Below are 57,671 nucleotides of genomic sequence, written 5' to 3'. Positions count from 1 at the left end.
ATCATCTTCGCCGCGTCCAAGGCCACCCCGGAACTGCTGGCCTTCACCATCCGGCACAGCAGCGGCGTGGTCTGCGTGCCGATGCGCGGCGAGGACCTCGACAGGCTCGGCCTGCCGCTGATGGTGTACGACAACAAGGAGCGCCTGCGCACCGCGTACACGATCAGCGTGGACGCCAGGGACGGGGTGAGCACCGGCATCTCCGCCGCCGACAGGGCCCGCACGATCCGTACCCTGGCCGACTCGGCGACCGAGCCGTCCGAGCTGGTACGGCCGGGGCACGTCTTCCCGCTCCGCTACCGGGAGGGCGGCGTGCTGACCCGGCGCGGACACACCGAGGCGTCCGTGGACCTGGCCAGGCTCGCCGGGCTGAGCGAGGCGGGCGTGCTCGCCGAGGTCGTCAACGACGACGGCACCATGATGCGGCTGCCGGAGCTGCGCGACTTCTGCGACGAGCACGACCTGGCGCTCGTCTCGATCGAGCAGCTGGTGGAGTTCAGGCGCCGGACCGAGCGGATGGTGACCAGGGTCGCCGAGACGCGGCTGCCGAACAGGTACGGCGAGTGGCGGGCCTACGGCTTCGCGAGCTCGCTGGACGGCGGCGAGCACCTGGCCCTGGTCCTCGGCGACATCGAGGACGGCGAGAACGTCATGGTCCGGGCGCACTCCGAGTGCCTGACCGGCGACGTGCTCGGGTCGCTGCGGTGCGACTGCGGGGTGCAGCTCGACCACGCCATGTCGCGGATCGCCGCCGAGGGGCGGGGTGTGGTCGTCTACCTGCGCGGGCACGAGGGACGCGGGATCGGGTTGCTGGCCAAGCTCAGGGCGTACAGCCTCCAGGACGGCGGCAGCGACACCGTCGACGCCAACCTGGAGCTCGGGCTGCCGGTGGACGCCCGGGAGTTCTCCAACGCCGGGCAGATCCTCGCCGACCTGGGCGTGAAGTCGGTCCGGCTGCTGACCAACAACCCGGCCAAGCTGCGCGGCATGGACGGTTACGGCATCAAGGTGCTCGGCCGCGAGCCCATGCCGGTGGCGATGAACCCGTACAACGAGAAATACCTGTCGGCCAAGCGCGACCGCCTCGGCCACGAGATCCCCAGGGAAGAAGAAGCATGAGCGAACGATCAGGCCAGGCGGAGCGGAGCGGGTACGAGGTGATCGCGTGAGCGGGGACGGGCGGCCGGTGGCCGGGGCCGTCGAGGCCGAGGGGCTGACCGTCGGCGTCGTCGCCGCCCGCTGGCACGAGAAGATCACCGATCAGCTCGTGGCGCGGGCCGAGCAGGCGGGCAGGGACAGCGGCGCGGCGGTGACCGTGGTGCGGGTGGCCGGATCGCTGGAGATCCCGGTCGTGGCGCAGGTCCTGGCCAGGAAGTACGACGCGGTCGTCGCCCTCGGGGTCGTGATCCGCGGCGAGACCCCCCACTTCGACTACGTGTGCGACTCCGTCACCTCGGGCCTGACCCGGGTCTCCCTCGACGAGGAGGTCCCGGTCGGCAACGGCGTGCTGACCTGCGAGTCCCTCGACCAGGCCCTCGACAGGTCGGGGCTGCCGGGCAGCCACGAGGACAAGGGCTACGAGGCCACCGTCGCCGCCCTGGGGACGGCGCTGCTGCTGCGGGAGCTCCGCGCCTAGCGCCGCCGCCGTACGGGCCCGCCCCGCCGTGCCGTGTGATCGGCCCGGCGGGGCCGTGCGGTAGGTTTCCCTCGGCGCCGTGACCAGCGGTCGCAGCCGTTCCGACCGGTGGTCTTCCAAAGGATCGTGATCTGAGAGTGAGCCCGGAGAGCGTCTCCCCGCCCCCGCTGCCCGTCGTGTGGCGGCCCAGGAAGGGCCGGATCGCGGCATACGGCTTCGCGGGCCTGATCATGCTCGGCGCGGTGCTGATGGCGGCCTTCCTGTCCGAGCCGTTCACCCTGGCCGACAGGCTCGCGATGGTCGGGCTGGGCGGGGTGGTCGCCTGGGTCCTGCACCTGCTGGGACGGGTCCGGGTGGAGGCCGACGAGGAGGGGGTCACCGTCGTCAACCCGCTGCGGGTGCATCGCTACGAGTGGCCCGAGGTGCTCGGGGTATCCCTGGTCGACCACGAGCCCTGGGCGAAGATCGACTTCGCCGACGGGGCCACGGTCGGCGCGATGGGCCTGCAGGGGTCGGAGAAGGAGCGTACGGTCCGTCAGGTCCGCGAGCTCGCCGCCCTCATCAGGGAGCGCGGCGAGGCGTCGGAGACCCGCTGAGCCGTCGTACGGGGGCTCAGGGTCCTTGTGGCCTGCCGGGCCTGCCGGGCCGAGCCCTCTCGGGAGTCCCGGCGCCGGCGGGCTTGGCGATGCGCGCGAGCGCGACCTCCTGGCGGGGACGCGGGGATGCGTGGATGCGTCCGGGTCGTGGGAAAAGCGGGCACGCCGAGATTCTGCGAATCGCCGAAACCCATGAAAGTTACACGGTCATTCGCCGGGAGTATCGCTTCGAGCTGCACGAAATGCCGTGCTCAATGGCGGCGGCTGTCTTTTTCCGGCCTGAGGGTTCCAAGATGCGAAGCCCACGTAGTACAGGCCGAGAGGACTCCACGTGAACACGTCAGGCCGGATTCGGCTGTCGGCGGCGGCGCTGGCCGCAGCCTTGGCCGCGGCATCGATCACCGCGGTCGTCACCACAGGAACCGCCAACGCCCTTGTCCGACCGGCGCTCGGCCAGAACATCAAGGTCAACCAGGTCGCCTACGCGCCCGGCGCGGCCAAGCAGGCGACCGTGATCAGCAACTCTGGATCGCCGCTGGCCTGGAGCCTGCTGGACGGTTCCGACCAGGTGGTGGCCGGCGGCACCACGACCGTCTTCGGCGCCGACTCCCCCTCCGGCGACTCCGTCCACAAAATCGACTTCTCGTCCTACACCGGGACCGGCACCAACTACGTGCTCACCGTGAACAACGAGTCCAGCCACCCCTTCGACATCGGCACCGCGGCCTGGAAGAAGCTGCCCTACGACGCGCTGGCGTTCTTCTACCACCAGCGCAGCGGCATCGCGATCACCTCCCAGTACGCCGGCGGCAACCAGTACGCCCGCGCCGCCGGCCACCTGAACGTCTCTCCCAACCAGGGTGACAACAACGTGCCGTGCCGCAGCGACTGCGGCTACCGGCTGGACGTGCGCGGCGGCTGGTACGACGCAGGCGACCACGGCAAGTACGTGATCAACGGCGGCATGTCCGCCTGGCAGCTGGTCAACACCTACGAGCGGGCCAGGAACGTCCCCGGCGCCGACACCGGAGCCTTCGCCGACGGCACCATGTCCATCCCCGAGCGCGGCAACGGCGTGCCCGACATCCTGGACGAGGCCCGCTGGGAGATCGACTTCCTGCTGAAGATGCAGGTCCCCGACGGCCGCCCGCTGGCCGGCATGGCCCACCACAAGATCCACGACGCCAACTGGACCGGGCTGCCGCTGCTGCCCGCCCAGGACCCCGAGGCCCGGGTGCTGTCGGCGCCCAGCACCGCCGCCACCCTGAACCTGGCCGCCGCGGCCGCCCAGTGCGCCCGGGTGTGGGCGTCCATCGACTCCGCGTTCTCCGCCCGCTGCCTGACCGCGGCGGAGAAGGCCTACACCGCGGCCAAGGCCAATCCCTCGCGGTTCGCCCCGGCCTCCGACGGCACCGGCGGCGGCTCCTATGCCGACGGCAAGGTGACCGACGAGTTCTACTGGGCCGCCGCCGAGCTGTACGCCACTACCGGCAAGCAGGCCTACCGCACCGACCTGACCTCCTCCTCGCTGTACTACGGGCGCAGTTTCACGAACGAGGGCGCCCTGTGGGCGGAGGTCGGCAGCCTGGGCGACATCACCCTGGCGCTGGTGCCCAACGGCCTGACCTCCTCCATCGGCCAGCAGCTGCGGGCCTCCTTCGTCTCGGCCGCCGACGGCCTGCTGAACGTGATGCGCGGCCAGGGCTACCCGGTGCCCTTCCAGCCGCCCGGCGGCGGCTACATCTGGGGATCCAACAACCTGATCCTCAACAACGCCGTCGTGCTGGCCCTGGCCCACGACTTCTCCGGCGCCGAGCGGTTCCGCACCGGGGTGTTCGAGACGATGGCGTACCAGCTCGGCCGCAACCCGATGGGCTACTCCTACGTCACCGGCTACGGCGACAAGCCCTCCCGTAACGTCCACCACCGGTTCTGGGCCAACCAGATCAACTCCGCCCTGCCCATCGCGCCGCCCGGCGCCCTGGCCGGCGGCCCCAACAGCGGCCTGGAGGACCCGGTCGCCCAGCAGCGCCTCAGCGGCTGCCGGCCGCAGAAGTGCTACCTGGACGACATCGACGCCTGGTCGGTGAACGAGGTCGCCATCAACTGGAACGCGGTCCTGGCCTGGGTCGGCGCCTGGACGGCCGAAAAGGCCGGCACCGGCGACCCGACCCCCACCCCGACCCCCACCCCGACCCCCACCCCGACTCCCACGCCGACCCCGACGCCCACGCCCACCCCGACCCCGACGCCTACTCCGGGCGGAAAGGCCTGCGCCGCGACCTACACCGTCACCAACCAGTGGCACGACGGCTTCGGAGCCAGCGTCGAGGTGAAGAACACCGGCACCACCGCGCTCACCGGCTGGACCGTCGCGTGGACCTTCCCCAGCGGCCAGACCATCACCCAGCTGTGGAGCGGCTCGCACACCGTGAGCGGCTCGGCCGTCACCGTGGCCAACCTGTCCTGGAACGGCGCGCTGTCTTCGGGCGGCACCACCTCCTTCGGCTTCAACGGCGCCTGGTCCGGGGCCAACACCGCCCCCGCCGGGGTGACCTGCACCGCCCGGTAGGCGGCGCGGCGGGAACCCGCCGGTGCGTGACGGAGCCGAGTTCCGGTCCGCACCGGCGCGTTCCCCACCCTGTGATGCCGTCCTGGGCTCCGATGCCCGGGCCGGTGCCGCCGGCGAACGCCCTCCCTGAGGCGTCGTCCCCCGCCAGGACGACCGGGACCCGGCGACGCAGGTGACGTCCACGACGCCACGGCATCCAGCTCCAGGCCAGAGCCATGTCCGGCCCGATTGTCCGCGAATGCCACGGCACCCCTGCGAGGGCTCGGGGGCCCGCGCTCAGGTCTCCTCGGCGAACCGCTCCGCCTTGTCGGTCTCGCCCGCCACGAGCAGGGTGTCGCCGCCGTGGATCACCGTGTCGGAGGTGGCGTACGTGAATCTGCCGCCGGGTTTCTTGATCCCGACCACGGTGACCCCGTACTCGCTGCGGATGCCCAGGCTGCCCAGGCTCTTGCCGTCCGCCCACCGGGGCGCCATGGTCTTGATCAAGGCGTAGTCCTCGTCGACCTCCACGTAGTCGAGCATCCGCCCGGTGACGAGGTGCGCGACCCGCTCGCCCATGTCGTGCTCGGGCTGCACCACGTGGTGCGCGCCGACCCGCTGCAGGATCCGGCTGTGCTGCAGGCTGATCGACTTGGCCCAGATGTCGGCCACCTCCAGGTCGGCCAGGATCGAGGTGGTCAGGATGCTCGCCTCGATGTCGGTGCCGATGCCGACGACGGCCCGGCCGAACTCCCCGATGCCCAGCTGGTCGAGCGCGTCGGGATCGGTGGAGTCGGCGCACACCACGTGGGTGAGCCGCCCGGAGAAGTGCTGCACGTTCTTGGGGTCGCTGTCGACGCCGAGCACCTCGACGTCGCGGCCCGCCAGCTCCACCGCCAGCGCGCCGCCGAACCGGCCGAGACCGATCACCACGACCGCGTCGCCGCGGTTCCTCTTGTCAACCAACGAGGGGACGCTCCTCCGGATATCGGAACCGACGGGTTTGGACGTGCAGCGCCAGCGCGGCGCCCAGGGTCACCGGCCCGAGCCGCCCGACGAACATCAGGAGGGTCAGGATCAGGTGTCCCGCGGTGCCGACGTCGGCGGTGATCCCGGTCGACAGCCCGACCGTGCCGAAGGCCGAAATCACCTCGAACAGTACGCGGTCCAGCTTGAACGGGGTCACCGTCATCATCGCGAACGTGCCCACGGCGACCGACGCCACACTCAGCAGGGCGATCGTCAGCGCCTGCCGCTGCAGCTGCTCGGGAATGCGGCGGCGGCTCGCCGAGACGTCGGGCTCGCCGCGCAGCTCGGCCAGGATCACGAACCCGAGGAGCGCGAACGTCGTCACCTTGATGCCGCCCCCGGTGCTCGCGCTGCCCGCTCCGATGAACATCAGCACGTCGCTGATCAGCCAGGAGTTCTCGCTCATCTGGGAGGTGTCCACGGAGTTCAGGCCGCCGCTCCGGGTCATCGCGCTGTGGAAGAACCCGGCCATGATCCGCAGGCCGGGGGACAGGGCGCCCATCGTGCCGGGGTTGTTCCACTCGGTGGTGGTGATGGCCACCGCCCCGCCGAACAGCAGGACGGCGGTCATCCCCAGCGTGATCTTGGCATGCAGCGTCCAGCGGGACGGGCGGCGCCAGTTCTGCCGCAGCACGGCGTAGACGGGGAAGCCGAGACCTCCGGCGACCACCGCCGTGATGAGCGGGAGGCAGATCCACGGGTCGGTGACGAACCTCATCATGCTGTCCGGCCAGAGCGCGAACCCGGCATTGGTGAATGCCGAGATCGCATGAAAAATTCCGTAATAGGCGGCGCGGCCGACCGGTTCCCCGTACCCGATCACGAAGCGGGCGGCGAGCACCGCGGCGGTCAGCGCCTCGGCGACCAGCGTGACCTTGGCGACCCCCACGATCACCCGTCGTACGTCGCCGGGACCGAGGGTCTTGGTCTCGGCCTGGGTGTTGAGGCGGGCGCGCAGGCCGAGCTTTCCTGAGACGATCACCGCGAGGATCGAGGAGAGCGTCATGATCCCGAAGCCGCCGATCTGCATCAGCGCCAGGAGCACGATCTCGCCGAAGAGCGACCAGTGCGTCGCGGTGTCGTGCACGGCGAGCCCGGTCACGCACACCGCGGAGGTGGCGGTGAACAAAGCCGACGTCCACGAGGCGCTCTGGTCCCCCTCGACCGCGACCGGCAGCGACAGCAGCCCCGTACCGGTGAGGACCACGGCCAGGAACGCCAGCACGACGACTCTGGACGGGGTGTTGATCTGGTCGAGCAGGTTCTTCACAGGGGGTGACAATACTTCTTCGAGGGAGAGCGGCGGCGTTCCCACCGGATTTCCGCCCGGCTCCCGGCTCCCGGTTTTCGGGACCTCGTGAGCCACCCGCCGCGAGGTCGGCACCGGCGTGCCGCGGGATTCCCGGAGAGCGCCGGATCCAGGGAGGGTGTGATCACGCGAGGACCCGGCCTCCGGGCGTAGCCTGAGGTGGTGGTGAGGCGGACAATCGAGGCATCCGATGTGGAATCGCCCGCGCAGCTGGCGGAACTGCTCGACGAGCGGTCGTACCTGGCCGGTGCGGGGCTCGTCACGGCGGCCTTCCTCGCGCTGCGGATGGGCCGCCCGCTGCTGCTCGAAGGCGAGGCCGGAGTCGGCAAGACCGAGCTGGCCAGGACCCTGGCCGAGGTGCTCGGGGCGCCGCTGATCCGCCTGCAGTGCTACGAGGGGCTCGACGCCTCCCAGGCGCTCTACGACTGGGACTTCGCCCGCCAGCTCCTGCACCTGAAGGCGGCGGAGGCGGGCGGCGTCACCGACGCCGCCCGGCTGGAGGGCGAGGTCTACGACCGGAGGTTCCTGATCGCCAGGCCGCTGCTGAGGGCGATCGAGACCCAGCCCGCGGTGCTGCTCATCGACGAGGTCGACCGGGCCGACGTGGAGTTCGAGGCGATCCTGCTGGAGGTGCTCTCGGACTTCGCGATCTCCGTCCCCGAGCTCGGCACGATCCGCGCCGCCCGGCCGCCGGTGGTCGTGCTGACCTCCAACCGCACTCGCGAGGTGCACGACGCGCTGAAGCGGCGCTGCCTCTACCACTGGCTGGAGCATCCCTCCTTCGAGCGGGAGGTGGCGATCCTGCGCAGGCGGCTCCCCGAGTGCTCGGGCAGCCTGGCCGAGCAGGTGGCCACGGCGACGGGACGGCTCCGCGAGGCCGATCTGATCAAGCCGCCGGGGATCGCCGAGACCCTCGACTGGACCGAGGCGCTCCTGGCACTCGGCGCCCGCGAGCTCGACCCCGACGTGGCGGCCGCCTCGCTGGGCGCCCTGCTCAAGCACAGGGAGGACCACGAGACGGTGCTCGGGAACGGATTCTTCGGTGCGTCCCGGCGCTGACGGCCCTCCCCCCGCCGGAGTGCCCTCCGCCACGGGGGCTCCCGCCTCGGCTTCCCCGGTCTCCCGCGTTTCCACGGCTTCCACGGCTTCCACGGCTTTCCCGGCCGGGACCGGGGAGGACCTGGTGGCGGTCATGACCGGTTTCGCCAGAACCCTGCGCGCCGCGGGGGTGCCCGCCGACCACGAGCGGACCCAGAACCTGCTGCGCGCGCTGTCCCACCTGGACGCCTCCAGGCCCGACGACGTCTACTGGGCGGGCCGGGTCACGCTGTGCGCCTCGGCCGACGACCTGCCCCGCTACGACCGGGTCTTCCGGGCCTACTTCGGAGGGCTGCGCGCGGGCCGCGCGAGAGCGGCGGCGGTCACCGTCACCCGGCACACCGCGGCGACGCCGGGGGCACGCCCTGACCGGGGGGAGAACGGCGAGCCCCCGGCCCTCGCGGCGACCGCGAGCGCGACGGAGGTGCTGCGCACCCGGGACGTGGCCGCGATGACGGCGGCGGAGCTCGCCGAGGCGCACCGGCTGCTCGCCCTGCTGCGGGCGGGCAGGGAACGGCGCGCGTCGCGGCGCTTCCGGCCCGCCCGCAAGGGGCGGCTGGACGGCAGGGCGACCATCCGCGAGACCCTGCGCAGGGGCGGGGAGACGGCCGGGCTGCGTTACCGCGCGCGCCGGACGAGGCCCCGCAGGGTCGTGCTGCTGATCGACGTCAGCGGTTCCATGACCCCGTACGCGGACACGCTGCTCCGGCTCGCCCACGCGCTGGTCAGGTCGGAGCCGAGGGCCACCGAGGTGTTCAGCGCGGGCACCCGGCTCACCCGGCTCACCTCCGAGCTGCGCCACCGCGACCCGGCGGCCGCGATGGCCGCCGTCTCCCGGGCCATTCCCGACTGGAGCGGCGGCACCCGCCTGGGTGAGGAGCTCCGGCGGTTCCTGGCGCTGAACGACGCGGCCGGAGCGGTGGTGGTGATCGCCTCCGACGGATGGGAGCGCGGCGACGTCTCGCTGCTGGGGGCGGAGATGGCCCGGCTGTCCAGGACGGCCCACCGGGTGATCTGGGTGAACCCGCACAAGGGCCGGGAGGGCTACCGGCCGCTCACCGCGGGGATGCGGGCCGCGCTTCCCCACATCGACGACTTCGTGGCCGGGCACAGCCTGGCCGCGTTCGAGGAACTGGCGACGCTGCTGGGAGGCACGCATGCGTGACGTGTTGTCACAGATCCTGAGGTGGTGGGAGGCGGGAGAGACGTTCGGCCTGGCCACCGTGGTCGACACCTTCCGCAGCGCGCCCCGCCCGCCGGGGGCGTCCATGGCGGTGCTCGGCGACGAGGCCGAGGGCAGCGTCTCCGGAGGCTGCGTCGAGGGCGCCGTCTACGAGCTGGCCCGGGAGGTGATCTCCTCGGGCACGCCCGTCCTGCAGCGGTACGGCGTGAGCGACGACGAGGCCTTCTCCGTCGGACTGACCTGCGGCGGCATCCTGGACATCCTCGTCGAGCCCGTCTCCAAGGAGACCTTCCCCGAACTGGGGGCGGTCGCCGCCTCGGTGCTGCGGCGCGAGCCGGTGGCGGTGGCGACCGTCCTGTCGGGGCCGGGCGTGATCGGCACCCGCCGGGTCATCTGGCCGGACCGCTCCTCCGGCTCGCTGGGCGTGACCCGGCTGGACGACGCGGTGGACGACGACGTCCGGGGCATGCTGGCGCAGGGGCTGACGGGCGTCCGCAGGTACGGGGCGCGGGGACAGCGGCGGCTCGACGAGCTGTCGGTCTTCGTCCAGTCCTTCGCGCCGCCGCCCCGGATGCTGGTCTTCGGCGCGATCGACTTCGCCGCCGCGGTCGCCAGGGTCGGCAAGTTCCTCGGCTACCACGTGGTCGTGTGCGACGCCCGGCCGGTCTTCACCACGGCCAAGCGCTTCCCCGAGGCCGACGAGGTGATCGTCAAGTGGCCGCACGACTATCTCACCTCGACCGTCGTGGACGAGCGGACCGCGATCTGCGTGCTCACCCACGACCCCAAGTTCGACGTCCCCCTGCTCGAGGTCGCCCTGCGCACCCCGGCGGGCTACGTCGGCGCGATGGGCTCGCGCCGCACGCACGAGGACCGGCTGGCCAGGCTCGCCCAGGCGGGTCTGGGGGAGGCCGAGCTGAAGAGGCTCCGCTCGCCGATCGGGCTGGACCTGGGCGCGCGTACGCCCGAGGAGACGGCGATCTCCATCGCCGCCGAACTGATCCAGCTGCGCTGGGGCGGCTCCGGCCGGCCGCTGACCGACGGTTCCGGCAGGATCCACGGCGAGGGGCCGGGCGCGTGAGCGAGGAGGCGAAGACCTCGGCGGAGACATGGGCGGCGGGGACACCGGCGGAGATCCCGGCGGGGGACGGGGAAGGGGACGCCGAGGGGAGCGCGGAGGAGATCCCCGCGGGATCGGCGGGCGGGCGCCCGCCGATCGCCGGGCTGCTGCTGGCCGCCGGGTCGGGCTCGCGGCTCGGCACTCCCAAGGCGCTGGTGGAGTTCCGCGGGGAGCGGCTGGTGGACCGGGGGGTCAGGACGCTCCACGACGGCGGCTGCCGTCCCGTGGTCGTCGTGCTCGGCGCGGCCACCGTACGGGTGCGGGGAGCGGTGACCGTCCACAACCCGCGGTGGGACTCGGGAATGGGCTCCTCGCTCAGAGCCGGCCTGGACGCGATCCCCGCGACCGCCGAGCACGTGGTGATCGCCCTGGTGGACCAGCCGTTCGTCGGCCCGCGGGCGGTGCGGCGGCTCGTCGACGCGGCGGCGGAGGGCGCCTCGGTGGCCGTCGCCACCTACGGCGGCGCGCGGCGCAACCCGGTGCTGATCGCCAGGGAGCACTTCGGGGAGGTCGCCCGGCTCGCGACCGGCGACGCCGGCGCCCGCCCGTTCCTGAGAGCCCATCCCGAACTGGTTGTCGCGGTCCCCTGCGACGACGTCGCCGACCCCGCCGACATCGACACCCCGGCCGACCTGTCCGCGCTCCTGGCCGCTCGGGCTCCCGGATCTCCAGGCGGCCGGGAGGCCGGGCGGCTAGGCGGCCAGGCGCAGTGAGGCGACGGCCGCGCGGTGGTCGCTGCCCGCGGCCCGCTCGACGCCCGCCCTGGTGGCGACCATGCCGCGGTAGAGGATGTGATCGGGCCGGGTGACGGGGAAGGACGCGGGCCAGGTGAAGCCGAAACCCGTACCGGCCTCCTGCTGGGCGTCCGACAGCGGCGGCACCAGGCCGGAGCGCTTGCGGTCGGTGGTGGCGGTGTTGAGGTCGCCGAGCAGCAGCAGGTGCCGGCTGTCGTCCCTGTCGACCATCCTGCGGGCGTGGGCGAGGGTCTCGTCGCGCTGGGCGGTCTGGCCGGGCCGGGCGGAGGCGAGGTGCATGACGTACACGGTCAGCCTGCCCTTGGGGGTGACGACCACCGCGCGCAGTGCCCGCGCCCAGTCGAGGCCGATGTCGGCCTTGCGGGCCTCGGCGATCGGGAACCGGCTCCACAGGCCGACCGTGGCGATCCGGTAGCGGTAGGGGAAGCGTTCGTTGAGGGCCTTCGCCGCCGGGCCGCCGGCGGTCAGCTCCTGCACCGCGACCAGGTCGCGGTCCCTGGAGACGGACCGTATGGCGTCGGCCGAGTCGGCGTTGGTCGCGCCGACGTTGAGCGTGGCGACCGACAGGTCGCTGGGCCCGCCCGGCGGGCTGCGCAGCAGCGTCGGGCCGAACATGAGGCCCCACACGGTCGCCGGGACCATCGCGGCGAGGACCACCTGCCACGAGCGGGTGGCCAGCGCGCAGACCAGCAGGACCGGTACGGCGACCCCGAGCCAGGGGAGGAGGCTCTCCAGCACGGGTGTGAAACCGCCAAGCTCCGGCAGGAGCCGATGCCCCCCGAGGATCAGGGCGAGCGCTCCCGCCGTCACGATGATCGACCGCCTCAGCACATCGCTCCTCGTCCACCCTCCGGCGGTCACCTGCCCCCGGAACGCCAGCCCTCCCGGGGTCCCCTACCCCGGAATGCGTAGGCTACCGGCCCGGCGGCGGCGGCGCGGGGCTTGGTGCTTCGGCGGTGAGTCGATAACCTTTGTTGCCGAGACAACGGAACAACATTCGGTTTCGTCGGCACCGCGGAAGGACGATCTCACGATGCGCATCGGTATGGCCCTGAACTACTCGGGGGGCTTCAAGGAGACGGTGGCCGAGCTGGCCGACTACGAGAAGGCCGGTCTCGACATCGTCTTCGTCGCCGAGGCCTACAGCTTCGACGCGGTCAGCCAGCTGGGCTACATCGCCGCCAGGACCGAGAGACTGCAGATCGCCTCCGGCATCCTGCCGATCTACTCCCGCACCCCCGCACTGCTGGCCATGACCGCCGCGGGCCTGGACTACGTCTCCGACGGCCGCTTCACCCTCGGCCTGGGCGCCTCGGGCCCGCAGGTCATCGAGGGCTTCCACGGCGTCCCGTACACCGCGCCGCTCGGCCGCACCCGCGAGGTCATCGAGATCTGCCGCCAGGTCTGGAGGCGCGAGCGCCTGACCTACGAGGGCAGGCACTACACCGTCCCGCTCCCCGCCGGCCAGGGGACCGGCCTGGGCAAGCCGCTGAAGCTCATCAACCACCCGGTCCGCGACCGCATCCCCGTCGTGATCGCCGCCATCGGTCCCAAGAACGTCGAGCTGTCCGCCGAGCTGGCCGAGGGCTGGGAGCCGATCTTCTACGTGCCGGAGAAGGCCGCCGACGTGTGGGGCGCCTCCCTGGCGGCGGGCAAGGCCAGGCGGGACCCGGCGCTGGGCGAGCTGGACGTGATCGCGCAGGCCTCGCTGGCCATCGGCGACGACGTCTCGGGCTGGCTGGAGCTGGGCCGCCCGATGGCGGCCCTCTACATCGGCGGGATGGGCGCCAAGGGCAAGAACTTCTACAACGACCTCGCCCGCAGGTACGGCTACGAGAAGGAGGCCGAGCAGATCCAGAACCTCTACCTGGAGGGCAAGAAGGACGAGGCCGCCGCGCTCGTGCCGTACGAGCTGCTGGAGAAGATGTCCCTGATCGGCCCCGAGGGACACGTCCGCGAGCGCCTGCAGGCCATGCGCGAGTCGGGCGTCACGACCCTGAACGTCGCCCCGCTGGCCGGCACGCACGAGGAGCGCGTCCGGCTCATCGAGAAGGTCAGGGAACTCGCCTCCTGACCCCCCTCGCCCGCGGACGGGCACGCGTCCGCCTCTCCCGCCTCCCGCTGGACGAGTGTGCGGCCAACGTGGGCGCGGCCAGGACGGGCGCGTGACCAGGACGGGCGCGCGGCTGGCGTGGGTACGAGGCCAGGACAAGCGCGCGATCGGGCGGGAGGGTGGCGGGACCGGGCACGACCACGGTGACGACATCCGGTCAAAGCGGTTAATAGCATGCGTGTCATGACCGCCACCCATGCCCGCCGCCGCGCGAACCTCGCGGCCCTGCTGCCCGCTCACGAGGTGGACGCGCTCCTGGTCACCGGCGGCGTGAACGTGCGCTACCTGACCGGCCTGGCCAGCTCCAACGCGGCCGTCCTGGTGCGGGCGGACGCCACCGCCACGCTGGCCACCGACTCCCGCTACATCGGGGCCGCCCGGCGCGTCTGCGCCGACATCGAGGTGGTCGAGGAGTCCGACGTCGCCGGGGCCCTGCTGCCGGAGAGCGGCCGGACGGGCATCGAGGCCGACCACATGTCCGTCGCCGGCTACTTCCGGCTGGGCGGGGAGTCCCTGCGCCTGTCCGGGGTGGTGGAGTCGGTGCGCATGGTCAAGGACGACGCCGAGCTCGACCTGATCCGCACCGCGTGCGAGATCACCGACCGCGCCTTCGCCGAGGTCCTGCCCGAGCTGCGCCCCGGGCTGACCGAGAAGGAGGTCGCCAGGTCGCTGGAGCGCCGCATGATCGAGCTGGGTGCGGACGGGCTCGCCTTCGACTCGATCGTCGCGAGCGGGCCCAACGGCGCGATCCCGCACCACTCGCCCGCGGACCGGCCGCTGGAGCGCGGGGACCTGGTCACCATGGACTTCGGGGCGCTGTACCGGGGCTACCACGCCGACATGACCAGGACCGTGGCGATCGGCGAGCCCGCGGGGTGGCGGCGCGAGCTGTACGACCTGGTCCAGGCCTCCCAGCGGGCCGGCGTCCTGGCCGCGAGGGCCGGCGCGGCGCTCCACGAGGTGGACGCCGCCGCCCGGGACCTGATCGGGGAGGCGGGGTACGGGGAGTTCTTCAAGCACGGCCTCGGCCACGGCGTCGGGCTGCAGATCCACGAGGCGCCGTTCCTGTCCCAGAGAAAGCCGGAGGACCGCCAGGCAGGGCCGGAGGACCACCCGGGGGAGCCGGCGGACTCCCCGCAGCCGGAACGATCTTCACGAGAGCCGGAGCGCGACCATGGGCACGCTAGACTTGAGGATCGAGTTCCGGTAACCGTTGAACCTGGGGTTTACCTTCCCGGCAGGGGCGGCGTCCGCATCGAGGACACGCTCGTGGTGCGCGATGGCGGGCCGGAACTTCTCACACGGACGACCAAAGAGCTGCTCGTCCTTTAAGAGCGGCCGTACGCAGGAGAGACTAGTGGCGACGACGAACGACCTCAAGAACGGCCTGGTGCTCAAGCTCGACGGCGGTGAGCTCTGGGCCGTCGTGGAGTTCCAGCACGTCAAGCCCGGCAAGGGCGGCGCGTTCGTCCGCACCAAGCTCAAGAACGTGCTATCGGGCAAGGTCGTCGACAAGACCTTCAACGCGGGCGTCAAGGTCGAGGTGGCCAACGTCGACAAGCGCGAGATGCAGTTCTCCTACATGGACGGCGACGACTACGTCTTCATGGACACCGAGAACTACGACATGCTCCACGTCACCAGGGTGGCGGTCGGCGACGCGGCCAACTACCTGCTGGAGAACATGCTGGCCACCGTGGCGATCAACGAGGGCAACGTCCTCTACGTCGACCTGCCCGCGGCCGTCGAGCTGATCGTCGCCGAGACCGAGCCCGGCCTCCAGGGCGACCGCTCGACCGGCGGCACCAAGCCCGCCACGCTGGAGACCGGCGCCGAGATCAAGGTGCCGCTCTTCATCACCACCGGCGAGAAGGTCAAGGTCGACACCCGCACCGGCGATTATCTCGGCCGCGCCTGATGTCGGCACGGGGTAAGGCGCGCAGGCGCGCGCTGGACATCCTCTTCGAGGCCGAGGCGCGTGGCGAGGACCCGCTCGGCGTTCTCGCCGAGCGCCTCGCGCGGGCCGAGCCGCCCGTGAACGAGTACACCACGACGATCGTCGAGGGCGTGTGCAGGCACCGGGCGCGCATCGACGAGCTGATCACCACCTACTCCGAGGGCTGGACGCTCGACCGCATGCCGGCGGTCGACCGCAACCTCCTGCGCGGTGGCACCTACGAGCTGCTGTGGATGCCCGACGTCCCCGAGGGCGTCGTCATCAGCGAGTGGGTCAGCCTGGCCTCCGAGCTCTCGACCGACGAGTCGCCGCAGTTCGTCAACGGCCTGATGGCCCGTTTCAAGCAGCTCAAGCCGTCCCTGGCGCTCTAGACGCCGCCACGGGGAGCCCGGAGCCCCGGTCTCCCCGCGCGGTGCCCCCTCCGCCGGAGGTGTCCCCTTTCCTCCGGGCTTGCCCGCGGGGGCGGTCCGCGTCCGGAAAAAGACTCGATCAAGCGCGAGTATGGATAAGTCCTTGGGCCGCGCCGGGGGACGCGCGACGTAGGCTGGGCTTGTCGTTGGACAATCAGGATGAACACCCTGTCCTTCGGGCAAGAAGGAAACCCTTCTCGCCCTGCCGGTTCAACCCGTTAGGGTTGGGGGGTCCCGCGGCAGCCAGGTGGGACTTGTGGTTTCAAACGCGGCAGGGCGTGCCGTGTCTGCGCGGGGAGGCTTCGGGGTTACCCGGGCCGGTGAACCGCGAACCGACAGACCCGACCGGCGGTCGGGTGCTGAAATCCGGGGCTCTCGGGCCGTGGAGGACGTCAACGTACGAGGAGGCGATCTGAAGTTGCACGCCGTAGGCATCTCACGGCAGCCGGGCACTCCCGCGGTCCGCACAGCGGTCGTGTGGGACGTCCTGAGTGCCGTGCTGGCCGAGCGGGTGGCCGCGACAGGCCGTGAGCGGCTCGACATCGTCGACGCCGGAGGCGGTACGGGGGGTTTCGCCGTTCCCCTGGCCGGCCTCGGGCACGCCGTGACGGTCGTCGACCCCAGTCCCGACTCGCTCGCCGCGCTGGAGCGCCGCGCGGCGGAGGCGGGGGTGGAGGTCCGCGCCCTGCAGGGTGACGCCGCGGACCTGGAGGAGCTGCTCCCGACCGGCGGCACCGACCTGGTGCTCTGCCACAGCGTGCTGGAGTACGTGGAGGACCCGGCCGGCGCGGTGAGGGCCATGGCAGGCCTGCTGCGCGAGGGCGGCGTGATCAGTGTCCTCGCCGCCAACCCGCTGGCCGCCGCGCTCCACCGCTCCATCGCCGGCAGGTTCGACGAGGCCCGCCAGGTGCTGGACGACCCCGAGGGCCGGTGGGGCGACCGCGACCCCACGCCCAGGCGTTTCACCCGCGAGGCCCTGGAGCGGCTCCTCGCCGTGACGGGCTTCGCGCCCGGCGAGGTCCACGGTGTGCGGGTCTTCGCCGATCTGGTGCCCAGCAGGCTGCTCGACGGCGAGCCCGGAGCCGCCCGCGCCCTGGTCGCCCTGGAGCAGGCGGCGGCGGCGCACCCGGTGCTCCGCGACATCGCGACCCAACTGCACGTGCTTGGCCACCGGTGAACGCCGCGTCGAACGTCTGTTCCCGTAGGATGGCGCCGTGTCGAGAAAGCAGCAGATACCGCGCCCGGGCTCCGATCTGGGGGCGGACGACACCGGTTGCCCGATCCTTCACGTCGACATGGACGCCTTCTACGCGGGCGTCGAGCTGCGCGACCGTCCCGAGCTCCGGGGCACCCCCGTCATCATCGGCGCGCCCGGGGCGCGCGGGGTGGTGCTCAGCGCCACCTACGAGGCCCGGAGGTTCGGGGTGCACTCGGCCATGCCCATGACCCGGGCCCGACGGCTCTGCCCCCAGGCGGTGATCATCCCGCCCAGCCGGGGCAAATACGCGGAGGTCTCCCGGCGCGTCATGGAGATCTTCCAGACCTTCACCCCCGAGGTCGAGCCGATCGCCTCCGACGAGGCGTTCCTCGACGTCGACGGGGCCCGCAAGCGTCTCGGGCCGCCGACGGCGATCGCCCGGATGATCCGTGAGCAGGTCGAGCGCGAGCAGGGCATCACCTGCTCCGTCGGGGTCGCCAACAGCAAGTTCGTGGCGAAGCTCGCCTCCCAGCACTGCAAGCCCGACGGCCTGTTCGTGGTGCCCGCCGACAGGGTGGTCGACTTCCTGCACCCGCTCCCGGTGGCGGCGCTGTGGGGCGTCGGGGAGCGCACCGAGCAGTCACTGGCCCGCCTCGGCATCAAGACCGTCGGCGACCTCGCCCGGGTCCCGGTGGACACGCTCCAGCGGGAGCTGGGCCAGGCGGCGGGCGCGCACCTGTCGGCGCTCGCCTGGGGGCGCGACGAGCGCCCGGTGACCCCGGACGTCCCCGACAAGAGCATCGGCGCGGAAGAGACTTTCGCCACAGACATCGCCGATCCCGCGGAGATCCGCAGGGAGCTGCTCCGGCTCTCGGAGCGGGTCGCCGCCCGGCTCAGGAAGGGTGGCAGCGTCGGCCGCACGGTGAGCGTCAAGCTCCGCCGCGCCGACTTCACCACCATCTCCCGGTCGCGAAGCCTGCGCGAGCCCACCGACGTCGCCAAGATCCTGTACGACGTCTCCTGCGCCCTCTACGCCGCCTCCGGCCTGGAGAACGTCCGCCTGAGGCTGGTCGGCGTACGGGTGGAGAACCTCAGCCCGGCCGCCGGGGCGACCCGGCAGCTCGGTCTCGGAGAGCGCGAGACGGGCTGGCGGGAGGCCGAGCAGGCGATGGACAGGGCGGTCCGGAGATTCGGTCATGATGCCGTCCTTCCGGCCTCCCTTGTTCGCCCTCCGTTTGATGGAATAGATCCATGATTCCGCCTCCGGTTTGGACTACGTTGGACGTTTTCTTTCGTCTACGTCTACAGCCTCGTATTCTGGGGATAACCGACCGCGAGGTTCGGACACCCCGTGTCGTCCGTCACCGTCTTCCCCATCCTGGGGCTGTCCTTGGGAGGCGCCGTGCCGCTCTCTGAGCACGAGCAGCGCTTGCTCGACCAGATCGAGCAGGCCCTCTACGCCGAGGACCCGAAGTGGGCCAATACCGTCAGGATCAGTGATCCTCGCAGCCACTACAGGCGCCGCCTGGTGAAGGCCTTCATCGGTTTCATCCTGGGCGTCGTCCTGCTGATGGTCGGCGTCGTGATCAACAACGTCCCGCTCGGCATCCCGCTCGGCGTCGGCGGTTTCGTGGTCATGCTCGCCGCATGCCTGTGGGGTCTGTCCAGCTGGAAGCGGATGAACGGTTTCGGCGAGGCCAACGCGGCCACGCCCGCCGATCAGCCGCGAGGCAAGGGAGGGCGCCGTGCCGGCTCCCGCCAGAGCTTCATGGAGCGAATGGAGGAGCGCTGGCGCCGTCGACACGACGAGCGCTAGCCCGGCAGGGCCCGCCGCCGTCCGCGGCGGGCTCCCTCCCTGACGGATCCCCCTGTGCCGGCGAGGGCCACTCGCGGCGTGCGAGCGGCCCGCGTCATCCACCGGCCCCTCGTCCGCCGATTCCCCGCGCGCTCAGCGATCGTTCGCCACCCCGTCCTGAGGGTTACTGTTCCGTACCCTCCCGGCGGCCGAGGATCCCGGCCCGGCGCCTCGATCGTCGTCCCCGGTGATCGGGACGCGGTCGTGCGTCCCGATCACCGGGGGCGCTAGGCGCCCTTCCTGGCGGGCCTGCGGAACCGGATGTTCTCCAGACGGTCGAAACCGTCCAGCACCCGCCCGCCCAGCGCCCGCATCCGCAGGAGCGTGGAGGGCGGCAGCAGCACCGCTCTGATCCGCCTGCCGCGGGTCGCGGTCGCCGTCAGCGCCCGGCGCACGCTCCGCATGTCCTCGCGCAGGGTACCGATCTCACCCGGGGTCCTGGCGTAGAGCGTCCGCTCCACCGCCGCGGCGATTCTCGCCAGCGCGGCGGCGGCCTCCGGCTCGAACACGTACTGCTCCGCCAGCCGCCCGGCCAGCGCGCGCGGGCTCTCGCTCGCCTGCCGGGACATCCCGTAGTCGCACAGGGCGTCGTCGAGTTCGGTCCACGCGGCCGTCACCGCCGGCTCCCGGCGCCCCGCCCTGACTCCCGTGGGGGAGGCGGTACCGCCGGGATCCGCAGCGGCCGGCGCCCCGTCGGCCGGGTCCCCGGCCCGCCGTGAGTATGACCTGCGGCGGCTGACCCGCAGCTGCCAGCGGATCAGCGCGGGGATCAGCGCGACCAGCAGCGCGATCGCGACCCCGATGCCGATCCGGCCGGCCGGCGGCATCCCCTCGTCCACCGGGGTCAGCGCTCCGCCGAACTCCCTGTCGAGCATCTCGTCGCGGCGGTCGTTCGCCGGCCCGGTCGGCGAGTCGGAGCCGGTGGGGTCCGACGACGGTGCCGCGCTCGGCTCGTCGGGGGTGTCCGGCGCCACCTCGGGGCGGGTGTAGGACGGCACCGTCGCGCTGCCCTGGCCCGCTCCGCCCGCCGGGGTGGGTTCGAAGCGGAGCCACCCGGTCCCCTCGAAGTACAGCTCGGGCCAGGCGTGCGAGTCGTGGGTGCGGACCTGCCACCCCGCGGAGGTGACGCTGCCCCCGGTGTAGCCGATGGCGACCCGGGAGGGGATGCCCAGGACGCGCGCCAGCACCGCCATGGAGGCGGCGAACTGCTCGCAGTAGCCGGTCCTGTTGCGGATCAGGAAGTCCGTCAGCGCCGGGCCGTTGTGCCCCTGGGTGGCCAGGCTGTAGGTGAACCCGCCGCTCTTGGTGAAGAACTCCTGCAGCTGGATCGCCTGCTCGTACGGGCCGGCGTCCCGCTCGGTCTCCTGCAGGGCCAGCCGCCTGATCTCTTCCGGCAGGCTCTCCGGCAGCGTCAGGTACCGTTCCCTGATCGCCGTCGCGGGCGGGGCCGCCGTCTTGAGCCGGTCGGCCGTGGGCTCGGGCTCGGCGGTGACGGCCTGGTACGTCAGGCCCCCGGCGGTGTTCCGCGTGGAGAAGACCATGAGCGTGTCGCGGTCGGGCCGCCAGTCGCCCGCCACCGTGACCTTGGACACCGGATAGGGCAGGGGGAGGAAGCTCAGCCTCCTGACCTGGTCGCTCACCGTGACGGTGAGGGTCGCCGGGGTGACGGGCACGCCCGCGCTCTGGCCGGGGGGCGGGGGCATCGGCGCGTCGGACGTCCGGTCCTCCGGACGGCCCCTGGGCTCCGACATCGTCCACTGCTCGCCGTCGAAGATGTCGAGCGAGTACATCCTCAGGTAGCGCGGCGTGCTGTCGCTGGCCTTGTAGGTCAGGACGGTGGAGTTCTCCGGCAGCGACAGCTGGCCGCGCAGGTTGACCATGGGGTTCGGGATGCTGATCGAGTTGCCGCCGCCCCTGCCGTTGCCCACGCCGAAGCCGAACAGCGGGTTGGGCTCCATGGTGGGCAGCAGCGCGGGCAGCAGGACGGCCAGCACGATCGCGGTGAAGCCGATGCGCTTGCCGGAGAGCCGCAGGGCCCCGCTGTCGGAGGACGCGGGCCGGGTGACGGTGAAGGACGACGTACGGCGCACCAGCACCGCGCGGCCCCAGCGGCTGACCCGCTCCCGCCCGTCGGCGACGAGGACGCCCAGGTAGCCCAGGGCCCCGATGATGAACGCCGGCCAGCTGATCGGCTCGGCGACCACCGCCGCCGGGACCGTGAACAGCGCCAGCAGCGGCAGCCCGGTGAGGGCCGCCCTGCGCAGCCGCGCGGCCAGCAGGTCCACCAGGACGGCGATCAGGCCGACGCCGCCGCAGGTCAGCAGGACGATGCCGGTGCTGTCGGGCACCGGGGCGGCGAACCGCTGGATGTCGGCGAAGCCCGTCGTGAGCAGCCTGTCCAGCCTGGCGACCGAGTCCCAGGTGGGGACCACCCTCGCCCACGCCTCGTCCCCGGCGAACACCGCCGTCAGGTAGATCCACACGCCCAGCACCTGCGCGGGCGGCGCCAGCCAGCCGGGCAGCGTGTAGTGGCCGGCCAGCACGCCGATCCCGGTCACGACCAGGATGACGCCCAGGCTCGACCAGAACCAGGCACCGCCCTGGAAGAGCGGGTAGAGCGCGATCGCGACCGCTCCGGTGGCCACGCCCGACGCGATGGAAAGTCTCATGAGCCACCCCTGCTCGCCGCGAATCGTCCGCGCTGCGCGACGTCCTGCCACACGCTCGCGACGGAGGCGCCGGCGGGCAGCCGCACGACGCGCCAGCCCGTTCCGGTGAGCACCGACCGCGCCGCCTGGAACTCCTCGTCCTCGCCCAGCTCGGGATGCTCCCACGCCTCCACGTCCAGCATCACGGCCACGCCGGTCACGTTGCCGTGCCTGGCCCTGGACAGCTCCTGAGCCTGTTCGAGGTCCATCTTGCCGAGCACGGCCACGATCAGGCCGTCGCCGCCGCCCTGTCGCAGCGCGCCGACGCCGTACTCCAGCGACCGCGCCGTGCTGGCCCGTACGACGGCCAGGGTGTCCAGCAGCGACAGGCTCAGCCCGCTGTCGGTGAGGTGCTCGGCACCCTGGTCGGTGACCAGGCGCAGGCCGAGACCCTCGTGGGCGAGATGCACGCCGATGGAGGCCGCGGCCGAGACCGCCGCCTCGAACGACGAGCGCGGGCCCTCGCCCCGGTGGGCGTAGCGCCGGGTGTCCAGCAGCAGCGCACCCCTGCTCTGCCACTGCTGTTCCTCGCGCCGCACCATCAGCTCGCCGTGCCTGGCGGTCGAGCGCCAGTGCACCCGCCGCAGGTCGTCGCCCTGGCGGTACTCGCGCGGCGCGACGTCGTCGTCCCCTGCCGCCGCCACGCTCCTCGTACGGCTGTCGCCGCCGCCCGTCCACTCGCCGGCCAGGCGGACGTGGGGCAGGGCCACCACCTGGGGCGTCACCATCAGCGTGTCGCTGATGGTGAACGACCTGGTCAGCTCGACCAGGCCGAAGGGGTCGCTGATCCGGATGGAGAGCGGTCCGATGCCGAAACGCCCGCGCAGGTCGGAACGGACCCGGTAGTCGATCTCCCGGATTCCCTGCGCCTCCACCCGGTCCAGGACGAACCTGGGGCGGGCGCCGAGGGCGTAGGGAACGGTGTCCTCGATCATCAGCAGGCCGGTCGGCAGCCGGGTGACGTTCTCCAGCCGCAGCGTCACGGTGGCCTCGCTGCCCACCTCGGCCCTGGGCGGGTCCAGGCGCCGGGCGCAGCTCAGCCGGTAACGGGTGCGGGCGACGACCATGGCCGCCAGCAGCGGCAGCGAGATGACCAGCACGCCGATCCTGAGCAGGTCGTGCTCGCCGAGGATGAAGGCGCACAGCAGCGCCGCGACGCCGGACGCGAGGAAGGACCGGCCGCGGGCGGTGAGCGCCTTGAGGCCGGAGGTCACCGGGTCTGGGCCTCGGGCACGGGCACCCGGCGGACCAGGTCGGCGATCACCTGCTCGGGCGGGCGGCGCTGCCCCTGGGCCTCGATGCTGGGCAGCAGCCGGTGTGCCAGGACGGGGACGCACAGTTCCTGCAGGTCGTCGGGGATGACGTAGTCGCGGCCCGCGAGCGCGGCGTGCGCCCGCGCGGCCCTGACCAGCTGCAGGGTCGAACGGGGGGAGGCGCCCAGCCGCAGGTCGGGGGACTGGCGGGTGGCGGTCACCAGGTCGATCGCGTACTTCTTGATCGGCTGGGAGACGTAGACCCCGCGCACCGCCTCGATCAGCGCCTTCACCTGCTCGGTGGTGGCCACCGGCTCCAGCTTGTCCAGCGGGGAGGCGGCGCCGTGCACGTCGAGCATCTCCAGCTCCGCGGAGGGCGCGGGGTAGCCCATCGCGATCCGGGCGGTGAACCGGTCGCGCTGTGCCTCGGGAAGGGGGTAGGTGCCCTCCATCTCGATCGGGTTCTGCGTCGCGATCACCATGAAGGGGGAGTCCAGCCGGTAGGTCGCGCCGTCGACGGTGACCTGATGCTCCTCCATGCACTCCAGCAACGCCGACTGGGTCTTCGGCGACGCGCGGTTGATCTCGTCACCCACCACGATGTTGGCGAAGACCGGGCCGGGCTTGAACTCGAACTCCCTGGTCTGCTGGTTGTAGGCGCTCACTCCGGTGATGTCGCTCGGCAGCAGGTCGGGGGTGAACTGCACGCGGCGCACCGGGCAGTCGATGGACCGCGCCAGCGCCTTGGCGAGCATGGTCTTGCCGACTCCGGGCACGTCCTCGATGAGGAGGTGCCCCTCGGCGAGCAGTACGGTCAAGGTCAGGCGGACGACGTCGCTCTTGCCCTCGATCACGGATTCGATCGACTGGCGGATCCGGTGCGCGGTGACAACAAGATCATCGAGCTGTGGTGAGACGTCATGGGTTACTGCCACCAGGCCTCCATGAGGGTGCGGCGGTTGCGCGCCGGGGGGTTGCCGTTGCGGAATCTTTGCGATCCCGTAACTCATTCTGCTTACCGACACTACGGCGCCGTGCGTTCCCTCGGCGACTTTATGCGGTCATCAGGGCTGATTCCGGGTAAACAGCCATAGTGTGTGCCGCCGCTGTCGCGGTCCTGTACGGGTGGCGTGCCGATCCGGTGACGGGGCGGGGTTCGGCCTTCCATCATTCTTCACCGCGCTCCGGTTTATTTCATGATCTTTAGCCTATTCGGCGGGCCTACCCGACACGCCCAGGGCGTACGAGGGGCCGCTTACCCCCTCCACTCCGCACCACCCCATTTGAACTGGGGAAATGGCGGTGAAACCCGTCGTGAAGAGGCGTGGAATCAGTTGACGGTGGAGAGAAGTGGAGTATGGTGGTGCGCAGTGGAGGGCAGGGCTGTGACGCCTGGCGCTCCGCTGGGCACGGGAGGTGAGGCCGGTGTTCCTCGGCACCCACCACCCGCGTCTCGATGACAAGGGACGGCTGTTCCTGCCGGCGAAGTACCGCGAGGAGCTGGCGGAGGGTCTGGTGATCACCAAAGGCCAGGAGCGCTGCCTCTACGTCTTTCCCGTAGAGGAGTTCCAGCGCATAACCGAGGCTCTGCGCACCGCGCCGGTCACCGCCAAGGCGGTCCGTGACTACAGCCGTGTCCTCTTCGCCAGCGCGTCCGACGAGGTCGCCGACAAGCAGGGCCGGATCACCGTTCCACAGGCTCTGCGCGAATACGCCAGCCTGCGCCGCGACTGCGTCGTCATCGGGGCCAACACCCGGCTGGAAATCTGGGACGCGCACGCCTGGAGCGCCTATCTGGCCGACCAAGAGCAGGCTTTTGCCGATCTGTCGGAGGAGGTGCTGCCAGGGATTCTGTGACTCCACGGTCGACTCATCGGTAAAACGTCGTTCGGCGAGGTCTCCACCCGCAACCACCTGCCCGTCAGCTGATGCACCTTCCCCGGTGTCAGGTGACGGGCGGACACGCGGGTGCGGATGGGGACCTGGCCGGACGGCCCCGGGGGTGGGGGCCAGTTTTCAAGACACCGGTGAGCGTCCGCCGCGCGTCCACGGGACGGGGCGGGAAAGAGGGGGGTTGCGCTTCATGCGCGCCGAGAACCACAACCATGATCTCCAAACGCCCGGGGGTCACGTCCCCGTCATGCTCGACCGGGTGCTGGAGTTGCTCGCTCCGGCGCTGGCCCGCCCCGCCCCCGTCCTCGTCGACGCCAACCTCGGCCTCGGCGGTCACGCCGAGGCGCTGCTCGCCGCGCACCCCTCGCTCCACCTGATCGGGATCGACCGCGATCCCACCGCCATCGAGCGTTCCACCGCCAGGCTCGCCCCGTACGCCGACCGGATCACGCTGGTCCGCGCGGTCTCCGACGAGCTTCCCGAGGTGCTGGCCGAGGTGGGTCACCCTCGCGTCGACGCGGCGCTGTTCGACCTGGGCGTCTCCTCCCCGCAGCTGGACGAGGCCGAGCGGGGTTTCGCCTACTCCTACGACGCGCCGCTGGACATGCGGATGGACCGCGACGAGGAGCTGACGGCCGAGGTCGTGGTCAACACCTACCCGGCCGCCGAGCTGATCCGGATCCTGCGGGATTACGGAGAAGAACGATTCGCCCCGCGTGTCGCGCACTTAATCATCAAGGAAAGGGCCAGGGAGGCCATAACGTCTACCAAGCGGCTTGCGGAGATCGTCAGGACGGCGATCCCGGCCGCTACTCGCAGGACCGGGGGAAACCCCGCCAAAAGGACTTTCCAGGCGTTGCGGATCGAGGTGAACGCGGAGTTGACGGCGCTGGAACGCGCGCTCCCAGCCGCGCTCGACGCATTGACGCTGGGCGGGCGCGTCGTCGTGCTCGCCTACCACTCCCTTGAGGACCGGCTGACGAAGCAGGTCATCACCGCGCGGACCAGGGACACCGGCCCTCCCGGCCTGCCGGTCCCGCTGCCGGCTCACCAGCCGCGGTTCGCGCTCCTGACAAGGGGAGCCGAGCTTCCGAGCGAAGAGGAGGTGGCCCGCAACCCGCGGGCGGCCTCCGCCCGGTGTCGGGCGGCAGAGAGGATCCGTGAGGCAGTTGACGAGGAGTGAGACAGACGTCCGTCGCGCCGCGCCCAGCCGCGGCGCGCGCCCTGTGCGCGTCCCCCGCGCGGTGCCGCAGGGATACGGGACCAGGCCGGCCAGGCCGGCGCCCGCCGTCGCTTCGGCCGCGCAGGTCAAGGCCGCGGCACCCGGGGCCGCAGGGCCTCCCGCGGCCCGTCGCGCCCGGCCGCCGAGGGCTCCTTTCCTGCTGCTCGTGGTCGGCCTGCTCTGCGGCGGCCTGGTGAGCCTGCTGCTGCTGAACGCCGTGCTCGCCCAGGACTCCTTCAGGGCCAACGGGCTGCGCAAGGAGATCAGCGACCTGCGCATCCAGAAGGAGAGCAAGAAGAGCGCCAACATGCGGCGGGAGATGCCGGACGCGGTGGCGAGGAGCAACGAGCTCCAGGGGCTGGGGCCCGACTGGGACACCGCGCGCGTCATCGACCCCGACAGGCCCGCCGTCGGGGTCGCCGGCGACGTCCAGACGCCCGCGGGGCAGGAGCGAGCGCCGGGCACGGGCCAGTGAGGGAGACCGGCGGCCAGACCGGCGGCCCGGGTCCTGGACAGGGCCGCGGCGGTTCCACCGGAGGGCCGGCCGGAGGCTCGGGCCGCCGCTCGCCCGGCGGCCCCGGCCGTACGGCCAGGCCCGGCGGTTCCCCCGACGTTCCCGGTAAGCCCGGAAGACCCGGTTCCGGTGACGCCGGGGCTCCTGGCGTGCCCGGCGGCCCCCATGGACCCGCCCCGCGCAGGTCCCCGGCCCCGGGCACCCCCGGTTCGGGAGCCGCCGGAGGTTCCGGCCGTGCGGGCTCCTCCGGGGGGGCGCGGGAGGCCGAGGGGCCGGGCAGGTCCGGCTCGTCGGGCAGGCCCGGTGCCGGCCGTGCGGGTTCCGCCGACGGGGCGGGCTCTTCGGGCAGGCCGCCCGCGGGTTCCGGCAGGGGGCAGGGGGCCGAGGGGCCGGGCAGGCCGGGCTCCTCCAGGGGGCGGCCGTCCCCGGCCGACGGCCCCGGTAAGGGACGGGGAACCGGCAGGCCACCCGCGCCGGGTGGATCCGGCCGGGCGTCCGCCTCCGGCGGGTCCGGCAGGCCGCCGGCCCCGGAAGGTTCCAGCAGGTCCGACAGATCAGATAAACACGACAAATCAGCCAGGCCGGGCAGGCCTGGCTCCCCGTCGAGGCCGTCGGCCGCGGGCCCGTCCGGCAGGCCCGGTTCCCCGGGCAGGCCGGGTCCCGCCGGCAGGTCCGGTTCCGGCGCGCGACCGCCCGCTCCCGACGGGCCGGGCAGGGGAGGGCGGCCGGACGGCAGGGGTGGTGTTCCCGGCGCTCCCGGCAGGCCCGCCCGCCCCGAGGCGCCGGGCAGGACCTCCGCCTCCCGGCCGGGCGGTCCGCCGGGTCCCGAGGCGCCGCGCGGGCCGGTGCGGTCCTCGCGCTCGGAGGAGCCGCCGGACCCGCTGGGCTGGGTACGGTCCGTGCCGAGGCGCGGGGCCGGGCGGCCCGGGGATCGCGAGCACACCCGCGCGGCGACGCGTGGCGGCGGTGGCAGGCCGCCACGGCCCCCGGCGCGCCCGTCCGCGGTGCTGCGCCTGGGCAACCCCCGCAGGCGCATCGGCATCGGCCTGATGGCGATGACCTTCGTGCTGTCCATCTTCGCGGGGCGGCTCATCCAGCTCCAGGGCCTCGACTCGAAGGTGTACACGGCGGAGGCGGCCAAGCAGCGCGTGCAGGGTGAGAAGCTGCCCGCCAGACGAGGCTCGATCACCGACGTCAACGGTCACGAGCTCGCGCTGACCCTGGAGGCCCGCGAGATCTTCGTGGACCCGTCCGAGGTCTCCGCCGCGCAGCGCGACCGGGTGGCCACGATCCTGGCCAAGGAGCTGGGCACGCCCAAGGAGTCGATCGCCGCCAAGCTGGCCCAGAGCACCAGCCACTACCAGCAGCTCGCCGCGGCCGTCGACCCGGCGCTCGCCCAGCGGATCATGACGTACGACCTCAAGGGGGTCGGCAGCAAGCACCGCTACCGGCGCGACTACCCGGGCGGCGACCTGGCGGGCACCTTGCTGGGTTTCGTCGGCACCGACGGCACCGGGCTGGCCGGGCTGGAGAGCACCTACGACAAGCTGCTCGCGGGCCGCGACGGCGAGCAGATCATCGAGACGGGCGCCAGGGGGCAGCGCATCCCGATGACCCGCAGCACCGTCCGGGCGCCCGTCGAGGGCAGGGACCTGCGGCTCACCATCGACCGCGACGTCCAGTGGGCCGCGCAGAAGGCGATCAGCGAGCAGGTCAAGGCGACCGGGGCGCGCACCGGCAGCGCCATCGTGATGGACACCCGGACCGGCCGGGTGATCGCCATGGCCAACGCGCCCGAGCTCGACCTGAGGAACTGGATGAACTCTCCCGGCGCCGACCGGGTCAACCGGTCGGTCACGGACGTGTTCGAGCCGGGCAGCACCAACAAGGTCATCACCGCCGCGGCGGCCCTGGAGTCGGGAGCCGTGCGGCCGGACAGCCTGTTCACGGTCGACGACGAGATCAGGTGCGCCGACCGGGTGCTGAAGGACTCACACCCGCACCCCACCGAGCGCCTGACCTTCTCCGGCATCGTGGCGACCTCCAGCAACGTGGGCACGATCCTCGCCACCCAGAAGATCGGCGACGAGAAGCTCCACTCGATGCTCCAGCGCTTCGGGTTCGGCACGAAGCCCGGCACCGGGCTGCCGGGGGAGGAGGCCGGGCTCCTGCCCGACTGGAAGAACTGGTCGGGCAGCCAGCGCTGCACGATCGCGTACGGCCAGGGGGTCTCGGTGACGGCGCTGCAGACGGCCAGCGTCTACCAGACCATCGCCAACGGCGGGGTGCGCGTCACCCCGCAGATCGTGGCCGGCACCACCGGGGAGAACGGCGTGTTCACGCCGTCCCCGCCGGGCAAGCAGACCCGGGTGGTCGGCGAGCGTACCGCGCGGGAGGTCGCCACCATGCTGGAGGCCGCCGTGAGCGAGGAGGGCACCGGGAACCTCGCCGCGATCGACGGCTACCGGGTGGCGGGCAAGACGGGTACCGCGATGCGCTACGACACCAGATGTCAGGGCTACTGCGGATACACCGCGACATTTGTTGGTTTCGCCCCCGCGGACAAGCCCCGGCTGGTCGTCCTGGCGGTCCTCCAGGACCCCCAGGAGGGCCACTACGGCGGGGAGATCGCCGCCCCGGTCTTCAAGAAGGTGATGACGTTCGCGTTGAAGAGCGGGAAGATCCCGCCGACCGGAACCAGGCCGTCCCCGGTGCGGATACGCGCCGGAGAGTGACGAGTGAAGGTACGCTCTCGCCGTGCATCCCCCGTCGTCAATGCGACCCTCAACCAGTTCACCCCGTCCGCTCTCGGGGCTGGCGAGCCTCATCGGCGCGCCCTCGGGCACGTCGCGCGCTCCGCTGGCCGCGGTGTCCGGGATCACCATCGACTCGCGCCAGGTGTGCCGGGGAGATCTCTACGTCGCGCTGCCGGGGGCCACGGCCCACGGGGCCGACTTCTCCGCCCAGGCCCTCGCCGCGGGTGCCAGCGCGATCCTGACCGACGAGGCGGGCAGGCGGGCCGCGGTCGCGACCGGCCTTCCCGTCCTGGTCGTGCCCGATCCGCGCGCCCTGCTCGGGCAGGTCTCCGCCTGGGTGTACGGCAACCCGGTGGCGGACGTGATGGTCGTCGGGGTCACCGGCACCAGCGGCAAGTCCACCGTCACCTTCATGCTGGAGGCCGGGCTGCGGGCCGCGGGGCACACCCCCGGGCTCGTCGGAGGCGTGGAGATCCACGTCGGTGAGCTGCGCTTCACCCCGAAGCTCACCACGCCGGAGGCCAGTGACCTGCAGGCCCTGTTCGCCCTGATGCGCGAGCGGGGCGTCACCGCCGCGGCCATGGAGGTCTCCAGCCACGCGCTGGCGCTCGGCCGGGTCGACGGGGTGTTCTACGACGTGGCGCTGTTCACCAACCTGTCCCAGGACCACCTCGACTTCCACCGCGACCTCGACGACTACTTCGCGACGAAGGCCCGGCTGTTCACCCCCGAGATGAGCCGCGTGGGGGTCGTCAACATCGACGACGCCCACGGGCGGGAGCTCCGCGGCATCGCGAAGATCCCGATGACCACCTTCTCCGCCGAGGGCGCCGTCGAGGCCGACTGGCGGGCCGTGGACGTGCGCCTGGGCCCCGAGGGCAGCACCTTCACGGTCGTGGGCCCCGGAGGCGTCGAAGAGGCCGCGTCGGTCGCGCTGCCCGGGCCCTTCAACGTGGCCAACGCCCTGGGCGCGATCGTCGCGCTGGTGGAGGCGGGTGTGCCGCTGCGGGCCGCGGTGGCGGGCGTCGGTACGCTGGCGGGGGTTCCCGGCCGGATGGAGCGGGTCCCCGGCGGCGAGGACTTCCAGGCCATCGTCGACTACTCGCACAAGCCCGGCGCGGTCGAGTCGGTCCTGCGCTCGCTGCGCGAGGTCACCGAGGGCAGGCTCATCGTCGTGCTCGGCTGCGGAGGTGACCGTGACCGTGGTAAACGCCCAATGATGGGAGAAGCCGCCGCAAGGTTGGCAGATGTGGCTATTCTCACCAGCGACAACCCCCGCTCCGAGGACCCCCTGCGGATCCTCGCGGAGATGATGGACGGAGTTCTCGGCGTGTCCCAGGACGGGCGCGCACATGTGATCATTGAGCCGGACCGCGCCGCGGCCATCGACCTGGCCATCGGCCGGGCGGGTCTCGGTGACGTCGTCGTCGTGGCCGGCAAGGGCCACGAGCAGGGCCAGTACGTCGGCGACCAGGTGCTTCCTTTCGACGACAGGCAGGTCGTGGCCGACGCGATCGTCAGGCGCAGGAACCGCACCGGGCGCCGAAGCACGTATGGAGAGTAGGGAAGACGCATCATGATCCCGTTGCCGCTGGCCAGGATCGCCGAGATCACCTCGGGGGCCCTCGCGGGCATGGCCGACCCACGCGCGGTGGTGCGCGGCCCGGTCGTCACCGACTCCCGCGCCGTCGAACCGGGGTCGCTGTTCGTCGCGATCAAGGGCGAACGGGTCGACGGGCACGACTTCGCCGCCCAGGCCGTCGCGGCCGGGGCGGTCGCCGTGCTGGCCTCCCGGCCCGTCGACGCCCCGGCCGTCATCGTCGGCGACACCGTGGCCGCCATGACGGCCCTGGCCACCGCGGTCTGCGCGGCCCTGCCGGCGACCACGGTCATCGGCCTCACCGGCTCCGCGGGCAAGACCACCACCAAGGACCTGCTGGCCAGGCTCACCGCCAGGATCGGCCCGACGGTCGCCACGGCCGGCTCGTTCAACAACGAGATCGGCCACCCGCTGACCGTGCTGAAGTCCGGCGAGGACACCCGCTACCTGGTGCTGGAGCTCGGCGCGAGGAACGCGGGGCACATCGCGCACCTGACCCGCGTCGCCCCGCCGACGATCGGCGTGGTCCTCAACGTCGGCACCGCCCACCTGGGCGTCTTCGGAGGCAAGGAGGAGATCGCCAGGGCCAAGGGCGAGCTGGTCGAGGCGCTGCCCGCCGAGGGCGTGGCCGTGCTCAACGCCGACGACCCGCTGGTGGCCGCGATGGCCGGGCGCACCGGCGCCCGCGTCACCTGGTACGGCCGGGCCGAGGGCGCGACCGTGCGGGCCGAGAACGTGACCGTCGACGAGCGCGGACGCGCCTCCTTCACGCTGCGCACCCCCTCGGGCGCCGCCCCGGTCGGCCTGCGCCTGTACGGCGAGCACGCGGTGGAGAACGCGCTGGCCGCCGCCGCGGCCGCCTACGAGCTCGGCCTGCCGGTCGCCACCATCGCCGAGGAGCTGTCGGAGGCCGAGCCCCGCAGCCGCTGGCGGATGGAGGTCACCGACCGCGCGGACGGCGTGACCGTGATCAACGACGCCTACAACGCCAACCCCGACTCCATGCGGGCCGCCTTCGGCGCCCTGGACGCGCTCGCGGGCGACCGCCGCCGCTTCGCCGTCGTCGCCGCCCTGCGCGAGCTGGGTGACGAGAGCGTCGCGCTCAACGAGGGCCTGGGGCGCCTGGCCGGGGGCGCGGGCCTCACGGGCCTGTTCGTCGTCGGTCCCGACGCCGACCCGGTCCTGGCCGGGGCCAGGGCCGCCGTACGGGCCGCGCGGGAGGCCGCGGGACCCGTACCGGCCGGTGTCCCCGCCGCCCCTCGCGCGCACGCCGGAGCGGTCTCGCACGCGGTCGCCCCGCACGGGGCGCCCCACGGGGCGGGGGAGCCGCCGGGCGGCGGCGCGGGCGAACCGCCCGGCATCGGCACGGCCGGCCGTCTCTCGCCCGTCGCCGCGTTCGGAGAGGACGCCGCGGCCGGCGGCGGGGTTCCGGTCGCCACCCAGGTCCTGCACGCCGCCGACGCGGCCCAGGCGGGCGCGGAGCTGTCGGCGATGCTGGCACCGGGAGACGTCGTACTGGTCAAGGGACCGCGCGCCGCGGGCCTCGAACGCGTGGCCGCGGCGCTGCTCGGAGGTGACCGCCGATGAGGGAGATCCTCGTCGCGGCCGCGGTCAGCCTGCTGCTGTCCATGCTGGGCACGCCGCTGGCGATCCGCCTGTTCTCCCGGCGCGGCTACGGGCAGAGCATCCGGGAGGAGGGACCCTCCGGCCACCACGACAAGCGCGGCACCCCCACCATGGGCGGCACCGTGATCGTGATCGCCGCGCTGGTCGGCTTCGCCTGTGCCCACCTGTACAGCTTCACGCCCCCCACGGTCTCCGCCGTCCTCGTGCTGTTCCTGATGACGGGACTGGGCGCGGTCGGCTTCCTCGACGACTTCATCAAGATCTACAAGCAGCGCAGCCTCGGTCTGCGGAGCGGTGCCAAGGCGCTGGGCCAGCTCATCGTCGGCGCGGTCTTCGCGGTCCTGGTGACCCGTTTCCCCAACGCCTACCTGATCACCCCGGCCGAGACGCGCCTGTCGTTCCTGAGGGACTTCGGTCCCTCCATCGGCCTCATCGGGTTCATCATCTGGGTGCTGATCATGATCGTCGGCTTCTCCAACGCGGTGAACCTCACCGACGGCCTCGACGGCCTGGCCAGCGGCGCCACCGGCGTGGTGCTGGCCTCGTACGTGCTGATCGGCAACTGGCAGCTGCGCAACAGCTGCACCACCCAGCTCGGCCCCAACTGCTACTGGGTCCGCGATCCGCTGGACCTGGCCGTGGTCGCCGCCGCGGTGCTCGGCGCGCTGGTCGGGTTCCTGTGGTGGAACGCCCCGCCCGCGAAGATCTTCATGGGCGACACCGGCTCGCTGGCCCTGGGCGGCGTGCTCGCCGGGCTGGCCATCACCACCAGGACCCAGCTCCTGCTGATCATCCTCGCCGGGATGTGCGTGCTCATCACCATGTCGGTGATCATTCAGGTCGGATCCTTCAAGATGACCGGTAAACGGGTCTTCAGGATGGCCCCGCTCCAGCACCACTTCGAGCTGAAGGGCTGGGCCGAGACGACCATCGTGGTCCGCTTCTGGCTGATCGCCGCCCTGTGCGCGGCCGCCGGGCTGGGGATCTTCTACGTGGAATGGATGCCCAGGCTGTGAACGAGCGGACGAGGCGGACGAGCGCGGCCGGGGAGGGCGCGTGATCTGCGTCGCGGGGCTGGGGGTCTCGGGCACCGCCGTCGCCCGCACGATGGCCGGGCGCGGCGAGAAGGTCGTCGTCCTGGAGGGCCGGGACGGCGAGCGGGCCAGGGCGATCGCCGGTGAGCTGGCCGCGCTCGGCGTCGAGGTCCGCTTCGGCGAGCCCGCCGAACCTCCCGCGGGCACCTCCCTGATCGTCACCACCGGCTGGCCGCCGCACCACCCGCTGCTCGCCGCCGCCGCGGCGGCCGGCATCGAGGTGATCGGCGAGGTCGAGCTGGCCTGGCGGATCCGCCCCGAGGGCGCCGCCCCCTGGCTGGCGCTGACCGGAACCAACGGCAAGACCACCGCGGTGCGCATGCTCACCTCGATGCTCTCGGCCGCGGGCCACCGGGCGCTCGCCGTCGGCAACGTCGGCACCCCGGTGGTGGAGGCCGTCACCGGGCCCGCGGACGTGCTGGCGGTGGAGCTGTCCAGCTTCCAGCTGCACCGCGCGCCGGGCATCGTCCCGTACGCGGCCGCGGTGCTCAACGTGGCGCCCGACCACCTCGACTGGCACGGCTCCATGGAGGAGTACGCCCGCGTCAAGGGGGAGATCTTCGCCAGGGCCGGGACGGTCGTGCACAACGCCGACGACGAGTGGGCGGCCCGCCTCGCCGCGCCGTACGAGGACGTGGCGCGCGCGGCCGGGCGCGGCGGCGCGGTGCGGAACGTGGGTTTCACCCTCGGGGTGCCCCGGCCCGGCCAGCTGGGCGTGGTCGAGGACCTGCTGGTGGACCGGGCGTTCGTGGCCGAGCCGGAGAGCAACGCCGAGGAGCTCGCCTCGCTCGCCGACGTCCGCCCGTTCGCCCCGCACAACGTGGCCAACGCGCTCGCCGCCGCGGCCCTGGCCAGGGCCTACGGGGTGCCCGCCGCCGCCGTACGCCAGGGGCTGCTGGACTTCGTGCCCGACCCCCACCGGATCGCGCACGTGGCCAGGGTCGCCGAGGTCGACTACGTGGACGACTCCAAGGCCACCAACCCGCACGCCGCCGCCGCCTCGCTGGCCGCCTACCCGTCGATCGTCTGGGTCGCCGGAGGACAGCTCAAGGGCGCCGACGTCGGCGAGCTGGTGCGCCGCGCCGCGCCCCGCCTGCGCGGCGCGGTGCTCCTGGGCGCCGACCGCGAGCGAATTCGCGAGGCTCTGGCGCGACACGCCGGGAATGTTCCGGTGGTGGAGGTCGCGGGGCAAGACACTGGGGTCATGGACCGTGTCGTCACCGAAGCCGCCAGGCTCGCCGCCCCCGGAGACACCGTGCTGCTTGCCCCGGCCGGCGCCTCTCTGGACATGTTCGCCGGTTACCCCGCCCGAGGGGAGGCGTTCGCCCGGGCCGTGCACCGTCTCGCCGAGGGGCACGACGGGGGAGCGGCGTGAGCGCGACCACCCACGAAGGCGCACCCGCCCACAAGGGAACGCCCGCCCACAAGGGCGCGCCCGCCCGGGAGGGCGCGCCCGCCCGGGAGGGCGCGCCCGCGCGCCCCGACGGGTTCCGCGAGCACCTGCTCGCCTTCCGTGAGCTGCTCAACCGGCCGCTGACCTCGTACTACCTGATCCTGGGGTGCAGCGCCCTGCTGCTCACCCTCGGCCTGATGATGGTGTTGTCGGCCTCCAGCATCGAGGCGCTGCAGGAGATGGGCGACCCCTTCTACTGGTTCTTCAAGCAGTCGATCTCGGCCGCGCTCGGCCTCCCGCTGATGTGGATCTGCGCGCAGCTGCCGCCGAGGTTCTTCAGGCTCGCCGGATACCCGCTGATGGCGCTGGCGATCCTCGGGCTGGTGCTGGTGCTGTTCGTCGGCACCTCCCAGCTCGGCGCCCAGCGGTGGATCGACCTCGGGCCCATCTACCTGCAGCCGTCCGAGCCCGCCAAGCTCGGGCTGATGCTCTGGGGCGCCGACCTGCTGGCCCGCAAGGCGCGCAACGGCCTGATCGAGTGGCGCAGCCTGTTCATCCCGCTGATGCCGGGTACCGCCATCCTGGCCGTCATGGTCATGCTGGGCAGCGACCTGGGCACCACGCTGGTGCTGATGATGATCTTCCTGTCGCTGCTGTGGGTGGTGGGGGCGCCGCTGAAGCTGTTCGGCGGGATCCTCGCGGTGGCCGTGCTCGCGACCATCGTCATGATCAGTACGGAGGGGTACCGCTCGGAGCGGATCACCGGGTGGCTCGACCCGTGGGGCAACGCCCAGGGCTCGGGCTTCCAGGCCGTGCAGGGACAGATCGCCATCGGCAGCGGCGGCTGGTTCGGGCTGGGCCTGGGCTCCAGCAGGCAGAAGTGGAGCTGGATCCCGCACGCCGAGAGCGACTTCATCTTCTCCATCCTCGGCGAGGAGCTCGGCCTGATGGGCACGCTCGTCGTGGTGGCCCTGTTCGGGCTGCTGGGCTACGCGGGGCTGCGGGTGGCGACCAGGGTCAAGGACCCGTTCGTCAGGCTCGCCTCCGCCGCCGCGGTCGCCTGGATCGCGGGCCAGGCGATCGTCAACATCGGCGCGGTCATCGGCGTGCTGCCCATCACCGGCATCCCGTTGCCGCTGGTCTCCTACGGTGGATCGGCCCTGCTGCCCACCCTCGCCGCCCTCGGCATGCTCCTGTCGTTCGCCAAGCACGAGCCCGGCGCCCGCGAGGCTCTCGCGGCCCATGGCCCCGGACCGGTGGCGCGGGGCCTAAGCTGGCTTGGCCTGGGTGGTCCGGCCGGAAGACGACGGCCGGGCCGCGGAAGACGATAAGCGAAAGGACCGACATGAGGGTGGTCCTCGCCGGTGGCGGGACGGCCGGTCATATCGAACCGGCGCTGGCTCTGGCCGACGCGTTGCGCCAACTCGACCCGAACATCGGGATCACCTGCCTCGGCACCGAGCGCGGTCTGGAGACCAGGCTGGTGCCCGCCCGGGGATACGACCTGCAGCTGGTGCCCGCGGTGCCGCTGCCCCGCGCCCTGACGCCCCAGTTGCTGAGCGTGCCCGGCCGCCTGGCCGGCGCCATCAACGCGGCCGCCGGCATCATGGACCAGGTCCGGGCCGACGTCCTGGTCGGCTTCGGCGGCTACGTGGCGACCCCCGCCTACCTCGCGGCGCGGCGGCGCAACGTGCCGATCGTGGTGCACGAGGCCAACCCGCGCCCCGGTCTGGCCAACCGGCTGGGCGCGCGCCTCACCGAGCACGTGTTCACCGGGCACCCCGACACCCCGCTGAACCGCGCCGAGCACATCGGGATCCCGCTCCGCAGGGAGATCGTCAACCTGGACCGGCTGTCCATGGGCGACAAGGCCCGGTCCTGGTTCGGCCTGGAGGCCGACCTGCCCACGCTGCTGGTCACCGGCGGCTCCCAGGGAGCCCGCTCGCTCAACCGGGCGGCCCTGGCCGCCGCCCCTGCGCTGCGCCGGGCCGGGGTGCAGGTGCTGCACGTCATCGGCCTGAAGAACACCCTGGAGGAGGAGCCGCCGCCGGGTGACCCGCAGTACGTCGTGCTGCAGTACGTCGACCGGATGGACCTGGCCTACGCGGCGGCCGACTTCGCCCTGTGCCGCAGCGGCGCGATGACCTGCGCCGAGATGACGGCCGTGGGCCTGCCGGCCGCGTACATCCCGCTGCCGCACGGCAACGGCGAGCAGCGGCTCAACGCCACCCCGATCGTGCAGGGCGGCGGCGGTCTGATGATCGACGACGCGGAGCTGTCGGCGGAGTGGATCGTCCAGAACGTGCTGCCCATCCTGTCCGACCCCGATCGCGTGGGCACCATGTCGGAGGCGGCCTCCAGGATGGGCAGGAAGGACGCCGACGTGACGCTGGCGCGCAGGGTGCTGCAGATCGCGGCGCGGGGGAGGGGCTGAATGGGCGCGGAGGGGATCACGGAGCGGATCCGGCGCGCCGGGCGCGAGGCCGGGGAAGACGGAAGACGGCCGGACGCGGCGCGGACGCGCCCGCGCGGCGAACGAGGAGAAGTGAGCGGCCGATGAGCCTGGTCAAGCTGGTGGATCCGGTCGCGGCCGGTGACCTGGGACGGGTCCATTTCATCGGGATCGGCGGTTCCGGGATGTCTGGGATCGCGCGCATCCTGCTCAAGCGGGGGGTGCCGGTCTCCGGCAGCGACGCGCGAGGCTCGGACATGGTGACGGAGCTGCGGGATCTGGGGGCGAGGGTCCACATCGGCCACGCCGCCTCGCACATCAAGCACGTCGACACCGTCGTGGTGTCCACCGCGATCCGCGACTCCAACCCCGAGCTGGGCGAGGCGCTGCGCCAGGGCCTGCGGGTCATCCCCAGGGCCGCGGCGCTCGCCTCCGTGATGGCGGGCAAGACCGGCGTCGCGCTGGCCGGCACCCACGGCAAGACCACCACGACCTCGATGCTCACCGTGGCGCTGCAGAAGTGCGGCACCGACCCCTCGTACTGCGTGGGCGGGCAGCTGGTGACGACGGGCCTGGGTGCCGACGAGGGTTCGGGCGAGGTGTTCGTCGCCGAGGCCGACGAGAGCGACGGCTCCTTCCTGATGCTCGCCCCCGACATCGCCGTGGTGACCAACGTCGAACCCGACCACCTGGACAACTACGGCGACCCGCGCGCGGTCCACGACAGCTTCGCCAGGTTCGTCGAGCGCGTCACCGGCACCATGGTCGTCTGCGCCGACGACCCCGGCTCCGCCGCGCTGATCCCGATCGCCCGCGCCCGCGGCCTGAAGGTGATCACGTACGGTGAGGCGGAGGACGCCGACCTGCGGGTGAGCGGGATCGTCCCCGAGGGGCTGGGCATCACCTTCACGATCGTGGGACGCGGGGAGGTCAGGCTCGCGGTGCCCGGCCGCCACAACGCGCTCAACGCCGCCTCCGCCATCGCCGTGGCGGGTGAGCTGGGCGTCTCCTTCGACGAGATCCGCGACGGCCTGGCGGCCTTCACCGGTGCCAAGCGCCGCTTCGAGGCGAAGGGGGAGGCGGGCGGGGTGGCGGTCTTCGACAGCTACGCCCACCACCCGACCGAGCTCGCCGCCGACCTGCGCGCGGCACGGGACGTGGTGGCGTCCTTCTCGGGCGACGGCAGGGTCATCGCGGTCTTCCAGCCGCACCTGTACTCGCGCACGAGGTTCTTCGCCGACGAGTTCGGCGCCGCGCTCGGGCTGGCCGACGAGGCCATCGTCCTGGACGTCTACGGAGCCCGCGAGGACCCCGAGCCCGGCGTGTCGGGCGCGCTGGTGGCGGGCAAGGTGCCGCTGCCCGCGGAGCGGGTGGCCTACGCCCCCCACCGCGACAGCGTGCCGGCCCTGGTGGCGGGACGGGCCAGGCCCGGCGACATCGTCCTGACCATGGGGGCGGGCGACGTGACGGAGCTGGGCCCCAGGATCGTGGCGGAGCTGGCCGCGCGGTGACCCACGTCGGCGGGCGCGGGTCGCCGGAGGGGGAGTGGCGATGAACGGGGTCTGGCGGTCGGCCTTCCTGGCCCTGCTCACCGTGGGGGTGGTGGGCATCGCGGCGTGGCTGGTGTTCTTCTCCCCGGTGCTCGGGGTGCGGGACATCCAGGTGGTCGGCAACGCGGGCCTGTCCGCCGAGCAGATCCGGCGGGCGGCGGAGGTGGCCGCGGACACGCCCCTGGCCACCGTCGACGTGGCCGAGGTCGAGGGCAGGGTCGGCAGGATCCCGCAGGTCGAGTCGGTGACGGTCAGCCGCGGCTGGCCGGGCACCCTGCGCGTCGAGGTCGTGGAGCGCGAGCCGGTCGCGGTGGTGCCGGTCGGTGAGAGGTCCGCGCTGATGGACCGCCACGGGATGGTCACCGAGGTCAAGGACGTCGCGCCCCCGGCGCTGCCGGTGCTGCGGGTCTCGCGCCCCGGCCCGGCGGATCCGGCGACCGCGGCGGCGCTCACCGTCATCACCGCGCTGCCGGAGAATCTCGCCCGCAAGGTCGCGGAGGTGCTCGCGCCGTCGGCGGAGACGGTCTCGCTGCGCCTCAAGGACGGCCGCGCGATCGTGTGGGGCGGCGGTGACCGGCCCGCCGACAAGGCGCGGATCCTTGTTACGCTGCTCAAGCGCCCGGCCGACACCTATGACGTCAGTTCGCCTGACGTCGTGACGGTCAGGTGATCTCATCGGATGGCGGGCGTTCCCGGAGCGTTCCCGGAAAAGGGCGGCCCGCGACACGCTGAACGCGCTGCGGCGCGGTTAGTTGACCCGCCAGGAGCGCAACTCCTACTGTCCGTATCACTCCTCAGGTTGACATAAAGCTAAATCTCAACTTGAGGGTGAGGGTTTTGGAAACGACGGCACGGGCCCCGTGCCGCATGAAATTGCAAGTCAACGAGCGGAAAGGCCCCTCGTCGTGGCAGCACCGCAGAACTACCTCGCGGTCATCAAGGTTGTAGGAATCGGCGGAGGCGGAGTCAACGCCGTCAACCGGATGATCGAGGAGGGACTCAAGGGCGTCGAGTTCATCGCCATCAATACCGACGCCCAGGCGCTGCTGATGAGTGACGCCGACGTCAAGCTCGACGTCGGGCGCGAACTCACCCGTGGCCTCGGCGCGGGGGCCAACCCCGAAGTCGGGCGCAAGGCGGCCGAGGACCACCGCGAGGAGATCGAGGAGGTCCTCAAGGGGGCCGACATGGTTTTCGTCACGGCCGGTGAGGGCGGCGGCACGGGCACCGGCGGCGCCCCGGTGGTGGCCAACATCGCCCGTACGCTGGGCGCGCTGACCATCGGTGTGGTGACCCGGCCCTTCAGCTTCGAGGGGCGGCGCAGGGCGATGCAGGCCGACGCCGGCATCGAGACCCTCCGCGAGGAGGTCGACACCCTCATCGTGATTCCGAACGACCGGCTGCTGTCGATCTCCGACCGGCAGGTGAGCGTGCTGGACGCCTTCAAGGCGGCCGACCAGGTGCTGCTCTCCGGTGTCCAGGGCATCACCGACCTGATCACCACGCCAGGCCTGATCAACCTCGACTTCGCCGACGTGAAGTCGGTCATGTCCGGGGCGGGCTCCGCCCTGATGGGCATCGGCCACGCCCGCGGCGACGACCGCTCGGTCGCGGCGGCCGAGATGGCCGTCTCCAGCCCGCTGCTGGAGGCCAGCATCGACGGCGCGCACGGCGTGCTGCTGTCGATCGCCGGCGGCTCCGACCTCGGCCTGTTCGAGATCAACGAGGCGGCCCAGCTCGTCTCCACCGCCGCCGCGCCGGACGCCAACATCATCTTCGGTACGGTCATCGACGACGCCCTCGGCGACGAGGTGCGCGTCACCGTGATCGCGGCCGGGTTCGACGAGCCCGCTCCCGAGCCCAAGCCGCTCGCGCAGCCGGCCGCGCGCCCGCAGTCCGTCTCGCGCCCGGCCCAGCCGCCCTCGGCGACCTCTCCGGTCCGCCCGCTGGCGCCCACGGTCAAGGCCGAGCCCCGCCCCGAGCCCCGCCCCGAACCGCGTCCCGAGCCCAGGGTGGAGCACGCGCCGCCCCCGCCGATGCGGCCGGTCTCCAGCCCGCAGTCCGCCCCGGCGGAGCCGGCGCCCCAGCCGCAGCAGATCTACCCGGTCCAGCAGGCGCAGTCCTCGGCGGAGCACGCCGAGCCGCACCGCGTGGAGGAGCCGCACTCCCCGCCGTTGTCGATCCCGCGCCCGGCTCCCGAGCCCTCGCAGCCGACGCCGATCTCCGCCAGGGCCACCGACCCCGCCCGGCGCCGGCCGGTGATCTTCGAGGAGCAGGAAGAGGAGCTGGACGTCCCCGACTTCCTGAAGTGACATCTCTCACGGTGGGGGCGGTGCCGGACCGCCCGGCCGTGCCGGGAAGAATGGGCTCCGCCGGTTTGCCAGTGTCCGAGCGGCGGAGATGTGACGGAAACAACACGACGTGACGAGATCGCGGCCGGGCTGGCCCGGGTCGAGGCGGAGATCGCCGAAGCCTGCCGGGCCGCCGGCCGTCGCCGTGAGGAGCTGACCCTCATCGCGGTGAGCAAGACCTACCCCGCCTCCGACGTGCGGTTCCTGGCCGAACTCGGGATCACCGACGTCGGGGAGAACCGAGACCAGGAGGCCTCCGCCAAGGCGCGCGAATGCGCCGGGCTCGGTCTCCGCTGGCACTTCGTCGGCCAGTTGCAGACCAACAAGGTCCGCTCGGTGGTCGGCTACGCGGACGTCGTCCACTCGGTCGACCGCCCGCGCCTGGTCACCGCGCTCAGCAGGGAGGCCCTCGCGGCGGGACGCCCGGTCACCTGCCTGGTGCAGGTCGCACTCGACGGCGATCCCGGCCGGGGCGGGACGAGGCCCGGGGAGGTGGAGGCGCTGGCCGACGCCGTCGCCGCGGCGGAGGGGCTGGAACTGGGCGGGGTGATGGCGGTCGCGCCACTGGGCGAGGAGGCGGGCGCGGCGTTCGCGAGGCTGAGGGAGATCGCGCGGTCGGTCCAGAAGACCCACCCGGGCGCCGATGTCATCTCGGCGGGAATGAGCGGGGACATATCCCAGGCTATCGCCAACGGCGCGACACACCTGCGTGTTGGTACGGCGTTGCTCGGTCGCAGGAAGCCCTTCGTCAGGTAATGTCCCTTCAAGTGGGCCTTGGCGTCCGCGTATCCGGACAGCGGTCGAACGGTGGTGAGCTCAAGGCGGTCGGGCTGGCCCCTCGGGCACATCTGAAGTAAGACGGAGGAAGAAGTAGCGATGGCCGGCGCGATGCGCAAGATGGCGGTCTACCTCGGTCTTGTTGAGGACGACCGCTACGAGAGATACGACAGCTACCCCGACGACGAGTACGAGGAGTTCGACGACGCGCGCCGCGAGGGCGACGAACGCCCTGGCACGGTCCACGACCTCCAGGACGACACCGATCCCGGCGTGCCCGCTCCGAGGCCCGCGACGGCCCTCCTGGAGCGCCGTACGACCGATCTGGCGCGCATCACGACGCTTCACCCCCGTACGTACAACGAGGCGCGAACCATCGGCGAGCACTTCCGTGACGGCACTCCCGTCATCATGAACCTGACCGAGATGGTTGACAGCGACGCCAAGCGGCTCGTCGATTTCGCGGCAGGTCTGGTCTTTGGCCTACACGGCAGCATCGAACGTGTTACCAACAAGGTGTTCCTGTTGTCCCCAGCCAATGTCGAGGTGACCGCCGAGGACAAGGCCCGAATCGCGGAACGCGGATTCTTCAACCAGAGTTAGAGTTCCACCATGAACAGTGACCGGCCCGACAGGTCCCGACGGGACAGAGGACGGCAGAGCGGAGTGGAGGCGGGTACGGACCGTGGGGATCGTTAGCGGGACCTTGGTCTTCATCCTGTCCATCTATCTCATCCTGCTGATCGGCAGAATGATCTTCGAGACGGTGCAGGCGTTCGCACGTCAGTGGCGCCCCACCGGCATCGTCCTGGTGCTGGCGGAAGCCGTGTACACGGTGACCGATCCACCTCTCAAGTTCCTCCGCCGTTTCATTCCACCACTCCGGTTGGGTACGGTGGCCTTTGACCTAAGCTTCACAGTGCTGTTCATTGTGGTCTTGGTCTTGATCCAACTCGTGTCCGCGCTTCGTTGATCGGGTACCGTCCCCCCGGACAGACTCCAAGCGCGCCAAGGAGACCGAAATGCCGCTGACGCCCGCCGACGTGCGGAACAAGCAATTCAGTACGACCCGACTCAGGCCGGGTTACGACGAGGAAGAGGTAGACGCCTTCCTCGATGAGGTCGAGTCCGAGTTGGACCGTCTCATTCAGGAGAACGAGGAGCTCCGCGCCAAGCTGGCGGAGTGCCTGCGGGGCAAGGTCCCCGGCGGTATGGGCATGGCCATGGCGCCCGCCCCCATCGCCGAGCCCAAGCCCGAGATGATGATGCAGCAGCCGGAGCCGATGCGCGCTCCCGAGCCGGTGCAGCATCAGCAGCCCGTTCCCGTCGGAATGGGGATGCCTCCGGCCGAGGACAACATGGACACCGCGGCCCGGGTGCTCGCCCTCGCGCAGCAGACCGCCGACCAGGCCATCGCCGACGCCCGCCGGGAGGCGGACGAGACGGTGACCCGGGCGCGCCGCGAGGCCGACGACATCCTCGGCAAGGCACGTCGCCAGGCCGAGCAGGTCATCGGTGACGCACGTGCCCGAGCGGAGACGCTGGAGCGCGACGCGCAGGAGCGGCACCGTCAGGCCATGGGCTCCCTGGTGCAGACCCGCGACGAGCTCGAGCGCAAGGTGGAGGAGCTTCGCAGCTTCGAGCGCGAGTATCGCAGCCGTCTGAAGCTGTACCTGGAGAACCAGCTTGCCGAGCTGAACGTGGCTGCCGAGGGCAGCGGCGGGTTCCCGATCGTGAGCGGGCCTCCGGCCATGTCCCACGCGGTGGCTCAGGGCGGTCAGCAGACCCTCCAGAGCGCGCCCAACCCGTTCGGCGGCGACCCCTCGCAGCATTCTGGCGCCTTCCAGGGCGTTGACGGTCCTCACAACGACCGCCGCTAAGGTGTCGGGTCATCCCCTTGGCCCGCATCCGGGAGTCTCTCTGTGATCCTCATCAGCGCCGGTTTGGTACTCACGGCCATCGTCCTGCTCATCGCGGGGTTCGTGTTGGCCAAGCCGTTCCTGGTCATATGGTCGATCGCGGTCAGCATGCTGTCCGCAGTCTTCCTGGTGATCGGGGCGTTGTTGCGCCGCCACGAGTTGTTCCCCGGCGGGGACGCCGGGGCCTCTCAGCCCCTTCCCCCGAAGGGACCGATGCCGGCCGGGCCACTCCCGGCGCCGCACGGTATGCCGGCCCAGTCGCACGGCATGCAGGTCCAGATGCCCAACCAGCCCTCCGCACCGCAGCAGATGATGGTGCGGCACGGGATGCCGCAGGTGCCCGCCCCGACCCAGCCGCGACGCGGCCCGGTGGCCGGGCCGGCCACCGCCGCCGCGGCGAGGCGGGGCGCCCTGGACCCCGAGGCGATCGTGCTGGTCATCCCCGGACGCAAGCGCTACCACGTCGCGGGATGCCGCCAGCTGGCCGGTAGGGATCATGAGGAGCTCACCTGCGAGGAGGCGCGGGAGGAGGGCTTCACGCCCTGCACCACGTGCCTGCCCGCCGACGCCGGCTCCGCGCCCCAGCAGCGGGAGACCTCGCCCGGGGTACGCGAGCCCGAAGCGCCGCTGAACGTCTCCCACGAGTCCGGCTCCCTCGGCGACGCTCGCGAGCCGGGCCCCCAGGAGGCCACCGCCCGCTTCACCTCCCCGTACCGCCCCGTGCAACCCCCCGTGCAGCCCACGGCCCCGTCCGGCGGGCAGCAGGCCCCCGGAGCGCGGCCCGAGTCCCAGCGGCCCGAACACCGACGGTCCGAACCTCAGCGGTCCGAAGTCCAGCGGTCCGAACCCCAGCGGCCCGGAGGCGAGGCCACGCAGGCCCGCTTCGAGGCTTCGCAGACCAGGAGCGAGTCTCCGGCGTCTCCGGTCTCTCCGGCGTCCTCGTCCTCTCCGGCCGCCGGACGCGACGCCGCACCCGCCGGGCCGGAAACCTCCGCGACCGGGCGCGAGAGCACCGCGTCCCGCCAGGAGGCCGCGTCCCGGCAGGAGACCCAGCGCCCCCCGCAGGAGCCCGTCGTCCCGGTCGCCCGGCCCTACGTCCAGTCTCCCGAGCCGCAGGGGCGGCCCCAGGAGACCGCGAGCTCCCCGGCCCGCCCGGCGGAGCAGCCGACCCGCCCGGCGATCCGGCTGCCGAGGATCCCCGAGATCCCGCACGCCGCGTCCGAGGCCACCAGCTGGTTCAGCCGCGACGTGGTCGCGCAGGCCTCCGGGCAGGAGGGCACGGAGACCTCCGCGAGGGCCGACTCCGCGAAGGCCGGGTCCAAGACCGCCACGTCCGGCCAGGACCGGCCCGCCGAGACCGAGCCCACGGTCTCCGGCTCCTCCGGGACGCCCGCCACGGCCGCGAGCAGGGCCGAGGCGCCCGAGCCCGACGAGCCGGGCACTGCCGGGGTCACGTCCGCGAAGCCCGGGTCCGAGCGTGCCGAGGCCGAACCCACCGGGCCCGCCAAGACCGGGTCCGTGAAAGCCGAGGCCGCAGGAAGCGGTCCGGCCGAGGTGGGGTCCGCCGCCGCTGAGCCCGCGAAGCCCGAGCCCGCCGGCGGGAAGGCCCACGCCGGGGCCGTCTCCGGCGGTGGGGCCTCCTCCACGGAGGCGGAAGCGGAAACCACGACCGCCGCCGGGCGGGACGTCTCCCCGGAGCCCTCGGGTTCCGGGCGAGAGGCGGCCGCCGAGGGCGGCGCCCCCGAACCGGTGGAGCCGGCCGAGACCGCACCCGGGCGCGCCGGGCGGCAGGTAGCGGCCGACTCCACCTCCGCGGAACGCGTTCCGGCCCCCGAGGCGGCCCCGGCCGGCGGGACGTCCAAGGCCACCGTGGCCGGGGCACCCGCCACCGGTGCCTCCCGCGGTGACCGTGACGCCCGCGACGACCGTGACGCCCCCGATGACCGCGGCGACGACACCTCCCCCGGTGGTGTCCCCGCCGTCGAGGAGCGGCCGCGTCCCGCGCCCCGGGAGCGGGAGGCGGACGGCGAGACGGTCACGGTCATCGTCGGCACCCGCCGCTTCCACGATTCCGACTGCCCCCTCGTCAAGGGCGCCAGCATCGGAGGCAGCGGCATCGAGACCATGTCCCGGGCCGAGGCCGAGAAGGCCGGGCTGAGCAACTGCCCGATCTGCCGGCAGAACCGCCGGACGTGAACTGACCGGGCACCTCCGAGCCATCTGAGCCATCCGAGCCATCCGGGCATCGGGCCCGTCATCGTCGTGAACCAGGACGGCCGGGGTTCCCGGGAGACATCCCCGCGACCCCGGCCGTGTTCGATCTCGCCGGCCTTCCCGGGCCGGCCTGAACGGGTCTGACCGGTCCTGACGGTCAGACCCGTTCGAACCGGTTCAGACCGTCGTCGTCGTGCGGCGGAGCTGGAAGGTCAGGCCCAGCTCGGCGTCGCTGTGGGCGGGGAGGTCGTCGGCGCCGCCCTCGGTGAGGGAGACGGCGAGGACCTCGTCGGCCACCGCCTGACCCTGGGTCCGCAGAGCCTCGGCCAGGTCGGCGTCATCGGTGGACCACCACACGTCGATCCGGTCGATGATCGACAGGCCGGTGGACTTGCGGGTGTCCTGGAGCAGGCGGATGACGTCGCGGATCAGGCCCGAGCGGCGCAGCTCGTCGGTGATGGTCAGGTCGAGGGCGACGGTCTCACCGGCGCCGGCCTCCACCGCCCAGCCGGACCTGGGCTGCTCGGTGACGATCACGTCGTCGGCGCCGAGCTCCACGGTGCCCAGCTCTCCCGCGTCCACCGAGACCGGCGAGCCGGCACGGAGCGCGCGGGCGAGCTCGGCGGGGTCGGCGGCGGTGACGGCCGAGGCGACGAGCTTGGTCTGCGAGCCGAACCGCTTGCCCAGCGCCCGGAAGTTGGGCTTCACGGTGAAGGACACCAGGTCCGCCCCGATCCCGGACAGGTCCTCCAGGTCCTTCACGTTGAGCTCGTCGGCGATGAGCTCGCGCAGCTCCGGGGGGAGCGCGGCCCAGCCGGGGGCGCCGACCAGGGCGCGGCCGAGCGGCTGGCGGGTCTTGACCCCGCTGGAGGCGCGGGCCGAACGGCCCAGCTCCACCAGGCGGCGGACCAGCGCCATCCGCTCGGACAGCTCCGGGTCCAGCAGCTCGCCGTTGACGTCGGGCCAGGTGGCCAGGTGGACCGAGGAGGGGGCGTCCGTGTCGCGGAGCACGTCCCAGACGTAGTCGGTGGTGAACGGCACCACCGGTGCCATCAGCCGGGTGACGGTCTCCAGGCACTCGTACAGCGTGGCGAACGCCGCGGGGTCACCGGTCCAGAAGCGGCGCCGGGAGCGTCGCACGTACCAGTTGGACAGGTCGTCGAGGAACTCGGCGAGGCGCCGCCCGACGCGGGCGGTGTCGAAGACGTCCAGCGACGAGGTGACCTCGGCCACGGTCCGGTGCAGCTCGGCGAGGGCCCACCGGTCGATCAGCGGGCGCTCGTCGTACGCGGGCGCCTCGGCGAGCCGGGACGGCGACCAGGACTCGGCGTTGGCGTACAGGGTGAAGAACGACGTGGTGTTCCAGTAGGTGAGCAGGACCTTGCGGACGATCTCCTCCAGGGCGCCGTGTCCCACCCTGCGGGCCGCCCACGGCGAGCCGGAGCAGGCCATGTACCAGCGCAGCGCGTCGGCGCCGTGCTGGTCCATCAGCGGCATCGGCTTGAGCACGTTGCCCAGGTGCTTGCTCATCTTGCGGCCGTCCTCGGCCAGGATGAGGCCGAGGCAGAGCACGTTCTCGTACGAGGACCTGCCGAAGACGAGCGTGCCGACCGCCATCAGCGAGTAGAACCAGCCGCGGGTCTGGTCGGTGGCCTCGCAGATGAACTGCGCCGGGTAGGCCTTCTCGAGCATCTCCTCGTTCATGTACGGGGCGCCCCACTGGGCGAACGGCATCGAGCCGGAGTCGTACCAGGCGTCGATCACGTCGGGCACCCGGCGCGCCTCGTTGCCGCAGGTGGGGCAGGGCAGCGTGACGTCGTCCACGTAGGGGCGGTGCGGGTCGAGCGCGGAGACGTCCTGGCCGGACAGGCGGCCCAGCTCGTCCAGCGAGCCGACGCAGGTGACGTGCGACTCGTCGGCCGTGCAGATCCACAGGGGCAGCGGGGTACCCCAGTAGCGCGAGCGCGACAGCGACCAGTCGACGTTGTTGCGCAGCCACTCGCCGAACCGGCCCCACTTGATCGTCTCGGGGTACCAGCTGGTCTTCTCGTTCTCGGCGAGGAGCTGGTCCTTGATCGCGGTGGTGCGGATGTACCAGGCGGGGAGGGCGTAGTAGAGCAGCGCGGTGTGGCAGCGCCAGCAGTGCGGGTAGCTGTGCTCGAAGTGGCTGCCCCGGTAGAGCAGGCCGCGCTCGCGCAGGTCGGCCGTGAGCCCCTCGTCGGCGTCCTTGAAGAACTGGCCGCCGACCTGGGGGACGCCGTCGAGGAACCGGCCGTCGGGGCCGATCGGGTTGACCACGGGAAGCCCGTACCGCTTGCAGGTCGTCATGTCGTCGGCGCCGAAGGCGGGCGCCTGGTGGACCAGGCCGGTGCCGTCCTCGGTGGTGACGTAGTAGCCGAGCACCACGTAGTGCGCGCCGGGGATGTCGACCAGGTCGAACGGGCGCGTGTAGGTGGTGTGCTCCAGGTCGGCGCCCTGGAAGGCGGCCAGCACCTCGGCGCCCTCGCCCAGCGCGGCGGCCAGCAGCGGCTCGGCCACCACCAGGACCTCGTCGGACCCGGCGGGGCGGGCCGCGACGTAGGTCACGTCGGGGTGCACGGCCACGGCGGTGTTGGAGACCAGGGTCCACGGGGTGGTGGTCCAGATCAGCAGCGAGGCGCCGAGGTCGGCGAGCGGTCCCGAGGTCGCGGGCATGCGGACGTAGACCGACGGGCTGGTGACGGTCTCGTAGCCGCCCGGCTGGCCCAGCTCGTGGTCGGACAGGCCGGTGCCGCAGCGGGGGCAGTACGGGGTGATGCGGAAGTCGCGGGACAGCAGGTCCTTGTCGAAGATGACCTTGAGCGACCACCAGACGGACTCCACGTAGGCCGGGTCCATCGTGCGGTAGGCCTGGGACAGGTCGATCCAGTACCCCATCCGCTCGGTCATCTCCTCGAAGGCGTCCACGTGCTTCAGCACGGACTCGCGGCACCGGTCGTTGAACTCGGCGATGCCGTACGCCTCGATCTCCTTCTTGCCGGAGAGGCCGAGTTCCTTCTCGACGGCGACCTCGACGGGCAGCCCGTGGCAGTCCCAGCCCGCCTTGCGGGGCACGTTGAAGCCGCGCATCGACTTGTAGCGGGGGAAGAGGTCCTTGAAGACGCGGGCCTCGACGTGGTGGACGCCGGGCATGCCGTTGGCGGTGGGCGGACCCTCGTAGAAGACCCAGTTGGGACCGCCGGCGTTCTGCTCGACCGAACGCTCGAAGACCTTGCCGTCCCGCCACCGGTCGAGCACCTCGTGCTCGAGCGCGGGAAGATCGACCTGCGCGGGAAGAGAACGGAAATAGGCGGACATGATGGGCTGGACCTCCACGCTGGAACCGGCTGTGGCGTGGAGGGACGAGGCCGTCGGGGCCCCGCGGTACCACCCTCCTTGACCTCGCGTGCGCGCGAGGCCCTCTTCCTTCGGCCTGCTGCCGGGTCTACTGGGCCGCCGCGGGCCTGATGTCGGGTCGTCGCGGCCGTTCTTCCGGCGGCTCCGGGGTGATCGTGCCTTCGCGCCTCGCCCCGGGCTCGCACCGTCCCCGGGTCGCTCGTGCGAGGTGATGCGGAGGTTGCTGTCCCCATCAACGCCTTGCAGGCTCACACGATAACGCACCCGCCCCCCTGGAAGCTTCCCCGTATTGAGGTCCGCTGGGCGGAATCAGGGGGAAGCGACCGGATGTTACGTGAGTGGTAAAGAATGCGGCGGGTCGTTTGCCGTTCTGTTATGGGAGACCTAAGCTGCCCGCACCGTTTACCACATCGGAGACGGTCCATCGAACAAGGAGGCCGCCATGGCCGCGACCGTGCGCGCAGACAACAGCGCGGTGGCGCCGTCCCAGGACGGTGCCGTCGTCACCTGGTCGGCCGAGGAGCTCAAGGAGGTCCGCAGGCAACTGGCCACGGAGATCCACGAGCTCACCGAGGAGATCGCCAAGGCCGAGACGGAGATCGCGTCGAGCGACGTCACCGACGGTGCGGGAGACGATCAGGCCGACGCCGGAGCCCGGACGTATGAACGCGAGCGCGAAATCGCCCTTACCCTGAACTCGCGCGACCTGGTCGCGCAGAACGAGCGAGCGATCGCCCGGATCGACGCGGGGACCTACGGAGTGTGCGAATCGTGCCATCAGCCGATCGGAAAGGAGCGCCTTCAGGCGTTTCCGAGGGCGACGCTGTGCGTGGCCTGCAAGCAGCGGGAGGAGCGCCGCTGACGGGCGACACCGAGGAGGGGGCGGCGGTCTCGGCCGCCCCGCTCCCGGCACGGCGGATCGCCGTGCTCGCGACGATCGTCCCCATCGTCTACGCCCTCGACCTCGCCACGAAGACCCTCGTGCTGAGGACCCTGGAGGGCAGGGAACCGCTCGTGGTCGTCCCGGACCTCCTCCAGTTCCGGGTGATCTTCAACTCGGGGGCCGCCTTCAGCCTCGGCACCGGGATGACGATCATCTTCACCTGTGTCGCGACCGCCGTCGTGGTGGCGATCCTGCGCACCGCGCGCAACCTGCGCAGCCTGCCCTGGGCGATCACGCTGAGCCTGCTGCTCGGCGGGGCGCTCGGCAACCTCACCGACCGGATCTTCCGCTGGCCCTCGGGCTTCGGCCCGGGCAGGCCCTCGCCGCTCCAGGGGCACGTGGTCGACTTCATCGAGACCTTCCCCGGTCACTTCCCGGTCTGGAACATCGCCGACTCGGCGATCGTCTGCGGCGGGATCCTGGCGGTCCTCCTCGCCTGGCGGGGTTACCAGATCGACGGCACGCGCGACACGGGAGCCGCGAAGACCACGAAGGACACGAAGGACACGAAGGAAAGCAAGGAGAACAACGATGGCTGACCGGCGAAGCCTCCCCGTCCCCGACGGGCTGGAGGGCGAGCGCCTCGACGCCGCCCTGTCACGCCTGTTCGGCCTCTCCCGTACGCGCGCGGCCGAGTTGATCGTCGCCGGCGACGTGCTGGTGGACGGTGCGACCGCGATCAAATCCGACCGGGTCCACGGTGGCGCGTGGCTGGAGGTCACCCTCCCGCCGCCGCCCACCACGCCGATGCCGGTGGCCGAGCCGGTGCCCGGGATGCACATCGTGTACGAGGACGACGACATCGTCGTCGTCAACAAGCCCATCGGCGTGGCCGCCCACCCGACCACCGGCTGGACCGGGCCCACCGTGATCGGCGGCCTGCTGGGCACCGGCCACCGGGTGGCCACCAGCGGCGCGGCCGAGCGCCAGGGCATCGTGCACCGGCTGGACGCCAACACCACCGGCGCGATGGTCGTCGCCAAGAGCGAGCACGCCTACTCCCACCTGAAGCGGGCCTTCAAGGAGCGTACGGTCGACAAGCGCTACCACGCGCTGGTCCAGGGCCACCCCGACCCGCACCGCGGCACCGTGGACGCGCCGATCGACCGCCATCCCGTCGGGGACGGCCGCTGGGCGGTCGTGTCCGGGGGCAAGGACTCGATCACCCACTACGACACGATCGAGGCCTTCCGCGCGGCGTCGCTGCTGGACATCAAGCTGGAGACGGGCCGCACCCACCAGATCCGGGTCCACATGTCGGCGCTGCGCCACCCGTGCGTCGGCGACATGCTGTACGGGGCCGACCCCACCCTGGCCGCGCGCCTGGGGGTGAGCCGGCAGTGGCTGCACGCGGTCTCCCTGGCCTTCGAGCACCCCTCCACCGGCGAGTGGGTCTCCTTCAGCACCGCCTACCCCGACGATCTGGCCAACGCCCTGACGATCGTGGCCGCCGAGTCCTGACGCGGTCCGCCGTTCCCGGGTGATCCACCGGGTCCGGACGGCCGGGACCGGGTGGTGATCTTCCGGGTTCTCCGCCCTCGGGGCCTCGGGGCTTCGCCGGTCCCCGGACCTTCCCGGCCCCGCCGCCGGGCCTTCCCCTAGCGGGCCGCCCCGGCCCTTCCGATCTCGCCCTCGCCCCCGGTGCCCGTCTCGAGCGCGGCCGTTCCGGCGTTGGGGTCGACCTGGTCGGATGAGTCGCCCTGCTGGCCCTCGCCCGGGGTGTCGTCCTGCCCCGAATCCTCGCCGGTCCCCCCGCCCTGGTCCTGCTCCTCGCCCTCCCCCTCGTCGGCGGGATCCTCCTCGGGCTCGTCCGGGGGTGCCTGCGTCGGCTTGTCCGTCGGTTTGTCCGTCGGCTTCTCCGTCGGCTTGTCCGACGGCCTGTCCTGCGGGGCGGGGTCGCCGTTCTCCGGCCTCTCCGGGGCCGGGCGGCCGGAGGTCCCGCCCTCGTCGTTCTGGGTGGGGGCGTTACGCGCGGGCACCTTCGCCTGCTCGGGCTCGCCCGAGGGCTTCCCCTCGTCGGGCGCCACGCTCGCCGAGGTCGACGGCTCCCTGGGGATCGGGGGCGAGGAGTTGGAGGCGACCCACGCCAGCCCTCCCGCGCTCGCGGCGAGTGCGACGGCCGCCGCGACCAGGGCGGCCATCGCCGGGCGCCGCCGTCTGGGAGAGACCGAGACCGGAACCGGCTCGGGTCCGGAGCCGGGCGGTGCGGGGGGCGGCGGGGGCGGTGCGGCTCCCGCCGGGGTGGTGGGGACGCCGTCCGGGACGGCGGCGAACGCGGGGATCACCGCGGACGGCCCGGTCGACGGCCCGGCCTGCGTACCTGCCGTCGGCTCGGCGGGAATCCCGGCCGGAATCTCGATGGGCATGGTCGGCTGCGGCGCGGTCCCGTTCACCAGCGAGGTCAGATGGACCTGCACCTCGCGGGCGGACATGCGCCGCGCCGGATCCTTGTGGAGCAGGCCGTGGATCACCGGGGCGAGCGGCCCGGCGAACCGCATCGGTGACGGCTCCTGGTGCATGACGGCGCTGAGCGTCGCCAGCGGGTGAGCCCGCTCGAAGGGAGAGCGTCCCTCGACGGCCACGTAGAGCGTCACGCCGAGCGACCACAGGTCGGAGGCGAACTCGGCAGGTCCGCCGCTCGCCCGCTCCGGCGCGATGAACGCCGGGGTGCCGATGAGCGAACCGGTCCTGGTGATCGACGAGTCGCCCTCCAGGACGGCGATGCCGAAGTCGGTGAGCACGGCCCGCCCGTCCGCGGCGATCAGCACGTTGTCCGGCTTCACGTCGCGGTGCAGGACGCCCGCGTGGTGGGCGGCGAGCAGCGCGCCCAGCACCTCCAGCCCGATCCGCGCCACCCGCATCGGCGGCAGCGGCCCGTCCTCCCTGATCACCGCTCCGAGCGTGCGGGAGTCGACCAGTTGCATGACGATCCAGGGACGCCCCTGCTCCTCGATCACGTCGTAGACCGTCGCCACCCCGGGGTGGCCGATCCGCCCGGCGGCACGGGCCTCCCTGAGGGTCCGTACGGTGAAGACCTCGCGTTCGGGACCGGTGAGGTCGGGGGAGGGGATGACCTCCTTGACCGCCACCTCGCGGCCCAGGACCTCGTCGCGCGCTCGCCAGACCGTTCCCATGCCTCCTCGGCCGATGCGTTCGAGCAGGCGGTAGCGGGCTCCGATGATCCCCTGAGAATCGGTCATGTGGTGGCGAGTACCCCGGATTTACGTCAGCATTCAGAAAAGTTTACGCAGACCAGCGTATATGTCCCTGCTCGCTCATGAACGTGTCCACAAATCCGGTGCTGTGCTCACCCGCGGCGAACCGCGGTTGTGCGAGCAGCTCGCGCAGCAGCGGGATGGTGGTGGCCACCCCCGGCCCCTCCACGGCGAACTCGGCGAGCGCGCGATCGGCCCTGGCGATGGCCTCCTGCCGGGTGGGCGCCCAGACGACCAGTTTCGCGATCATCGAGTCGTAGTCCGGCGGTATCGTGTCGCCCTGGACGAACCCGGAGTCGACCCGCACGCCGGGCCCGCCGGGCGGGCGGAAGACCGTCAGGCGGCCGGGGGCGGGGCGGAACCCCGCGCCGGGGTCCTCGGCGTTCACCCGGCACTCGATGGCCGCGCCGGTGAAGCGGACCTGCTCCTGGGTGAAGGGCAGGCGCTCGCCCGCGGCCACCCGGATCTGCTCCCTGACCAGGTCGACGCCGGTGAGCATCTCGGTGACCGTGTGCTCGACCTGGATGCGGGCGTTGATCTCCATGAAGGTCGCCTCCCCGGCCGGGTCGACCAGGAACTCCATCGTCCCCGCGCCGGTGTAGCCGACGTGCCGCGCCCCGGCCACCGCGTACTCGCCGAGCAGCCCGCGGACCTTCTCGGGCAGCTCGGGGGAGGGCGCCTCCTCGACGAGTTTCTGGTTGCGCCGCTGCAGCGAGCAGTCGCGCTCTCCCAGGTGGACGACGGTCCCGGCGGAGTCTCCCAGCAGCTGCACCTCCACGTGGCGGGCCACCGGCACGAACCGCTCGATGTAGACGTCGCCGTTGCCGAACATCTGCCGGGCGAACGCGGTGGTGCGCCGGTGGACGTCGCGCAGCTCGGCCCGGTCGCGCGCCACCTCGATGCCCCGCCCGCCGCCGCCCGCGGCGGCCTTCACGATGACCGGGTAGCCGATCTCGGCGCCGATCCGCTCGGCCTCGGCCACCGAGGGTACGGCGCCCTCGCTGCCGGGCAGGACGGGCAGCCCGGCCTCGGCCATCAGGGAGCGCACCCGCGCCTTGTCGCCGACGCACTCCATGACCTCGGGGGTGGGGCCGACGAAGGTGATCCCGTTGTCCGCGCAGACCCTGGCGAAGTCGGCGTCCTCCGACAGGAAGCCGTAGCCCGGGTGGATCGCCTCCGCCCCGGTCTGCAGGGCCGCCTCGATGACGGCGGGCACGGAGAGGTAACTGCGCCGGGCCGGGGCCGGGCCGATGTGGACGGCCCTGTCGGCGTAGGCCACGAACCGGGCGTCGCGGTCGGCGGTGGAGTACACGGCGACGGTCTCGATGCCCATCTCGCGGCAGGTCCTGGCCACGCGCAGCGCGATCTCGCCCCGGTTGGCGATGAGCATCCTCGCGAAACTCATGCGTCGTCCGTCCGTAGCCGTATCAGGACCTGCCCGTACTCCACCGGCTCGCCGTTGCCCGCGACCACCTCGACGACCTCGCCCGCCCGTCCGGCGACGACCGGGTTCATCAGCTTCATGGCCTCGACGATGCCGATCGTCTGGTCGGCGTCCACCCGGTCGCCCGGCTGCACGAAGGGCGGGGCCCCCGGCTCGGCGGCGACGTAGAAGGTGCCGACCAGGGGAGCGGTCACCGCGTGCGACGGGGAGTGCTCCCGCGCCGCGTCGAGGGGGCCGGTCTCCGCCGGTCGCGCGGCCTGCCCGGTGGCGGCCACGGCGACGGGCCGCGGATCCGGCGCGGCGGCCTGCGGGGAGGCCCAGGTCACCTCCAGGGCGCACTCGCCCAGGCGCAGGGAGATGGCCGCCACCGGGCCGGGAACGGTCTTGACGAGGTTGCCGACCTCCTCGCGCAGCAGCCGCATCGCCGCGTGCGCGTCCTCCTCGGAGCCGGGTCTGCCGGCGATCCGCTCATCCACCTTCGATCACTCCCAGCCCGCGGAACCGCTCGTGGCGATGCTTGCGCAGCTCGTCGCCGCTCAGCCCGGACAGCTCGCGCAGCGACTCCAGGACGGCCGCCTTGAGCGCGTCCATCGCCGCCACCGGATCCTCCTGCGCGCCGCCCCGCGGTTCGGGCACGACCCCGTCGACGACGCCGAGCCGCAGCAGCTCCGGCGCGGTGATCCGCAGGGACTCGGCCAGCTCGGGAGCGTGCGAGGGGTCGCCGTACAGGATCGTCGAGCAGCTCTCCGGGCTGATCACCGAGTAGACGGCGTGGCGCAGCATCAGCACCCGGTTGGCCACCGCCAGGGCCAGCGCCCCGCCGCTGCCGCCCTCGCCGACCACGGTCGCGACCACCGGGACCGACAGCTCCGACATGCCGGCGAGGCACTCGGCGATCGCCCAGGACTGGCCGCGTTCCTCGGCCCCGACACCCGGGGCGGCGCCCTGGGTGTCGACGAGGGTCACCACCGGCAGGCCGAGCCGGTCAGCCATCGACATCAGCCGCAGCGCCTTGCGGTACCCCTCGGGGTGGGCGAGGCCGAAGTTCCTGGCGACCAGCTCCTTGGTGTCATGACCCTTCTGGTGGCCGACGATCATCACGGGCCTCCCGCCGATCAGGCCGGTGCCGCCGACGATCGCCGGATCGTCGCCGTGCGTGCGGTCCCCGTGGAGCTCCACGAAGTCCGAGCACAGGTGCCAGATGTAGTCGAGGGCGGTCGGGCGCCGGGTGTCGCGGGCCAGCCGCACGGTCTCCTGGGCGGTCAGCACGCCGGACAGCTCGCCCGGATCGCGGATCACCGCCGCGGGCCCGCCGGGAGGCGGCTCCTGGGCGTGTCCGTCCCCGGTCCGGCCGGTCGTGGACAGCAGCCGGGCGAGCAGGGGACGCAGGCCGTCGCGGGGCTCGACCCGGTCGAGCATGCCGCGCCCGGCGAGATACTCGGCGCTCTGGAAACCCCGGGGGAGTTTCTCCCGGGTCGCCGAGGCGATGACGCGCGGCCCGGCGAAGCCGACGAGCGCGCCGCGCTCGGCGATCAGCACGTCCCCGAGGGTGGCGAACGAGGCGGTGACCCCGCCGAAGGTGGGGTCGGTCAGCACGCAGACGCTGAGCACGCCCGCTCGCCGCAGGCGCCGCATCGCCTGGGCGGTCTTGCCCATCTGCATCAAGGACAGGCCGCCCTCCTGCATGCGGGCGCCGCCGGAGGCGATGGCCAGGACCAGCGGGACGCGCTCGTCCAGCGCCTGCTCGCAGGCGCGGGTGACGGCCTCGCCGACCGCCGACCCCATGCTGCCGCCGAGAAAGGAGAAGTCCATGACGGCGACGACCACGCGGTGGCCGCCGGCGGTGGCGGTGCCGTGGAGGACGGCGTCGTCCAGGCCGGTGCGCCCGCGCGCCTGGGCCAGGCGCTCGGCGTAGGGCCGGGAGTCGGCGAAGCCCAGCGGGTCGCCGCCGCGCACCTGCGGGGCGGCGCGGAAGGAGCCGTCGTCCACCAGGGTGCGAAGCCGCTCGACGGCGTTCAGCCGGTGGTGGTGACCGCACTCGGGGCAGACACGCTGCGTACGGGCCAGGCGGGGGGCGTACACGATGGCGGCGCAGCCGGGGCAGCGCGCCCACAGTCCGGGCGCGGTGGCCGGCGCGGCGGGTGAGATCGTCACAGGGCGCGCTCCTCGGGAGTCCAGTGGTAGAACCGCCGCGCCATCGCGTCGGCGGGGCCGCGCCAGGTGTCCGGGTCGTACGGCCTGACGTGCGGGTCGAGGTCCTCGCTCAGCCGCAGGAAGTCCTCCCGCCCGCGGGCGATCGCCATCGCCTCGGCGGCGGAGCCCTCGAACTCGACGTGGTGGAAGTAGAGGTCCCGGTAGAGGAACAGGTCGCGGCGCGTCACCCCGAGCGCGCGGGGGAGCTCGCCGGCGTCGGACTCGCCGAAGAGGCGGGAGACCTCGCCGGAACCGCCGGGACTGAGGCGGGCGACGATCAGGATCTGGTCGGGCACGGGCACTCCTCGGTGGCCGGTCGATCGGGTCCGTCCCACCGTAGGAACCCGGCCCGGCCGGTGTCGCCCGCCG

The 57,671-nt window shown here is 72.4% G+C and carries 48 protein-coding genes (1 of these 48 only partly in view); 36 read left to right on the top strand and 12 right to left on the bottom strand.

The window, feature by feature from the left end; translation table 11 throughout:
- From ACVCAG_RS02395 to ACVCAG_RS02380, 4 genes are all read left to right on the top strand, one after another.
- Window positions 1-1,119, top strand: partial view of a bifunctional 3,4-dihydroxy-2-butanone-4-phosphate synthase/GTP cyclohydrolase II gene (locus ACVCAG_RS02395; RefSeq protein ID WP_440081950.1) — the 3' portion only. 99 nt of this gene lie to the left of the window's left edge; only the last 1,119 of its 1,218 coding nucleotides appear in the window; its start codon lies beyond the left edge, outside the window; its stop codon occupies window positions 1,117-1,119.
- A gap of 46 nt (window positions 1,120-1,165) precedes the next feature.
- On the top strand, window positions 1,166-1,636 hold the full coding sequence (gene ribH, locus ACVCAG_RS02390) for a 6,7-dimethyl-8-ribityllumazine synthase (RefSeq protein ID WP_440081951.1): 471 nt from the start codon (window positions 1,166-1,168) through the stop codon (window positions 1,634-1,636).
- A 137-nt stretch (window positions 1,637-1,773) separates the two neighbouring features.
- Entirely contained in the window at window positions 1,774-2,232 is a 459-nt protein-coding gene (locus tag ACVCAG_RS02385; RefSeq protein ID WP_440081952.1) for a PH domain-containing protein, read from the top strand.
- Between the two features lie 331 nt (window positions 2,233-2,563).
- A complete protein-coding gene (locus ACVCAG_RS02380) occupies window positions 2,564-4,804 on the top strand; it encodes a glycoside hydrolase family 9 protein (protein ID WP_447189402.1) in 2,241 nt (746 codons plus the stop codon).
- A gap of 276 nt (window positions 4,805-5,080) precedes the next feature.
- Here ACVCAG_RS02380 and ACVCAG_RS02375 read toward each other — a convergent pair whose 3' ends face one another.
- Entirely contained in the window at window positions 5,081-5,749 is a 669-nt protein-coding gene (locus tag ACVCAG_RS02375) for an NAD-binding protein (RefSeq protein WP_440081954.1), read from the bottom strand.
- Complete coding sequence (locus tag ACVCAG_RS02370; protein WP_440081955.1) at window positions 5,742-7,082, bottom strand: potassium transporter TrkG; 1,341 nt, start codon at window positions 7,080-7,082, stop codon at window positions 5,742-5,744. The genes ACVCAG_RS02375 and ACVCAG_RS02370 overlap by 8 nt, the downstream gene beginning before the upstream one ends.
- A 201-nt stretch (window positions 7,083-7,283) precedes the next feature.
- On the opposite strand from ACVCAG_RS02370, the gene ACVCAG_RS02365 reads away from it, so the two are divergent.
- From ACVCAG_RS02365 to ACVCAG_RS02350, 4 genes are all read left to right on the top strand, one after another.
- Entirely contained in the window at window positions 7,284-8,180 is an 897-nt protein-coding gene (locus tag ACVCAG_RS02365) for an AAA family ATPase (RefSeq protein ID WP_440081956.1), read from the top strand.
- A gap of 133 nt (window positions 8,181-8,313) precedes the next feature.
- Window positions 8,314-9,384 (top strand): VWA domain-containing protein, encoded by a 1,071-nt coding sequence (locus tag ACVCAG_RS02360; protein ID WP_440082175.1) that lies wholly within the window; start codon window positions 8,314-8,316, stop codon window positions 9,382-9,384.
- Window positions 9,377-10,483, top strand: coding sequence for an XdhC family protein (locus ACVCAG_RS02355; RefSeq protein ID WP_440081957.1), 1,107 nt, complete (start codon window positions 9,377-9,379; stop codon window positions 10,481-10,483). The genes ACVCAG_RS02360 and ACVCAG_RS02355 overlap by 8 nt, the downstream gene beginning before the upstream one ends.
- Window positions 10,484-10,617: 134 nt before the next feature.
- Window positions 10,618-11,235 (top strand): NTP transferase domain-containing protein, encoded by a 618-nt coding sequence (locus ACVCAG_RS02350; protein ID WP_440082176.1) that lies wholly within the window; start codon window positions 10,618-10,620, stop codon window positions 11,233-11,235.
- On the opposite strand, the gene ACVCAG_RS02345 is transcribed toward ACVCAG_RS02350, so the two are convergent.
- Entirely contained in the window at window positions 11,215-12,108 is an 894-nt protein-coding gene (locus ACVCAG_RS02345; protein WP_440081958.1) for an endonuclease/exonuclease/phosphatase family protein, read from the bottom strand. The two genes, ACVCAG_RS02350 and ACVCAG_RS02345, sit on opposite strands and share 21 nt — an antisense overlap.
- Before the next feature lie 202 nt (window positions 12,109-12,310).
- Between ACVCAG_RS02345 and ACVCAG_RS02340 the strand changes: the two genes are divergently transcribed.
- From ACVCAG_RS02340 to ACVCAG_RS02310, 7 genes are all read left to right on the top strand, one after another.
- Complete coding sequence (locus tag ACVCAG_RS02340) at window positions 12,311-13,351, top strand: LLM class F420-dependent oxidoreductase (protein ID WP_440081959.1); 1,041 nt, start codon at window positions 12,311-12,313, stop codon at window positions 13,349-13,351.
- A gap of 222 nt (window positions 13,352-13,573) precedes the next feature.
- Window positions 13,574-14,722, top strand: a complete 1,149-nt coding sequence (locus ACVCAG_RS02335; protein WP_440081960.1) for a M24 family metallopeptidase — start codon at window positions 13,574-13,576, stop codon at window positions 14,720-14,722.
- 25 nt (window positions 14,723-14,747) lie between these two features.
- Window positions 14,748-15,308, top strand: coding sequence for an elongation factor P (gene efp, locus ACVCAG_RS02330; protein WP_362848715.1), 561 nt, complete (start codon window positions 14,748-14,750; stop codon window positions 15,306-15,308).
- Window positions 15,308-15,718, top strand: coding sequence for a transcription antitermination factor NusB (gene nusB, locus ACVCAG_RS02325; RefSeq protein ID WP_362676410.1), 411 nt, complete (start codon window positions 15,308-15,310; stop codon window positions 15,716-15,718). Before efp ends, nusB begins: the two co-directional genes overlap by 1 nt.
- A 457-nt stretch (window positions 15,719-16,175) precedes the next feature.
- Window positions 16,176-16,934, top strand: a complete 759-nt coding sequence (locus tag ACVCAG_RS02320) for a methyltransferase domain-containing protein (protein WP_440081961.1) — start codon at window positions 16,176-16,178, stop codon at window positions 16,932-16,934.
- A 37-nt stretch (window positions 16,935-16,971) separates the two neighbouring features.
- Window positions 16,972-18,210: a DNA polymerase IV gene (locus ACVCAG_RS02315; RefSeq protein ID WP_447189401.1), complete on the top strand. Its 1,239-nt coding sequence runs from the start codon at window positions 16,972-16,974 to the stop codon at window positions 18,208-18,210.
- 147 nt (window positions 18,211-18,357) lie between these two features.
- Entirely contained in the window at window positions 18,358-18,771 is a 414-nt protein-coding gene (locus ACVCAG_RS02310) for a DUF3040 domain-containing protein (protein WP_344747391.1), read from the top strand.
- 266 nt (window positions 18,772-19,037) lie between these two features.
- Here the strand turns inward: ACVCAG_RS02310 and ACVCAG_RS02305 are convergent, their stop codons facing one another.
- The 3 genes from ACVCAG_RS02305 to ACVCAG_RS02295 are packed head-to-tail and all read right to left on the bottom strand — an operon-like array spanning window position 19,038 to window position 23,706.
- Window positions 19,038-21,479: a transglutaminaseTgpA domain-containing protein gene (locus ACVCAG_RS02305; RefSeq protein ID WP_440081963.1), complete on the bottom strand. Its 2,442-nt coding sequence runs from the start codon at window positions 21,477-21,479 to the stop codon at window positions 19,038-19,040.
- A complete protein-coding gene (locus ACVCAG_RS02300; protein ID WP_440081964.1) occupies window positions 21,476-22,732 on the bottom strand; it encodes a DUF58 domain-containing protein in 1,257 nt (418 codons plus the stop codon). Before ACVCAG_RS02300 ends, ACVCAG_RS02305 begins: the two co-directional genes overlap by 4 nt.
- Window positions 22,729-23,706, bottom strand: a complete 978-nt coding sequence (locus ACVCAG_RS02295) for an AAA family ATPase (RefSeq protein ID WP_362676400.1) — start codon at window positions 23,704-23,706, stop codon at window positions 22,729-22,731. The genes ACVCAG_RS02300 and ACVCAG_RS02295 overlap by 4 nt, the downstream gene beginning before the upstream one ends.
- 490 nt (window positions 23,707-24,196) lie before the next feature.
- Between ACVCAG_RS02295 and mraZ the strand changes: the two genes are divergently transcribed.
- From mraZ to ACVCAG_RS02205, 18 genes are all read left to right on the top strand, one after another.
- On the top strand, window positions 24,197-24,628 hold the full coding sequence (gene mraZ, locus ACVCAG_RS02290; protein ID WP_362848730.1) for a division/cell wall cluster transcriptional repressor MraZ: 432 nt from the start codon (window positions 24,197-24,199) through the stop codon (window positions 24,626-24,628).
- Between the two features lie 226 nt (window positions 24,629-24,854).
- Window positions 24,855-25,847 carry a 16S rRNA (cytosine(1402)-N(4))-methyltransferase RsmH gene (gene rsmH, locus ACVCAG_RS02285; RefSeq protein ID WP_362848776.1) on the top strand — a complete coding sequence of 331 codons (993 nt, stop codon included), beginning with the start codon at window positions 24,855-24,857 and terminating at the stop codon, window positions 25,845-25,847.
- Window positions 25,848-25,890: 43 nt separating this feature from the next.
- Window positions 25,891-26,361: a hypothetical protein gene (locus tag ACVCAG_RS02280; RefSeq protein WP_440065092.1), complete on the top strand. Its 471-nt coding sequence runs from the start codon at window positions 25,891-25,893 to the stop codon at window positions 26,359-26,361.
- A gap of 1,043 nt (window positions 26,362-27,404) precedes the next feature.
- Window positions 27,405-29,135: a peptidoglycan D,D-transpeptidase FtsI family protein gene (locus ACVCAG_RS02275; RefSeq protein WP_447189433.1), complete on the top strand. Its 1,731-nt coding sequence runs from the start codon at window positions 27,405-27,407 to the stop codon at window positions 29,133-29,135.
- A 40-nt stretch (window positions 29,136-29,175) separates the two neighbouring features.
- Window positions 29,176-30,720 carry a UDP-N-acetylmuramoyl-L-alanyl-D-glutamate--2,6-diaminopimelate ligase gene (locus tag ACVCAG_RS02270; RefSeq protein WP_440081966.1) on the top strand — a complete coding sequence of 515 codons (1,545 nt, stop codon included), beginning with the start codon at window positions 29,176-29,178 and terminating at the stop codon, window positions 30,718-30,720.
- A gap of 12 nt (window positions 30,721-30,732) precedes the next feature.
- Window positions 30,733-32,343: a UDP-N-acetylmuramoyl-tripeptide--D-alanyl-D-alanine ligase gene (locus ACVCAG_RS02265; protein ID WP_447189400.1), complete on the top strand. Its 1,611-nt coding sequence runs from the start codon at window positions 30,733-30,735 to the stop codon at window positions 32,341-32,343.
- Window positions 32,340-33,398: a phospho-N-acetylmuramoyl-pentapeptide-transferase gene (gene mraY / locus ACVCAG_RS02260; protein WP_440081968.1), complete on the top strand. Its 1,059-nt coding sequence runs from the start codon at window positions 32,340-32,342 to the stop codon at window positions 33,396-33,398. Before ACVCAG_RS02265 ends, mraY begins: the two co-directional genes overlap by 4 nt.
- Before the next feature lie 40 nt (window positions 33,399-33,438).
- Complete coding sequence (gene murD / locus ACVCAG_RS02255) at window positions 33,439-34,851, top strand: UDP-N-acetylmuramoyl-L-alanine--D-glutamate ligase (RefSeq protein ID WP_447189399.1); 1,413 nt, start codon at window positions 33,439-33,441, stop codon at window positions 34,849-34,851.
- Window positions 34,848-36,200, top strand: coding sequence for a putative lipid II flippase FtsW (gene ftsW / locus ACVCAG_RS02250; RefSeq protein ID WP_447189398.1), 1,353 nt, complete (start codon window positions 34,848-34,850; stop codon window positions 36,198-36,200). The genes murD and ftsW overlap by 4 nt, the downstream gene beginning before the upstream one ends.
- 14 nt (window positions 36,201-36,214) lie before the next feature.
- Window positions 36,215-37,303 (top strand): undecaprenyldiphospho-muramoylpentapeptide beta-N-acetylglucosaminyltransferase, encoded by a 1,089-nt coding sequence (gene murG, locus ACVCAG_RS02245; RefSeq protein ID WP_440081972.1) that lies wholly within the window; start codon window positions 36,215-36,217, stop codon window positions 37,301-37,303.
- Window positions 37,304-37,425: 122 nt separating this feature from the next.
- Window positions 37,426-38,832, top strand: coding sequence for a UDP-N-acetylmuramate--L-alanine ligase (gene murC / locus ACVCAG_RS02240; protein ID WP_440081973.1), 1,407 nt, complete (start codon window positions 37,426-37,428; stop codon window positions 38,830-38,832).
- A 40-nt stretch (window positions 38,833-38,872) separates the two neighbouring features.
- Window positions 38,873-39,541: an FtsQ-type POTRA domain-containing protein gene (locus tag ACVCAG_RS02235; RefSeq protein WP_440081974.1), complete on the top strand. Its 669-nt coding sequence runs from the start codon at window positions 38,873-38,875 to the stop codon at window positions 39,539-39,541.
- A 235-nt stretch (window positions 39,542-39,776) separates the two neighbouring features.
- Window positions 39,777-41,183, top strand: a complete 1,407-nt coding sequence (gene ftsZ / locus ACVCAG_RS02230) for a cell division protein FtsZ (protein ID WP_440081975.1) — start codon at window positions 39,777-39,779, stop codon at window positions 41,181-41,183.
- 90 nt (window positions 41,184-41,273) lie between these two features.
- The gene (locus ACVCAG_RS02225) at window positions 41,274-41,978 is read left to right on the top strand and encodes a YggS family pyridoxal phosphate-dependent enzyme (RefSeq protein ID WP_440081976.1); all 705 of its coding nucleotides are present in this window, start codon (window positions 41,274-41,276) and stop codon (window positions 41,976-41,978) included.
- Between the two features lie 120 nt (window positions 41,979-42,098).
- Window positions 42,099-42,602, top strand: a complete 504-nt coding sequence (locus tag ACVCAG_RS02220) for a cell division protein SepF (protein WP_329093101.1) — start codon at window positions 42,099-42,101, stop codon at window positions 42,600-42,602.
- An 82-nt stretch (window positions 42,603-42,684) separates the two neighbouring features.
- Entirely contained in the window at window positions 42,685-42,972 is a 288-nt protein-coding gene (locus tag ACVCAG_RS02215; protein WP_440065077.1) for a YggT family protein, read from the top strand.
- A gap of 49 nt (window positions 42,973-43,021) precedes the next feature.
- Window positions 43,022-43,879 (top strand): DivIVA domain-containing protein, encoded by an 858-nt coding sequence (locus ACVCAG_RS02210; RefSeq protein WP_440081977.1) that lies wholly within the window; start codon window positions 43,022-43,024, stop codon window positions 43,877-43,879.
- 42 nt (window positions 43,880-43,921) lie between these two features.
- Complete coding sequence (locus ACVCAG_RS02205) at window positions 43,922-46,114, top strand: hypothetical protein (RefSeq protein ID WP_447189397.1); 2,193 nt, start codon at window positions 43,922-43,924, stop codon at window positions 46,112-46,114.
- Between the two features lie 195 nt (window positions 46,115-46,309).
- Here ACVCAG_RS02205 and ileS read toward each other — a convergent pair whose 3' ends face one another.
- Complete coding sequence (gene ileS, locus ACVCAG_RS02200) at window positions 46,310-49,468, bottom strand: isoleucine--tRNA ligase (protein ID WP_447189396.1); 3,159 nt, start codon at window positions 49,466-49,468, stop codon at window positions 46,310-46,312.
- Window positions 49,469-49,949: 481 nt separating this feature from the next.
- Here ileS and ACVCAG_RS02195 point away from each other — a divergent pair, with 481 nt between their 5' ends.
- From ACVCAG_RS02195 to ACVCAG_RS02185, 3 genes are read left to right on the top strand one after another with little or no spacing between them, the layout of a single operon-like run.
- Window positions 49,950-50,369, top strand: coding sequence for a TraR/DksA family transcriptional regulator (locus ACVCAG_RS02195; protein WP_362842902.1), 420 nt, complete (start codon window positions 49,950-49,952; stop codon window positions 50,367-50,369).
- Window positions 50,333-50,989, top strand: coding sequence for a signal peptidase II (locus ACVCAG_RS02190; RefSeq protein ID WP_440081980.1), 657 nt, complete (start codon window positions 50,333-50,335; stop codon window positions 50,987-50,989). Before ACVCAG_RS02195 ends, ACVCAG_RS02190 begins: the two co-directional genes overlap by 37 nt.
- Entirely contained in the window at window positions 50,982-51,911 is a 930-nt protein-coding gene (locus ACVCAG_RS02185) for an RluA family pseudouridine synthase (protein ID WP_440081981.1), read from the top strand. Before ACVCAG_RS02190 ends, ACVCAG_RS02185 begins: the two co-directional genes overlap by 8 nt.
- Before the next feature lie 137 nt (window positions 51,912-52,048).
- Here the strand turns inward: ACVCAG_RS02185 and ACVCAG_RS02180 are convergent, their stop codons facing one another.
- Genes ACVCAG_RS02180 through ACVCAG_RS02160 form a run of 5 tightly spaced genes read right to left on the bottom strand, consistent with a single transcriptional unit; the run spans window position 52,049 to window position 57,598 of the window.
- Window positions 52,049-53,650 (bottom strand): protein kinase domain-containing protein, encoded by a 1,602-nt coding sequence (locus tag ACVCAG_RS02180; protein WP_440081982.1) that lies wholly within the window; start codon window positions 53,648-53,650, stop codon window positions 52,049-52,051.
- A gap of 43 nt (window positions 53,651-53,693) precedes the next feature.
- Complete coding sequence (locus tag ACVCAG_RS02175) at window positions 53,694-55,070, bottom strand: acetyl-CoA carboxylase biotin carboxylase subunit (protein ID WP_440081983.1); 1,377 nt, start codon at window positions 55,068-55,070, stop codon at window positions 53,694-53,696.
- Window positions 55,067-55,585, bottom strand: coding sequence for a biotin/lipoyl-containing protein (locus ACVCAG_RS02170; protein ID WP_440081984.1), 519 nt, complete (start codon window positions 55,583-55,585; stop codon window positions 55,067-55,069). Before ACVCAG_RS02170 ends, ACVCAG_RS02175 begins: the two co-directional genes overlap by 4 nt.
- Window positions 55,578-57,263: an acetyl-CoA carboxylase carboxyltransferase subunit alpha gene (locus ACVCAG_RS02165; protein ID WP_440081985.1), complete on the bottom strand. Its 1,686-nt coding sequence runs from the start codon at window positions 57,261-57,263 to the stop codon at window positions 55,578-55,580. Before ACVCAG_RS02165 ends, ACVCAG_RS02170 begins: the two co-directional genes overlap by 8 nt.
- Entirely contained in the window at window positions 57,260-57,598 is a 339-nt protein-coding gene (locus ACVCAG_RS02160; RefSeq protein ID WP_440081986.1) for a TcmI family type II polyketide cyclase, read from the bottom strand. The genes ACVCAG_RS02165 and ACVCAG_RS02160 overlap by 4 nt, the downstream gene beginning before the upstream one ends.
- Window positions 57,599-57,671 lie beyond the last annotated feature (73 nt).

The sequence above is a fragment of the Streptosporangium sp. G12 genome, assembly GCF_052983175.1.
The sequence above is the reverse complement of the archived record's forward strand: the minus strand, read 5'-3'. Positions and strand labels throughout refer to the sequence as shown.

Coding starts and splice junctions, on each gene's coding strand:
- ACVCAG_RS02360 (WP_440082175.1), top strand. CDS start 8,314: ATGACCGGTTTCGCCAGAACCCTGCGCGCCGCGGGGGTGCCCGCCGAC.
- ACVCAG_RS02355 (WP_440081957.1), top strand. CDS start 9,377: ATGCGTGACGTGTTGTCACAGATCCTGAGGTGGTGGGAGGCGGGAGAG.
- ACVCAG_RS02340 (WP_440081959.1), top strand. CDS start 12,311: ATGCGCATCGGTATGGCCCTGAACTACTCGGGGGGCTTCAAGGAGACG.
- ACVCAG_RS02335 (WP_440081960.1), top strand. CDS start 13,574: ATGACCGCCACCCATGCCCGCCGCCGCGCGAACCTCGCGGCCCTGCTG.
- nusB (WP_362676410.1), top strand. CDS start 15,308: ATGTCGGCACGGGGTAAGGCGCGCAGGCGCGCGCTGGACATCCTCTTC.
- ACVCAG_RS02305 (WP_440081963.1), bottom strand. CDS start 21,479: ATGAGACTTTCCATCGCGTCGGGCGTGGCCACCGGAGCGGTCGCGATC.
- rsmH (WP_362848776.1), top strand. CDS start 24,855: ATGCGCGCCGAGAACCACAACCATGATCTCCAAACGCCCGGGGGTCAC.
- ACVCAG_RS02270 (WP_440081966.1), top strand. CDS start 29,176: ATGCGACCCTCAACCAGTTCACCCCGTCCGCTCTCGGGGCTGGCGAGC.
- ACVCAG_RS02265 (WP_447189400.1), top strand. CDS start 30,733: ATGATCCCGTTGCCGCTGGCCAGGATCGCCGAGATCACCTCGGGGGCC.
- mraY (WP_440081968.1), top strand. CDS start 32,340: ATGAGGGAGATCCTCGTCGCGGCCGCGGTCAGCCTGCTGCTGTCCATG.
- murG (WP_440081972.1), top strand. CDS start 36,215: ATGAGGGTGGTCCTCGCCGGTGGCGGGACGGCCGGTCATATCGAACCG.
- murC (WP_440081973.1), top strand. CDS start 37,426: ATGAGCCTGGTCAAGCTGGTGGATCCGGTCGCGGCCGGTGACCTGGGA.
- ACVCAG_RS02235 (WP_440081974.1), top strand. CDS start 38,873: ATGAACGGGGTCTGGCGGTCGGCCTTCCTGGCCCTGCTCACCGTGGGG.
- ACVCAG_RS02220 (WP_329093101.1), top strand. CDS start 42,099: ATGGCCGGCGCGATGCGCAAGATGGCGGTCTACCTCGGTCTTGTTGAG.
- ACVCAG_RS02210 (WP_440081977.1), top strand. CDS start 43,022: ATGCCGCTGACGCCCGCCGACGTGCGGAACAAGCAATTCAGTACGACC.
- ileS (WP_447189396.1), bottom strand. CDS start 49,468: ATGTCCGCCTATTTCCGTTCTCTTCCCGCGCAGGTCGATCTTCCCGCG.
- ACVCAG_RS02195 (WP_362842902.1), top strand. CDS start 49,950: ATGGCCGCGACCGTGCGCGCAGACAACAGCGCGGTGGCGCCGTCCCAG.
- ACVCAG_RS02185 (WP_440081981.1), top strand. CDS start 50,982: ATGGCTGACCGGCGAAGCCTCCCCGTCCCCGACGGGCTGGAGGGCGAG.
- ACVCAG_RS02180 (WP_440081982.1), bottom strand. CDS start 53,650: ATGACCGATTCTCAGGGGATCATCGGAGCCCGCTACCGCCTGCTCGAA.
- ACVCAG_RS02175 (WP_440081983.1), bottom strand. CDS start 55,070: ATGAGTTTCGCGAGGATGCTCATCGCCAACCGGGGCGAGATCGCGCTG.